The 54,791-nt window shown below is 43.3% G+C and carries 39 protein-coding genes and 1 tRNA gene; 26 read left to right on the forward strand and 14 right to left on the reverse strand.

The window, feature by feature from the left end:
• The 3 genes from ACFPFU_RS24730 to ACFPFU_RS24740 all read right to left on the reverse strand — a co-directional run.
• Positions 1 to 1,921, reverse strand: a 1,921-nt coding sequence (locus ACFPFU_RS24730) for a fibronectin type III domain-containing protein (RefSeq protein WP_377069270.1), incomplete at its 3' end; no start/stop codon positions are given.
• A gap of 175 nt (positions 1,922 to 2,096) precedes the next feature.
• Positions 2,097 to 3,476, reverse strand: a complete 1,380-nt coding sequence (locus tag ACFPFU_RS24735) for an exopolysaccharide biosynthesis polyprenyl glycosylphosphotransferase (RefSeq protein WP_377069272.1) — start codon at positions 3,474 to 3,476, stop codon at positions 2,097 to 2,099.
• Positions 3,477 to 4,100: 624 nt separating this feature from the next.
• On the reverse strand, positions 4,101 to 6,659 hold the full coding sequence (locus ACFPFU_RS24740) for a malectin domain-containing carbohydrate-binding protein (RefSeq protein WP_377069274.1): 2,559 nt from the start codon (positions 6,657 to 6,659) through the stop codon (positions 4,101 to 4,103).
• Positions 6,660 to 7,148: 489 nt separating this feature from the next.
• Between ACFPFU_RS24740 and ACFPFU_RS24745 the strand changes: the two genes are divergently transcribed.
• From ACFPFU_RS24745 to ACFPFU_RS24760, 4 genes are all read left to right on the forward strand, one after another.
• On the forward strand, positions 7,149 to 8,147 hold the full coding sequence (locus tag ACFPFU_RS24745; RefSeq protein WP_377069276.1) for a 3-oxoacyl-ACP synthase III family protein: 999 nt from the start codon (positions 7,149 to 7,151) through the stop codon (positions 8,145 to 8,147).
• A 36-nt stretch (positions 8,148 to 8,183) separates the two neighbouring features.
• Positions 8,184 to 8,771 (forward strand): hypothetical protein, encoded by a 588-nt coding sequence (locus tag ACFPFU_RS24750; RefSeq protein ID WP_377069278.1) that lies wholly within the window; start codon positions 8,184 to 8,186, stop codon positions 8,769 to 8,771.
• Between the two features lie 163 nt (positions 8,772 to 8,934).
• Positions 8,935 to 10,518: a toxin-antitoxin system YwqK family antitoxin gene (locus tag ACFPFU_RS24755; protein ID WP_377069280.1), complete on the forward strand. Its 1,584-nt coding sequence runs from the start codon at positions 8,935 to 8,937 to the stop codon at positions 10,516 to 10,518.
• A 353-nt stretch (positions 10,519 to 10,871) separates the two neighbouring features.
• The gene (locus ACFPFU_RS24760) at positions 10,872 to 12,275 is read left to right on the forward strand and encodes a DUF6600 domain-containing protein (RefSeq protein ID WP_377069282.1); all 1,404 of its coding nucleotides are present in this window, start codon (positions 10,872 to 10,874) and stop codon (positions 12,273 to 12,275) included.
• A gap of 127 nt (positions 12,276 to 12,402) precedes the next feature.
• On the opposite strand, the gene ACFPFU_RS24765 is transcribed toward ACFPFU_RS24760, so the two are convergent.
• Positions 12,403 to 13,332 (reverse strand): sugar phosphate isomerase/epimerase family protein, encoded by a 930-nt coding sequence (locus tag ACFPFU_RS24765; protein WP_377069284.1) that lies wholly within the window; start codon positions 13,330 to 13,332, stop codon positions 12,403 to 12,405.
• Positions 13,333 to 13,526: 194 nt separating this feature from the next.
• Positions 13,527 to 15,242 (reverse strand): Ig-like domain-containing protein, encoded by a 1,716-nt coding sequence (locus tag ACFPFU_RS24770; RefSeq protein WP_377069286.1) that lies wholly within the window; start codon positions 15,240 to 15,242, stop codon positions 13,527 to 13,529.
• 224 nt (positions 15,243 to 15,466) lie between these two features.
• On the opposite strand from ACFPFU_RS24770, the gene ACFPFU_RS24775 reads away from it, so the two are divergent.
• Both ACFPFU_RS24775 and ACFPFU_RS24780 read left to right on the forward strand, forming a co-directional pair.
• Positions 15,467 to 15,985 carry a DinB family protein gene (locus tag ACFPFU_RS24775; protein WP_377069288.1) on the forward strand — a complete coding sequence of 173 codons (519 nt, stop codon included), beginning with the start codon at positions 15,467 to 15,469 and terminating at the stop codon, positions 15,983 to 15,985.
• Positions 15,985 to 17,502, forward strand: a complete 1,518-nt coding sequence (locus tag ACFPFU_RS24780) for a hypothetical protein (protein WP_377069290.1) — start codon at positions 15,985 to 15,987, stop codon at positions 17,500 to 17,502. Before ACFPFU_RS24775 ends, ACFPFU_RS24780 begins: the two co-directional genes overlap by 1 nt.
• Here the strand turns inward: ACFPFU_RS24780 and porU2 are convergent, their stop codons facing one another.
• Positions 17,503 to 22,536: a putative type IX secretion system sortase PorU2 gene (porU2, locus tag ACFPFU_RS24785; RefSeq protein ID WP_377069292.1), complete on the reverse strand. Its 5,034-nt coding sequence runs from the start codon at positions 22,534 to 22,536 to the stop codon at positions 17,503 to 17,505.
• Positions 22,533 to 23,660 (reverse strand): putative type IX sorting system protein PorV2, encoded by a 1,128-nt coding sequence (locus tag ACFPFU_RS24790; protein WP_377069294.1) that lies wholly within the window; start codon positions 23,658 to 23,660, stop codon positions 22,533 to 22,535. The genes porU2 and ACFPFU_RS24790 overlap by 4 nt, the downstream gene beginning before the upstream one ends.
• A 402-nt stretch (positions 23,661 to 24,062) precedes the next feature.
• Between ACFPFU_RS24790 and ACFPFU_RS24795 the strand changes: the two genes are divergently transcribed.
• The 8 genes from ACFPFU_RS24795 to ACFPFU_RS24830 all read left to right on the forward strand — a co-directional run bounded on the left by ACFPFU_RS24795 (position 24,063) and on the right by ACFPFU_RS24830 (position 31,864).
• Positions 24,063 to 24,404 (forward strand): PadR family transcriptional regulator, encoded by a 342-nt coding sequence (locus ACFPFU_RS24795; protein ID WP_377069296.1) that lies wholly within the window; start codon positions 24,063 to 24,065, stop codon positions 24,402 to 24,404.
• A 126-nt stretch (positions 24,405 to 24,530) separates the two neighbouring features.
• Positions 24,531 to 26,429, forward strand: coding sequence for a PspC domain-containing protein (locus ACFPFU_RS24800; RefSeq protein WP_377069298.1), 1,899 nt, complete (start codon positions 24,531 to 24,533; stop codon positions 26,427 to 26,429).
• 68 nt (positions 26,430 to 26,497) lie between these two features.
• Positions 26,498 to 27,898, forward strand: a complete 1,401-nt coding sequence (locus ACFPFU_RS24805) for an MBL fold metallo-hydrolase RNA specificity domain-containing protein (protein ID WP_377069300.1) — start codon at positions 26,498 to 26,500, stop codon at positions 27,896 to 27,898.
• A gap of 39 nt (positions 27,899 to 27,937) precedes the next feature.
• A complete protein-coding gene (locus tag ACFPFU_RS24810) occupies positions 27,938 to 28,396 on the forward strand; it encodes a carboxypeptidase regulatory-like domain-containing protein (protein ID WP_377069302.1) in 459 nt (152 codons plus the stop codon).
• A gap of 128 nt (positions 28,397 to 28,524) precedes the next feature.
• Positions 28,525 to 29,094 (forward strand): RNA polymerase sigma factor, encoded by a 570-nt coding sequence (locus tag ACFPFU_RS24815; RefSeq protein ID WP_377069304.1) that lies wholly within the window; start codon positions 28,525 to 28,527, stop codon positions 29,092 to 29,094.
• On the forward strand, positions 29,087 to 29,848 hold the full coding sequence (locus ACFPFU_RS24820; protein WP_377069306.1) for a hypothetical protein: 762 nt from the start codon (positions 29,087 to 29,089) through the stop codon (positions 29,846 to 29,848). Before ACFPFU_RS24815 ends, ACFPFU_RS24820 begins: the two co-directional genes overlap by 8 nt.
• A 29-nt stretch (positions 29,849 to 29,877) precedes the next feature.
• Entirely contained in the window at positions 29,878 to 30,903 is a 1,026-nt protein-coding gene (locus tag ACFPFU_RS24825) for a hypothetical protein (protein ID WP_377069308.1), read from the forward strand.
• A gap of 34 nt (positions 30,904 to 30,937) precedes the next feature.
• Positions 30,938 to 31,864 carry a DUF4097 family beta strand repeat-containing protein gene (locus ACFPFU_RS24830; protein WP_377069310.1) on the forward strand — a complete coding sequence of 309 codons (927 nt, stop codon included), beginning with the start codon at positions 30,938 to 30,940 and terminating at the stop codon, positions 31,862 to 31,864.
• A gap of 25 nt (positions 31,865 to 31,889) precedes the next feature.
• On the opposite strand, the gene ACFPFU_RS24835 is transcribed toward ACFPFU_RS24830, so the two are convergent.
• Together ACFPFU_RS24835 and ACFPFU_RS24840 are read right to left on the reverse strand one after the other, a co-directional pair.
• Positions 31,890 to 32,384 (reverse strand): hypothetical protein, encoded by a 495-nt coding sequence (locus ACFPFU_RS24835; protein ID WP_377069312.1) that lies wholly within the window; start codon positions 32,382 to 32,384, stop codon positions 31,890 to 31,892.
• A gap of 10 nt (positions 32,385 to 32,394) precedes the next feature.
• A complete protein-coding gene (locus tag ACFPFU_RS24840; protein WP_377069314.1) occupies positions 32,395 to 33,492 on the reverse strand; it encodes a 2Fe-2S iron-sulfur cluster-binding protein in 1,098 nt (365 codons plus the stop codon).
• A gap of 214 nt (positions 33,493 to 33,706) precedes the next feature.
• Here ACFPFU_RS24840 and ACFPFU_RS24845 point away from each other — a divergent pair, with 214 nt between their 5' ends.
• From ACFPFU_RS24845 to ACFPFU_RS24855, 3 genes are all read left to right on the forward strand, one after another.
• Positions 33,707 to 34,438 (forward strand): DUF4397 domain-containing protein, encoded by a 732-nt coding sequence (locus tag ACFPFU_RS24845; protein WP_377069316.1) that lies wholly within the window; start codon positions 33,707 to 33,709, stop codon positions 34,436 to 34,438.
• 166 nt (positions 34,439 to 34,604) lie between these two features.
• Positions 34,605 to 35,948: an adenylosuccinate lyase gene (gene purB / locus ACFPFU_RS24850; protein WP_377069318.1), complete on the forward strand. Its 1,344-nt coding sequence runs from the start codon at positions 34,605 to 34,607 to the stop codon at positions 35,946 to 35,948.
• Positions 35,949 to 36,144: 196 nt separating this feature from the next.
• The gene (locus ACFPFU_RS24855) at positions 36,145 to 37,701 is read left to right on the forward strand and encodes a SulP family inorganic anion transporter (RefSeq protein WP_377069320.1); all 1,557 of its coding nucleotides are present in this window, start codon (positions 36,145 to 36,147) and stop codon (positions 37,699 to 37,701) included.
• A 28-nt stretch (positions 37,702 to 37,729) separates the two neighbouring features.
• Here the strand turns inward: ACFPFU_RS24855 and ctlX are convergent, their stop codons facing one another.
• The 5 genes from ctlX to ACFPFU_RS24880 form a co-directional block, all read right to left on the reverse strand.
• On the reverse strand, positions 37,730 to 38,662 hold the full coding sequence (gene ctlX, locus ACFPFU_RS24860; RefSeq protein WP_377069322.1) for a citrulline utilization hydrolase CtlX: 933 nt from the start codon (positions 38,660 to 38,662) through the stop codon (positions 37,730 to 37,732).
• Positions 38,663 to 38,691: 29 nt separating this feature from the next.
• The gene (locus ACFPFU_RS24865) at positions 38,692 to 39,612 is read right to left on the reverse strand and encodes a hypothetical protein (RefSeq protein WP_377069324.1); all 921 of its coding nucleotides are present in this window, start codon (positions 39,610 to 39,612) and stop codon (positions 38,692 to 38,694) included.
• Between the two features lie 223 nt (positions 39,613 to 39,835).
• The gene (locus ACFPFU_RS24870) at positions 39,836 to 42,361 is read right to left on the reverse strand and encodes an ATP-dependent Clp protease ATP-binding subunit (RefSeq protein WP_377069326.1); all 2,526 of its coding nucleotides are present in this window, start codon (positions 42,359 to 42,361) and stop codon (positions 39,836 to 39,838) included.
• 84 nt (positions 42,362 to 42,445) lie between these two features.
• Positions 42,446 to 43,084: a WbqC family protein gene (locus ACFPFU_RS24875; RefSeq protein WP_377069328.1), complete on the reverse strand. Its 639-nt coding sequence runs from the start codon at positions 43,082 to 43,084 to the stop codon at positions 42,446 to 42,448.
• 65 nt (positions 43,085 to 43,149) lie between these two features.
• Entirely contained in the window at positions 43,150 to 43,779 is a 630-nt protein-coding gene (locus tag ACFPFU_RS24880) for an L-threonylcarbamoyladenylate synthase (RefSeq protein ID WP_377069330.1), read from the reverse strand.
• Positions 43,780 to 44,018: 239 nt separating this feature from the next.
• On the opposite strand from ACFPFU_RS24880, the gene mltG reads away from it, so the two are divergent.
• The 9 genes from mltG to ACFPFU_RS24925 all read left to right on the forward strand — a co-directional run.
• Positions 44,019 to 45,065, forward strand: coding sequence for an endolytic transglycosylase MltG (mltG, locus tag ACFPFU_RS24885; RefSeq protein ID WP_377069332.1), 1,047 nt, complete (start codon positions 44,019 to 44,021; stop codon positions 45,063 to 45,065).
• Between the two features lie 5 nt (positions 45,066 to 45,070).
• Entirely contained in the window at positions 45,071 to 45,499 is a 429-nt protein-coding gene (locus tag ACFPFU_RS24890; protein WP_377069334.1) for an acyl-CoA thioesterase, read from the forward strand.
• Positions 45,496 to 46,452 (forward strand): YihY/virulence factor BrkB family protein, encoded by a 957-nt coding sequence (locus ACFPFU_RS24895; RefSeq protein WP_377069336.1) that lies wholly within the window; start codon positions 45,496 to 45,498, stop codon positions 46,450 to 46,452. The genes ACFPFU_RS24890 and ACFPFU_RS24895 overlap by 4 nt, the downstream gene beginning before the upstream one ends.
• A 251-nt stretch (positions 46,453 to 46,703) precedes the next feature.
• Positions 46,704 to 46,788: transfer RNA gene (locus tag ACFPFU_RS24900), tRNA-Ser, on the forward strand.
• A 624-nt stretch (positions 46,789 to 47,412) separates the two neighbouring features.
• Positions 47,413 to 48,003 carry an RNA polymerase sigma factor gene (locus ACFPFU_RS24905; protein ID WP_377069338.1) on the forward strand — a complete coding sequence of 197 codons (591 nt, stop codon included), beginning with the start codon at positions 47,413 to 47,415 and terminating at the stop codon, positions 48,001 to 48,003.
• Positions 48,004 to 48,041: 38 nt separating this feature from the next.
• Positions 48,042 to 49,073: a FecR family protein gene (locus ACFPFU_RS24910; RefSeq protein ID WP_377069340.1), complete on the forward strand. Its 1,032-nt coding sequence runs from the start codon at positions 48,042 to 48,044 to the stop codon at positions 49,071 to 49,073.
• Between the two features lie 147 nt (positions 49,074 to 49,220).
• Entirely contained in the window at positions 49,221 to 52,811 is a 3,591-nt protein-coding gene (locus tag ACFPFU_RS24915; RefSeq protein ID WP_377069342.1) for a SusC/RagA family TonB-linked outer membrane protein, read from the forward strand.
• Between the two features lie 17 nt (positions 52,812 to 52,828).
• Complete coding sequence (locus ACFPFU_RS24920; RefSeq protein WP_377069344.1) at positions 52,829 to 54,562, forward strand: RagB/SusD family nutrient uptake outer membrane protein; 1,734 nt, start codon at positions 52,829 to 52,831, stop codon at positions 54,560 to 54,562.
• 48 nt (positions 54,563 to 54,610) lie between these two features.
• Positions 54,611 to 54,791: hypothetical protein (locus tag ACFPFU_RS24925; RefSeq protein ID WP_377069346.1), on the forward strand; the 181-nt coding region annotated here is incomplete at its 3' end.

Below are 54,791 nucleotides of genomic sequence, written 5' to 3' on the forward strand. Positions count from 1 at the left end.
CCGAACCGCTGAAATCGGAGTTGGCAGATACCTGCAGGTGGTAAGAGGTGGCTCCCGTCACCGCATTCCAACTGAGGGTCGGCGGAAGGACAACGCCCGTAGCGTTGTTCGAGGGCGACACAAGAGACGGCGCGGGGGGAACGGTCACCGGTTCGGTTTCCGTGGTGAATGCCCTTGCTGCCGACCAGTCACCCGCCCCCGTACTGTTGGCCGCCCGGACGCGCCAGTGATACTGCGTTGCATATGACAGACCCGGTACCTCCGCGCTCGTCCCTGTCAGGCCATCCGTATTGTAGACCGGATTGCTGAAATCGGAGTTGGAAGAGACCTGCAGGTGGTAAGAGGTGGCTCCCGTCACCGCATCCCAACTGAGGGTCGGCGGAAGGACAACGTCCGTAGCGTTGTTCGAGGGCGACACAAGAGAAGGCGTAGGGGGAACGGTCACCGGTTCGGTTTCTGTGGTGAATGCCCTTGCCGACCAGTCTCCCGCCCCCGCACTGTTGGCCGCCCGGACGCGCCAGTGATACTGCGTTGCATATGACAGACCCGGTACCTCCGCGCTCGTCCCTGTCAGGCCATCCGTATTGTAGACCGGATTGCTGAAATCGGAGTTGGAAGAGACCTGCAGGTGGTAAGAGGTGGCTCCCGTCACCGCGTTCCAGCTGAGGGTCGGCGGAAGGACAACACCCGTGGCGTTGTTTGACGGCGACACAAGAGTCGGTGCGGAAGGCGGGATTACCTGCCCACCATCGGTGGCCAAAACTCCGGCAGCAACACCGTCCAATCTATGGGTAGCCAAAATTACCGTCTGGGTTTGGTAATTCGCTTTCATGCTTGTCGGGTTTCTATAACTGTCGGACCCACCTATCAAGGTATGAACCGGACCAAATGAGATATTTGGCGTAGCGGTCTCTTTATACAATATCTCGGCATCATAGGTTTGTGAAGCGTACACTACCTTTAATTTGTTCTGCGCATCATTCAGTATGGCCATTGGCGTGGTTCCTGTATTGGACACCTGGTATAAATCATCCCACACTCCCGACGGTCTTCTTACCAACAAAGCGATTAAAGGATGGTTGACATTATTGTAGCTGGTTTTCACCGCACAATACAATGTCCCGTCACCGGCAACGGCCATGTTCATATGGTCATCTGCCATGCCCCCGCCAACATTCAATGCGGACTGGGAGGCAGGTTGCTCGGTTTGGGTCCAATTTGTAGGAGAAGTACCATCCAGGTGTGTTTTAAAGCCGAATCGCTGGGTGACCTGATTGGACCAGAAAACCCCGATTTTTCCAGGCATGGCAATAACGGCAGCCCCATCATCTGAACGGACACCGTTTTCTATGGTAATGGGAGCACTCCAGTTGCTATACGGTGTGTCGCTCCATTGAACCTGTACCTCGGTGTTTCGCACATAAGCGACCCACATCCGATTGTGCCCATCCATATCTATGGTCGCAAAACCAACTTGATTGTTAAACTGGAAATTGACGATCGTTGTCCTATTTGACCATGGCACAAAGGTAGCATTACTTGCGACGTATTGCAGTGAAATCAGTTGAGAAACGTTGTTCTGAAAGACGAAAACGTGGACCACGCCATTTGCCACCTTGACGTCGGCACGCCCCCTCCTTGTGGTCAACTGCCGAATATGGGTCCATGAAAGCCCATCTAAGCGATACAGTTGCGTTCCGGTGGAGTTGGCAAGAACTGCCCAAAACTTATCATCATATTGAAAAACCTTGGATTGGGGCTTATCCGCAGTTCCTGCGCCTGCATCGATGGCCACCGGGTTAAGGGGGGTAACGGTCTGAAACCCTTCCTGAGCAGGCGCCTGTGTTTTAAAAGAGATCACCAAGAAAGCAATAAGCAAAATGATCCTATTGCGGAGAACTTTCTGTAATAATGGATGCATACTGAAATTTTAATAGTGAGTTGTTACAGGCATCTGGCCTCATTGCCCTATCCACTCCATTCCTGTTTTTCAAGTGAAATCTATTAGGCTGTTAGGTTCAACCCACCGCTTACATACCACATTTCAACGGATAAGTCCATTGAATCATTAACCGATATTCTCTTTGTTGAAGCGTTTAAAAAACCTTCGTGTGTGTCTTTTTTCCGAATATTGTAAGGTATATGATTTTTAAATCGAGATATAATGACCAATTCTTTAAATACCACAAATCATGGAGCGTTCTCTGACGCTTCTGCTCATCCGTTTCGGTGGGTCCTCTCCAGCCGTTTACCTGCGCCCAACCGGTGATTCCTGGTTTAAAATAATGTCTTAGCATGTACTTGCTTTGGCTTTGCTGAAACTGCTGATCCAAATAAATTCTATGAGGCCTGGGCCCCACCACGCTCATGTCGCCAAAGAAAACATTGATAAACTGCGGCAACTCGTCTATACTTGTTCTTCGTAAGAATTTACCCAGTTTGGTAATTCGTGGATCCTCCTCGGAGGTAGACATAACGCCTCCCCTGACGGGATCACTGTCGTTCATCGTACAGAATTTATACAGGCGAAATGGCTTCCCCCCCCTTCCTATCCTTATCGGACAATAAAAAACCGGCCGGTTGGACTCTAGCTTTATCAAACAGGCAATAACGAGAAACAAAGGAGATAGTATTGCAAGCATAAATCCCGAAAAAAACCAATCAAACCAGTCCTTTATTAAAAAAGACTTTCGGTTGTCCAACGGAAAATGCCGGGTATTAACCATTGTGAAATCCCCAAACCTTTCAGCTTTGTAAGGTTCCCCAACTACCCGCTCATAATTGGGCACGAACTTCACCCTCTTTCCATAATAATCCGCGATGTCCAGGATACGCTGTAATTTTCTAGCTTTTTTGATATCCACCGCCACAATGATCTCGTCAACATCATTATCATGAAGAAAATCCTTCATTTTCTCCAGGTCCATCGCGGCATCGCCATTGTCCAACCCTTCATGTTTTTCGCTATACCTCACAAATCCCTTGACGTTATATCCAGAAGTGTTCCTGTAAAAATCACTTATCCTCGTCAAAGAACCGTTTCCTCCAGCCAGCATAACAGGTCTCTCGGTGATCCGGCTTTTTTTAAACCTGCTTATAAGACTGATAATGATTAAGTTGGTAAACATACCGGCCAACGGAAAACCAAATGAAAATGCCAATAATACATTTCTGTAATGTGCGGGGAAACTGAAGATGATATAAATGATAATACACACCAGAATCAGTATCGAAGAAGATTTTAAAAAATTAACCTGTCTTATTTTAAAATCTTCGCGGGAGGGGAAATAATCCCGTCTTCTCCAAAACACAATCAATGCCCAAAGACCGATTAACCCAAAAAACAACTCCCAATCGGGGCCGTTCAATCCCTGCGTACGACTGAGGTAAATAGATAACCATAAAGTCACAATCAAAATCAGGGTGTTACTAACCAAATATAAGTTAGAGGTATTTTTACTGTTAGAATAATTCATAATGATCAGGGTTTGAAAAATGAAATCAAAACAAATTTTATGTTCCCCAACTCGCTTGACCTTTGCACAAGGAAAAGACAGTTGCCCACAATATTAACCGAGTATTAAAAATAGGTTAATTAATTATTTAATGCAAGGAAAAGCAAAAATAATATTTTGAAATACATAAAACATAGTGCAAAATATTAAATAAGGTTTACTGGCACAATTTTATATTAACACGTATTTGAAAAACTATATAAACAAATACAAAATCAAAAACTAAAAATATAGATATTCTTTTCATTATGTTTCTAATATTATAATTTTATAAATTAACAATTAATAGTGTTAAAATATAGTTTTTTTATGTCGTCCTTCATAATGAGACACCATTTGGCCAAAAATTTCAGCCTGGCCGCACTGAAATCTTTAAAAAAATGACATCCTTTTGGCGTTAAACTATAAAAACTGCACAACCCTGTATTCAAATCCATCAATTTGCCTACATAAGGATGTGCAGTTTTTCCGCCTTATCGGAATCATCAAAAAATTCAAAGAAAGCTTTGCCGGATACCAAAGACCGATTACCCGATATTAGCAAAACAGAGAATCACACTTTATATATTAACCGGACAGACCAATCTAAGGATGTACGAGTAAACGAAGCCGCTTCACATCCTGGCCGGCGCCCAACAAACTGATAAGATAAACCCCTTTTTTAAGTCCGTCAAGTGGAAGTATATAACCTTTTTCCCCTTTTTGAAGAAAATCAGGATAAAAGTGGTTAATGAGATTTCCCTGGCTATCATGCAGTAGAAAAGATTGGTAACCGCCGCTCAGATCCAAATAGACCCGGTCGCTCGCCGGATTGGGATAAAGCAAAACCTGAACGTTCCCGCCGGCATCCCCGGAGCCATATGCTTCACCCTGTGGTTCCCCGGAGGAATCCCCTTCGGCCATTTTCAAGTTTGTTCCACCCATGTCTGACTTTTGGATAATGGCTATTCCTGAAATAGAAGCCCTATTGGCCGAAGCCATCATATCCAAATTCAGAAGGCCGTCCTTCACCACAATTTCGTCAAACGCCAATTCAATTTCTTTATTGTTACTTTCTACAAACAGGTCAAAATTTTTCTTGACCGTTTTACCCTCAATTACGATATCAAAAACTCTTCTACCCCTCTGGGCCTTAGGCCCTTGATGCCCGAACCATAATTCATTGTGATAGGTCTTTATAAGGTAAGTGCCATTGGGCACGGTGATGGCATAACCTAGGTTGGGAGCATGACGTTCTGACTGAAACATGCGCTGATTGCTGGCCTTCGGGTACGTGTGTGTAGAGGATGAGGTGAAATATTCATAGGTTCCGATTTCACCCTGGAAGAGTTTGGCGTCATAGGTGTCTTTATTTTCTGTTCCTGTATTGATATACAGCTCAAACAATTCTCCCGGACCGGCTGCCCCATCCTGGGCACCGGGAGTGTGTGGAATGATTGACAAACCCGAAATAGTTGCCCTGTTGGACCATGCCTGCATGTTGATATTAAGCTTTCCGTCATTCACCTCAATATTTTCAAAAGCCAATTCCACCGGCTTATTGTTGCTTTCGGTGAATAAATCCAACCTTTCTTTTACCAAATCCCCTTCTATCCTTATATCGAACACCCGTCGACCCTTAATTGCAGGCGGTCCCTTTTTTCCAAACCATAATTCATTATGATAGGTTTTGACAGTGTACATCCCATTTTGTACAGGTATTTCTATTCTTAAGTCAGGAGCGTTTCGTTCGGTCTGAAACAGCGGCTCCTCACTTGCACTACTTTCCGAATAGGTATAAGTTGTGCTTTTGTAATATTCCTGCCCCGATTCCCCGGTAAAAATATTCGAGTTCCACCTGACCTCTGAACTACTGCCCAGGTTCAGGCTGATTCCTGACCGGGTTTCGGGATCACCAAGGGAGCCATCCGCTTCAGGAACATTGGCCAAAGGTGGCTTTTCCGGTTCTACCACGAGGAGGACTTCTTCCGAGGTGCCCATCAGACCTTTATTATCCCTCGCAACAGCTTTGAGTTTATGTGTTCCTTCCCCGGGATTAGACCATTTATACAAAAAAGGTGCCTGAGAGGACGATCCGAGGAAATTGTCTCCCCTATAAAAATCAACCTTGGTTATGGTGTTGTCGCCGTCGGCTTTCGCCTCAGCCCTGATTTCTATCCCCTCCCCGTAGGTGATTTTGGTTTCATTTTGGGGAGACGATATATTCACATACGGAGGATTGGCAGCCACCTGTTCTTCCTCTGGATCAGCCGGTAAATTTATGGATAAGTCGTCTACATATATCGAAGTAATATTGGGGTAAGTTTTATCAGCATAGGCGTTAATGCTGAACATGTTGGTATCAACTTCGGGCCTTAACGTATTTCTGAACTGGGTATCAATGATCAAAACATCATCCTGCCAAACCAGCACCCTGCCTTTATCCCCTCTGTCCTGAATAATCCTCATCTGGATTTTCACCCATTTTCTTACTGGAAGATCTACGCCTGCCGGGGCTCTCCAGGTGACATTTGGCGCGCCTCCCCAAAATTTTTGCAGGTCCGCCAAACTCAGGTAATTGGCGCCGCCGCTACCTGTTCCACCCCTTACTTCTATACCCAATACGAAATGAGGCAGATTGATTTGATCAGGACCTGTTCCGGCTCCACCGGGCGCAAACTTCACCCCCTTGGTCTGGATAAGGTTGAACCAATCATTGTTTCTATCGAAATCGATCCTGTTTGGAAAATAAAAATACTGTGTGAAAATCAGATCCTCGTTTTTGGATATTTCCCCCCACCTGTAATTTCTTGTGGCATGACCGCTACCATTTGTGGTATTTATGGACATTTTTAACGAATATTTGCCCGTCTTTGCCACATCAGTACTGACAACGCTGTTACCGGATTCGCTATTAAATTCCCCACCGCCACCGTTGACATACCATTCGTTCTGGGTGCCGTCTGTATGATTGGCAGACCAAAGCTGTTTTCCCAACTTATTGGAAGGGATTTTGTCCTGTAAAAGATCTTGTTTTTTGTAAAACACATTATTTAGTGTTTCAATAGCGTAAATGTTATTATAAAATACCGAATAAGCCAGGGAAAATATAATAAGCAAGTTTACCCTCCCATATTTGGAAATAAATGTAAAGACTGTTTTCATTGATTAAAGATTTGGTGGTTATTGCATTCTCTTTATCAGGATTTACCTCGAAAAAGGCAGTTAATTTTTACTTTTTTGCATTTTATTTTTTAGATGATTATTTTTTGTAATTCACATATATCAAAATACAATTTTGGACAAACATTTATCTTTAATAATAAACAACATAATATTTTACAATCAAAGCCTATATGCGGATTTTTTAAGGACCACAACGGAAGTATTAAAAGAACATTTTGCCTTTTGCATACCATCATCATTTTTTTAAATACAAGACACTAAAAAAACAGGACAACCTGTTATATTCTTAGTTATCTTGATCAAGGCATCTAGGAAAATCAATATGATTGCTTCTTGCACGGTACAGTAAAATGAGGTGACGTAGACGCGGAAGCACCGATGGATATGCATATGTGGTGCCAAAATGGAATTCCGAAGAATAAATAGCATATTTGCTTCTCGAAAACAACCTGATATTCCCATCAAGAAATGAGAAATTCCAAAATAACAGGCATTGGTCATTATCTTCCGGAAAGAGTCGTGACCAATAAAGAACTTTCCACCATGATGAATACCAGCCATGAATGGATAGTGGAACGGACAGGGATCGAAGAGCGCAGATGGTTTACGCCGGGGAAAGAAACGGTAACAAGCATGTCTGTAACAGCCTCCGAAATGGCCATCAAAAGGGCTGGCATCGATAAAAAAGACATAGATTTCATCATATTCGCCACCAGCACTCCCGACTACTTTATCCCGGGCAACGGGGTCTTGCTTCAGAGAGCGCTTGGATTACAAGGTACAGGGGCGTTGGATATCAGAAATGCATGTTCAGGTTTTATATACGCACTTTCCATAGCAGATCAATACATCAAAACCGGCATGTATAGCAACGTCCTTGTCGTGGGAGCGGAAATACAATCTTCAGCGCTGGACAAAAGCGATGCCGGCAGGTCCAGTGCCGTTATTTTTGCAGATGGTGCCGGAGCAGTGATCATGCAGCCATCCGAAAATGCGGGGGAGGGCGTTCTTTCTACCCACCTCCATGCTGACGGAGATTATGCGGAGGAACTATATGTTAGGGATCCTGGCAGCAGCCGGGAAACCAGGCTTTCGCCTGAACTCATTGAAAGCGGCTCCTTCAACTTGTCCATGAACGGAAACACGGTGTTTAAGCATGCTGTGGTGAAATTCCAGGAGGTGATACGGGAAGCGCTTGCGGCCAACAGTCTCCAAAGCACCGATATTGATTTGCTGATCCCCCACCAGGCCAATCTGAGAATCAGTCAATATATACAGGAGAAAATGGGGCTTCCTGAAAGCAAGGTTTTCAATAACATCATGAGATACGGCAACACCACGGCTGCAACCATTCCTATAGCCATGAGTGAGGCCTGGGAAGCCGGAAAAATAAATAAAAACGACCTTGTCTGCATTGCCGCTTTCGGGAGCGGGTTCACGTGGGCGTCCGCTTTGATACGCTGGTAATCCCTATTCTTAAACTTAACCAAAAGTTTGACAGCAATGGTAACATTATCTAAGGCACTCCCATTAATCCTCGATCACACTTATTTTGAGAAGATACATAGCATCAAATCCTCGTTCATCAGGTTGTTTTCCCATCTGGGAAACCGGCTGTCATCATTGGATCTTGAACGGGTCCATAGGGTATACAAAGGAATAAAAATAACCAAGGGGAATGAATTGCGCCATTGTCCTTATCAAGTTTTGGACTTGGTCAGAGACTTTGACAAAAACAACGGTTTCAACATACGTGTGCTTCACTGGTGGGGTCGCGGAATGTTCGTCATTATTTACTTCGGACAGGAAAATCCCTGCCTTGTCGACTCCCATCTCCTTCCTGGATATTTCAAAGAAAAAAATTACCGGCTTGGTTGCACCGCTTCGCCATGGGATTACGGAGGTATGATTGATGAGGCCAAGACGGCAGATTTTATAGACGGGCCAATGCTTGCCGCCCATCAGCAAAAATTCCGCCATATCCAATTGATAAGGAAAATTGAGTATGAAACAGAGTACGCGCTGATGGAAGAAACCCTTTACGAAGAACTTAGTACGATCTGTCAGCTGTTCATCAAAGATTCTGGCTGAAATAATTCATCTAGTAAAATTTTTCCATTATGTCAAGAAGATACCCCAACAAGTCTACTTTAAACTTTTTGGTAAAAGAATATAATTTTATAACTATAAAAAGTAAATTGGAACCAAGTTTGATGCCTTATCGTAAGACTAAATGAACCGATTAAACATACTTATGAAATATATTTTTGCACTCCTTGGAGTAGCGCTGTGGGCTTTCCAGGCTTCCGGCCAAAATCAAGCCGTCAACATCTACAACAAGGATTCCACTTTAATGGGGAACGGTGTCATGGTGAACAACAAAATGGATGGACTATGGAAGTTTACCAACCCAAAAACCAACACCTTGATTCAACAGGGAACCTTTCAAAATGGACTGAAAGACGGTCAGTGGATCTCATACCATCCCAACAATCAAAAGCACATCGTAGCGGAATATAAAAATAACAAACTCAATGGCGCCTATCAGGAGTTTGACAGGGAGGGCGCATTGTTGACAGAGGCGGTTTATCAGGACAGTGTGCTTGTAGGTCCCTACAAAGAATACTTTGGAAAACATGGCAGACCCAGCTATGTCAACCCGAAACTGGTAAAGACAGAGGGCAGGTATGAGGACGGAAAAAAGGAGGGAGAGTGGGTTTCTTATTATGAAAATGGAGAGACTGCCGTAAAAATCAATTATGTAGCCAACATCAAAGAAGGTCCTTATAAGGAATACATGCCGTTTGGTGAACTTGCGGTTGAAACCAACTACAAGGAAAACAGACCCCACGGCGAATTCAAGAGATACAGCCCAAGTGGCAGGCTAGAAGAAGAGGGGCAGTATGAAAGGGGAAGAAGAACAGGCAAGTGGATTAAATATTTCCCGGACACCAACATCATCGAAGCCGAAACAGAATATGACCCCTCAGGAAACAAAACCGGGAAATGGACCTATTATTATGAAAACAAAAGAACAGCGCGGGTCGAACATTATGAAAACAATATTGCTGTAGGGCGGTGGGAAGAGTTTTTTCCCAATAGATCATTGGCCAAAAGGGTAGACTACGAATTAGGTGTCCCTGTGGGTGAATATATTGAAAACCATAGTAACGGAAACCCTTCTGTACGCGGACAGTACGAAAACGGCGTCAAAACCGGCATCTGGAAAAGTTACTTTCCAGAGGGAAGATTATATTCCATCGGAGCCTACAGAAATGACCTCAAAACAGGCCTCTGGAAATATTTTAACAAAATAGGAATACTTGTTGCCGAAGGCGAATACCAAATAGGATTCGAAAATGGCCAGTGGTTCTACTACTACGACGGGGGACAGCTCAAATCAGTAGGCAGTTATCTTTTGGGACAAGAGGATGGCACTTGGGGCCTTTTTTATGATAACAAACAACTGACACAAGAGGAATTCTGGAAATATGGAAGACTCATTAATGTGAGTGAATACAATACTTATGACGGTTCCAGTACCCTTGACCCCGGTACATTGAAAGATGGGGATGGCACCAGGATAACTTATTATATCAACGGCCAGAAAGAATCCGAAGGAAACTACAAGTCAGGCCATCCTGACGGACAGTGGAAATATTACCACGACAACGGTCGGTTGGCATCGGAAGGAGGCATGGAAAACGGCAAAAAAGAGGGCCCCTGGAAATATTACAGCAGGGCGGGGAATCTTGAGGACATCATCAACTTTAAAAACGATGAGGTTGTATTGGATGAAGAACCCCAACCAAATGGGCTGTTCCAGGATTTCAATTAACGACAGCGGTTTTTCCATTTTAGTTAATGACAGCATTGAAATTTTGAAAGCGGTAGTGATACAGAAAGTATATCAAAAAAGCGGTAGAACACGTTCATCAACAGCGGCGAAAACATCTGGAACACCAACGATGAAAACGCTGAATCTAGCTTAGAATAATACAAAACCCATTAAGATAAATGCGGTGTCATATCACGAAAAACATGATATAACCCCTGAACAAAAAGGTTTTTTATATAATAAAATACTGCATTTAACATTTTTTAAGGATTTTTATTCTATTAATGATAATCTCGTAAAACTTTATAACACAGTCTCCCGTATACCCCATCAAGAACCAAACCTTAGTCGTCATGAAAAAGTCAATAAATAACCGGCTTCAAAAATTCATATTGAGTGGATTTTTATTATTAGGTTTGATGGCATTTTTGGCAGGAAAGACAGCAGAGGCCAAATCTAATAATTTTGCAGTATCTTTTCAGGTTTTCTATGATGAATTGATGCCCTATGGTGATTGGATAGATGATCCTCACTATGGCTTCATTTGGGTACCTTACGTAGAGCCTGGATTTCAACCATATAGGACCAATGGTTATTGGGTAATGTCCAGGTTTGGAAATACATGGGTATCCATGTACGACTGGGGTTGGGCTCCATTCCATTATGGAAGATGGTTTTATAGCGACCTGTACGGCTGGGGCTGGATCCCGGGATATGAGTGGGGACCGGCCTGGGTTGATTGGAGAACAGGTGGAGGATATTATGGATGGGCTCCGCTTCCTCCCAGGGTCCAGTTCTACGCGTCAGTCAGTTTTCCTGTATACAGCCGTTGGGTTTTTGTACCCAGAAGGAGATTGTTAAGCAGGAATATCTACAACTATTATATTCCAAGCAGGAATGTGACCGTGGTTTACAATCGAACGACTGTGATCAACAATACCTATGTGTATAACAACAGGACCTACATCTCCGGACCAAGCAGGTCAGAAATCCAAAAGGTTACAAGACGGAATGTGCCTGTCTATGAGGTAAACAACAGTAACAGACCGGGAAGGGCGGCCGTAAACAATAACACCGTACAAATGTACAGGCCGGAAATCAGGCAGGTTTCATCCCAGAGCAGGGAGCAAGCCAATGCCAAGCCCAGCAGGGTGATGACTTCCAACGAATTCAGGAACAACAGGTCAAATGTCGCCGCTGCTCCTTCAACTTCCAATGAAAGGAGAACCCCTAGGAATAATGACGCCACGGTCAGTTCCCCAAGGAATAATCAGGCTAACAGGACGGCTGCGCCCAACACCAGGCAGGTAAGTCCCGAACAGCCCCAAAGGCAAAATCAAAGGACGGTTACTCCGGAAAACAGGAACCAAAACCGTTCTCAAAGTGAGACACCCAGACAGGTGCAGCCGCCTCAAAATAATCAGCGACAGGCAGCACCCGCCCAAAGAGACGTGAAGCAGCAGGCACCTGTTCAGAGAGAGGCAAAACCGGCCCAAGCACCCCAGCAAAGACAGGTCGCCCCTTCTCCTCAGCGAGGCCAGGTCAGACAATCTGCTCCGGCACAGCGGCAGGTAAAACAGACTGCACCCGCACGGTCTTCATCCAGGGTGGCTTCACAACCCAGTAGGACACCGTCAAGCCCAAGGGTGAGCAACAGCGGGTCACAGGTGAGAAATTCTTCAGGGACATCCAGCCGCACCCAAAGGGCAAGCACCTCTTCCAATGCCAGGAGCAATTCCAGAAGAGGCGGGAACTAAACCACCGCCGGTTACAGTTCAATAAACTGTAGTGTCGAAGTAAAAGCAATAACTACCATTTTTTTCACAAAGAAAGGAAAGGGGTACCATTAGCCCCTTTCCTTTTGATATCCGGGTTCGGACGCTATCAGACAGCAGATGCCAGCCTTTTCATCTTATCTAATCCTGTCTTTGCTACTTCCAGTGGGTCCTGTGCCCAATAATCTCTGTTAAACAGTTCCAAAGAAAGCACTTTCTCCCCTCCCATGTTCTTCAGATCAGTAAGTATCTGGTTCATCGGAGCTGCTCCATCCCCAGGATAAACCCTGTCCTTGTCTTCTTGCTGTTCCCGTGGAATAGTAGCCACATAATCATTCATATGAAAAATCTCAATAGCGGACCCGTTGATCAGTTTAAGCCCGCCATACCCTGATCCGCCGCGGAATAAGTGATAAACATCCGCCAGTATCCTGGCATCGGGATCATCGGCCACCGCAGCCACCATCAAAGTCTGGCCCAAGTGGTGAAACGGAGCAAATGCCCCCCAAAACTCCAATTGAGGCATTACACCGGTACTTCTTCCCAAATCCAGCAATTTCCTATACTGTCCACCTGCTTTCATCATATCCAGGGGAGCTTGGGTACCAATCGCAGGCGCTGCCACACGGTTACATCCTATCTCTGCCAGCATCTCCATCTCCTCCTTCATTTGGATAAATCCAGCCCGGCTTTTCTCCTCATCAGGTGACATCCAGGGAGCAAAGCCAATGGCATTCTCAGCCTTCAGGCCATGATCATCCAATGCTTTCTTCAAATCACTGGCCGGGTTTCCCTCCTCAATAAATTTCTTGATATCCTCTATCCATAGCTCAATGCCATCATATCCCGCTTTGGAGGTAATTTCTATGTATTTTAGTATCCCTGGATTTTGTCCCCTAATGGTACTTGTGTTCAAACAGTAACGAAACCGGGAGGTTCTCTTTTGGGACAAAACCGAAGCTGTTGCAGTAAGGGGAGAAGCCATCATTGCGGCAGGTGCGAGCGACATGGTGGTAAGGATTTTTCTTCTACTGATCATTATTTTAGATTTTATTGACAGGTTTAAATAACACAGTTGTTCTTTGCCCTATGAAAGAATTGTTTTTATTCGTCAGGAATTTAATGGATAAAAACACGAAATCAAACATTAATTCCCCAGGAGACCTGTTATTCAAAAAACTTTTACCCCCCGTACATGGATAGATATGCGGAATTTACTTTATAAATTAACAGTCATTCTTTCAAAAACACCAACCTCTGCGATTTTGTCTTCAGAACATATTTTCCTTTTGGCAATTTTTTAACTTCTATTTCCCGGTTATCGTCAGCGATAAGGAATATGCTGGTCTCCCCGCTTACATCCTGTCCGGATATACTGTATATGCCTATCTCACTCAGTTCGTGGGACGTCCCTTCGAGAATCAGCTTATCTCCAACAGGGTTGGGTTTAAAACTGATATTTGTGTTCCTGTATTTCTCCGTGACAATTGAAATAACATCTGAATATTCGTAACTCCCATCATGATCCGATTGTTTAATTCGATAATAAACCCTTCCTTTTTGCGGGTACTCATCTATAAAAGCATACTTCTGAATCTCATTGCTATCTCCTCCGGCACTTACAATACCCAAGCTTTTCCACTCTTTGCCATTAGCTGAAGTCAGGATATTAAAATGATCGCAATCTTTCTCCTGGGCGGTTTCCCACTCCAGCACCACCCCCTTATCTTTCTCATAATACCCCCCAAAGCTGAGCCATGAAACAGGCAGGGGAACTTGGATTACATCAATATATACAACCGCTTCATCACACTGTAATTCACTTGAATCACAAACTTCATAAGTAAATTCATCTGATCCATAAAATTCTTCATTGGGAATGTACTGAATTTCACCCGTGGCTTGATCTATTACAACCGTCCCATTACTGGGGCCGGTTAAAATTTTAACCGTATTGGAATCAAGTATTTCAATAGGCAAATCGTTCGATAAAACTGTTATGACGACAGGCTCACCTTGATTAGTGGTCCCATGGTCATTATTGGCTGCCAATATGTCAAACACTCCTACTTTATAGGCAGCAAAGGCAGGGTCACTCGTACCATTCAATCTGTACCTCATGCTCCGAACCTGATCATAATTATTTTGATCAATACCGAATGCACTTAAATCAGCCACCCACAATCTTAAATCCCTGCTCCCTTTTATGAATGCCGCACTGTTTCCATTCAATTCATAAAAATCCGCTGACCAGCTTCCCACCCTCACCACTTGTGTGTGATCAATGGCCAGAGAATTACCGATCAAATTCCCTACATCATCGGCCATATATATTTCATCCAGCACACTGCTGGGATCCGCAAATTGACTGACCAAAATATCAGGTATTCCATCTCCGATCTGATCGGGATCAATGATCCCACTAAAATCGAAAATAAGATTGCCAGCCGCAATGTTTGCTACGCCTGTTCCAAAATTCAATCCCTGGATGCCAGAGGTAAGAAATGATGCCAGATTCGGAGGCACATTGAATGGAGGTGGAACTGATATACCATTATCCACTCCGTCATACATCTGTCCTAATCCTATGTAAGTACCGGAAGGTTTCGCCTGAATATTCCTTACTGGAAATGCCTGGTACACCTGAGGTGAAAAAGAAACCCCTTCCAAAGCCAGCCTGTCATCGTTGACCCCAGTAGAATAATTTATACCATTCCATCTAAAACCCAGCAAATGATGTGTATTATCCGGCAAGATTGGATTATGATTCCCCGCCTCGGACGCCCAAAAACCTCCATAATCCGTAAAAATACCCGTAGAACCGCCATAATCCTGCGCTTTTAAAGAGAAGAAAGATGCCCCTATGCATAAGGTTAAACATACAGACTTTAAGAAATGATTCAACATCATTTTTGTAGCCGCCGCAAATCCAATGACTTCCCTTTTCATCTAACTGGTCAAAAAGTGACAAAACATCCATTACCGGGTGTTTATAAAATAACGGTAAAGATAAGTATAATATAGTAGGTTACAACTTATTCAAAAAATAACAACTAAGCCTTTTTGTAATCTTCGAAAATTGAACCCGATTTTTACCTATTTTATTACCACGAACAGGGGTTTTTATTAACTTCAACCATCATAAATTTTGACCGTAAAAAATTAACGCTCTTATGACAAAAAGAGAAGTCTGGCAACGGGGGCCTATAGAAAAGGTTTCCCCCATTTTACAACCCGTTGCACATGCCCTTCTGCAGAGTAACGAGGACATCGAAACCTACACTTCCGGGTTTCCGGACGAATTGTTGTGGAAAAAACCTGTCAACATGGCTTCTGTCGGTTTTCATTTGCGCCATATTCCGGGTGTTATTGACAGGCTTTTCACCTATGCCGATGGCCATTCCCTTACAGAGGAACAACTGGAATATCTCAAAGCAGAAGCAAACGCAAACGGGAATCCCGTAGCCCTAAAAGATTTAATCAATCATGCTCAAAAACAAATCCATGCCGCTATCCATTATCTTGAATCCTCACCGGAGGCCAGCCTTACTGAAGAAAGATTCATTGGCAGGGCTAAAATCCCCACGACAAAATTAGGCTTGCTTTTTCATGCGGCAGAACACAGCCAGCGTCACGTAGGACAGCTTTTGGTGACGGTAAACTGGATCAAACAACTCCATGGGATAACCTAATGGCTACCTCCTCATCTTTTAGGTTTATTCGAAAGTCCCTGTTTAAACACCATCGTAAATCCGGTTTTGCGCTGTTTTTTGCCGCTATGTTTGTAATTTTACTGGCTTGCACCATAACCAGTTTTTACAAATATGGTCCTTATTTCAGCCCGGACACCGTTAATTATTTCAGGATTGCATCGGGCACAGAAACTTCCATGCTGGCAAACTACAGCCCCTTATACCCGGCATTGCTTTATCTGATAAGCCGGTTGTTCTCCTTATCTGTTTTCGAGGCTGCATCTTTGTTGGTGGCAATGGGTTTTATCAGTGGCCTGCTCATTATTTTTCGGCTGTCGAAAACCCTGCTACCTGAAACTCCCCTAAGGTTGTATTTTCCTTTGGCCATCAGCTTTCTGGCATGGTGGTCATTCCGGGTAATGGTAAACGCCCATGCAGACGGGATCATGTATTTGCTATTGTTGGCCTGGCTCTATGTGGGGTTGTTGGTATGGAAATCTGACAGGCTCAGTCATTTCTGGTGGTTGGGCATCATCGGTTCAATCATGATCTGGGCAAAAATCAATGCCATTTTCCTGCTGCCTGTGGTGGTCATGATCTATTTCTTTACTCAAAACATCAAATGGAGGATTCCTGCTTTTTGCCTAATATTATCCCTTGGTGCTTACTTTTACTTTTTTCAAGAGAATATCCTGGTAATAAATATCGGGGAAGGTTTGGCAGACGGGGGAAGACCTCTGGACCATGCTAAAATATTGTTCAATAATATCAGCGCATTATTTAAGGTTTCACTGGGTTACTTTGTTTCGGATCTTGTCACAGAAAGCATTCCCACCTCACTGGCATTTGTTATGGGCACTGTTTTACTCGGAGCCGCCTTTACCCGTCTGCCCCTCCGAAACCGGCAGGATTATTCTCATTCACTGGCTTTGCTGGCATTGACATATGCTGTTCTATTTCTAAGCTTTCAACAATGGATGCTGTACGAAGAAATCAACTACAGGACGCTGTTTCCTTATTTGTTGGCAGGGGGATGGGCTGTATGGATCCGGTGGTCAAAACAGAAACACGATAGGATCATGTTTATCGCATGCGTGCTGATATCTGGCCACACATTCCTGGGGCACCTCCACCTCTGGCAAAGGCCCTCGGTTTCTTCCTTGTTTGAGGTCAGCGGCCTGGCCAAATCCGGTTTGCCACATGCACTCAGAGGCATTACCCACCAAAACAGACCTATCCTCACCGACTTCCCTGAAAAAGCAGAATTACTGCTGATCGAGGATGCTGTCCCCCGGGTGGACCATGTGAATCCCGAAAGCCTCTTTATTAAAGGAAAGAGAAGATTTTTAAACGAACAGCAGAGGGACGGAAACCTTCGTAATTCCGAAGAAATGCTCTCCAAAGGCAAGGCGGTATTGGTGCTGTTTAAAGCCGATGATTATTGGGAATCGTTCGCCATCAAAGCAGGCCTTAATTTTGTTCCCCTGGGCAACGTTACCCTCATCTATAGTGACTGACTACCGCAACAGGTACATTTTTCCGTATCCCTTTTTAAATGCCTTGTCTCCCGCAGTTGCCCGGTGTTCCATGAACTGCCCGTTCTTTCTTACCATCACCCTGTAAATGTAAACCCCGTTGGCTAGCTGGTCGCCAAATTCATCCTTACCATCCCAGGCATAATCCGAGATATTATTCCCTATCCGGATGGCCCCCAGTTCATCCTGAAATATTTCCCTGACCACTTTACCGGTGACGGTCATGATCTGTATTTTGACTTCATCCGGTACCTCTGCTCCCGTAACCGTAAATACAAACCTCACGCTGCTGCTAAAAGGATTGGGATAAGGATAAAAGTTAGTGATCTGGCTCTCATTGATCACTTCAAAGTTTACTTCATAAGGTTTTTCTCCCGCCATATTTCCCGCCGCGTCACTTGCATTGATCCTAAGGGTGTACATGCCGTCCTCCAGCGGGCCGGGCTGAAGCTCTATTTTAAAATCACTGTCTTCTGTAGCTTCAAACCACTTCACCTTTGGACTGCTAAAATTCACCCTTTCAAAATCACAGCCCTCACAGTTCCTTTTCAGCATCAGCTCCATCCCGGTGGTATCTTTTTTTAACGACAACCTGTTTTCATCTTTTACCAAGGCAGAAATCATCACTGTAGGTGAAACGATATCGCCATCCATAATGTAGACGCCGTCAAAATGAACATCCAAAACTGGATTCAACTCATCACGGTTAACCATAAAGTAGTCTGACAAATCAATAATATTGTTTCTATACCGCTGTTCAAGGTGAAGTCTGGGATTGGCAAATACATTCAACGAATTTTTCCCGCCCTTTCCTTTCGAATCAAATACGACGGCAAAGCTTTCAGACTGGCCGGCTTCTACCGGCGGAATCTTTATTTGGGAACGCTCCAGCCTTCTCAGTCCTGGGTTGTTGAACGTATATTCTACAGTTAAAGAATCTGTAAAATCATATTTGGACACATTGGAAAATTCAAACTCCACTTCAGCCTGCTCCCCTTCATAAAGCTCTATATACTCATCCTTGGTTTTCATAAGCAACACCCCCTCAGGCGCTCCGCTATAATTCACCTGCCATTTGTCCAGGAAAGAAGGGGAAGAAGCCTCCATGTCATCCATAACATACCGCAACCTCAGGTAGGGATAATCCGCTGCGCTGAAATTATTCAGGTTCAATTGCTCCTCCTGGAGACCGGAAACCAAGGGGACCTCCCCCCCATCGGGGGTGACCCCAATGATATCAAAATGGGAATACTCAGCATTAAAAACATCATTTTCCTTCACATGGCTGAAGAAACTGATCCAATCCGTTGCAGGCCCCACTCTTGGAGTCAATATCCTGCCTTGGGGAAAATAGCCATCAATTTGGGTTTCAAACCTCAGCACCTGCGCATTGGTCGCTTCATCAGCATTTTTATCCGCTACAATCTCCACTGCATCCCCGGGATCCATACCTTTTCTTCCAAATAATATATATGGATCGCCTGTTTGCAAGCTTCTAAGGGTAGCTTCATTCGCTCCTAATTCCTTTAATTTCAGGTATGCTTCATCCGGCCAGTCTGAGAAAGTCACATTGCCCACAGAAAAAATCACCACATAATCCCCCTCTTTCACACCGTCCACAAAGTCCAGCAACATGGTTTGGCCTTCATTGGTGATCCGGTTATTGCGGATGCTTTGAATCACCTGCGGAACCCGTCCACAGCTTCTTTCATCCAACACGTCGATGGTGACCAAGGGAACCGGTAAATAGGGATCGAGCGTCTGGTGCTGAAATGCCATTAATCCAAGGGACCCGTTGGGGCAAAACCGGTTAAAGGTGTCCAGAATATACGATACGCCGTTGAGCATAATCTGTGTGTTTTCCACGGTAAGCCCGTCGGTCTCCGTCCCGAAAGTAAAAACATCGATATTCAACTGGGTTTCCTGAAAAGTCCATTTTTGGTTGATCAGATCGACTTGTAGGTGGGTCAGTTGGTTGTCCTGGAACTGTCCCAACCGTCTTTGTGTCCATCCTTCGGGTCCATCGCTGATGAACGAAAAACTGCTGTGATTCCATTCTTTGTTTTCCCCTTCCCTGGGTTCCAGGAACCGGGTTCGCCAATAATAGGTCATGGAGTCTGTCATGGAAAACTGCTGAAAGAGATCTACTTTCCATTTGGCCACATTGCGCGTCGTGATTCTGGTCTCCCTTCTGACTGCACTGGAAAAATCCGGTACTGTATCCAACTGTATCACGACATTTCTTTCCTCTATACTGCTGCCGGGTATCTGGGCAATGATTTCCACCATACGGTCATTTACAATTGAAAACTCGGAAGGCATTAGGTTCAAGGTCCCGCTCATAGGGACAAAAATACTGACCGAAACCGCATTGTTTCCGTAGTTAAGTTCTTCTGTCCTTCTGTCTTTATTGATCTCTACGGTAAACGTATTATCTCCAAAGGAATTAATACCTGTGTTCGGTACCGTAACGAAAACAGTATCCTGTCTAAATACTGGGGCCAGCAAATCAGTTTCTATAGGCAGGACCGTACCATCGGGCAACTGCCGGGTAATTTGCAGATCCACAGAATCGAGGCTGACAATCCCGAGGTTTTTGACCACCACTGACAATTCCATAGAATCCAGCAGTGAGTTTAAGGGCTCATCCCCAAACCCTTTTAACCCCACATCCTCAGACCTTACCGCATAATCTGCCTTGTCCGCGGGAAACATCCTGATGGCAGGGTCTCCTAACATAATGATCTGGCTTGCATGGGATTGGTTGACTTCTGAGACACCATACCGGGAGTACAGCAACTTTTCCGCTTCGATTTTGATTTTTCCCAAACTTTGATGAATCAGCGTGGAATCCGCAAAAGCTTTGGCATAAAAGGACTCGCTGTATCTTCTGAGGTAAACGTCGATCCCAATATCCGCATGTGCCATAAAAATAGATGCGCCTCTATCAGGCGTAACTATCCAGTCCTCTCCAAAGGTGTAGGCATCCCCAAAGGCGTTTCCCGCATCACAACCGTTCAGCAAAAGCACAGGGTACTTTCCCTTGTTTCGGTAGCCCATTTCATTGACACTGGCAAAACCGATATCAATATCCGTAGTAGAAGGCGCCGCATGCCCAAAAAAAGTTACCAGGCTCACGCCTTCATTCACTTCTTCCGAAACATTGATCAATTCTACCGATTCATTGGACCGCTTTCGTATCGTATGTACATTTCCTCCCAAATAGATGTCTTCGGCTACATTTTTGAAACCATTCAGGAAATTATAAAAACGCTCCAGCTCAAACGCCGATCGTCCCCCGCTCAGGTGCATGATGTTTTTCTGCCATTCCTCCTGCACCCCCAAGGCGTCCTTCTCTTTGACCTTGTCTAAATAATGGCCCACGTCATCAGGAGTCCTGGCAGGAATTCTCCCAATCGCGATGCTTTGATGCAAGGGAGCCCCGGGATCCAAACCTACGCTGTACTGGTTGTCAGAATAAGGATACCCATAGGCGGGAACGAGTTCCTGAAAATTAAAAAGGTCAGGATTGTTTCTGTAAAAATAAGTAACCCCGCCCTGTCTTCTGCTGTTGATGATGCCATAGGCCCGGCCTACCAAAAGCAAGTAATCAGGCTGATGCCTCGGATGATAGGCCTCCAGGAACTTTCTGATGCCGAGAGGGCTTTTTTCCCCAAATGAAAACTGATCATAGAGCTCATGTACCGTGACAGTCAGGGTGTCATAACTCCCGCCCGCAGGCGATGCCCGGTAAGCCGCGTATGCCGTAACCGGATCACCATAGTTTGCAGCCGGCTTTTTTAATCTGGGATGGGTAATAATCAGATAATCCGCCTTTTGATCCAGCAGGTTCCGAAACCTGACTTTTTGAAGAACATGGGGTTCGATGATCCTGTCGGACCTTTGAACAAGTACCTCGGAATCCCTATCCGGTAACCCTACCCTAAACTCCAGGTTTCCCTGATCTGAATTTAATTGCTTTTTTGTCGGATGATGAATGTCGGTAATGTCATACGCCACATAATTTCTGCTTATATCGTTGATAGAAAGCGCCCGTACTCCCGCTGGAAATCCAAAGACCCTTTTATCAAAATCCCCGCCGCTTACGGGTGTTTCAAAAGCAACCCGGATATAATTAACAGAGACATTGTCAATTGCCCCCTCGACTCCCAGAGAAGTCACCCTGATCACAAGATCGCCATTTTCATTAAAATCGCTGGGCAACAGTTCCTCAACAACGTTTTCTGTCGCAAAATTTTCAAACTCATACCTTCCAAGTTCTCTAAGGTTATTGGGAGACGCCCCCACCTGCAAGGAGGTCAGGTGTGATGAGGCTGACCTTCCCATGATGCCTATTTCCACTTTGGGCGCAGATCCGGCCTGAACCGAGCCGAGACCGTTAAAGTTGAACAAACGGTGATTGCCTCTGGTAATGATTGAAGAGGTCCAACCCTGCCCCTCATCATAAACAGATAGCCGTACATTTGGAAAATATGTCCTCCCCAGGGAATACTGATCGGCGTAATATTGCAAAACCGTTTTGTTATAGCTGGACACTGTTTCCAGCTCGCCTCCCGGTATGTCATCCACTTGCATTCTTTTTCCCCTTATACCTGGAGTAACGGTTAAAAAGAAGGCCGTGGAGTCACTAAAAGTGTTGTAATGGGGATTAGGAAGAATATCCGGTTCCAAATACAGTTCCCTGTCCAAATTGCCGTCGTTTCTTTTCCCTACAAACTCCACATAGTCCTGGGGGCCAAAATCCCCGTCTTCCTCTCCTGCAACAAAAATAGAAACCTCCTCTCCCCGATGGTACATCCGGATATCTCTGGGATCAATTTCCCCAACATTAATACCTGATGCCGAAAGGGATGTTTGACTTAGTCGATAAACGCCGTCGGCCGCGGTATATACTTTATAATAATCCCTGGAATAATCGACCCAACTATTGAATTGTGCCAATAAGGAGTTAGGATGGATTATCCAAAAAAGAAGAAAAAAATAAATTTTTCTCATAAAACTTCCTCGTTAGTGCCCCAACCTTTATTTAATCGAAAATCGTGTTTTAGCGGATTTAAAGATACCTTTACGCTAAAAACATGGGAATAGGGTGTCTCCGAAACACTCCCTATATCGGTAAGGGCATAATCGATCAAAACCTTTTCGCTGACCCTGAAACCCAGCCCAAAACCAGGCTGGAAGGAGCTGTAGTACGAACCGTCAAAATCTCTCAGCCGCTGAAAATTCCCTCCACCTGCCCGAAAATAAGCCGTATTTTTATAACCCACTTCAAAACCCATTCTGGCGTCCATACTCACCAAATCGGTCCTCAGAATCGTATTGCGCATGCCATCGAAAGTAAAATCCAGGTCCACGACAGCCTGGATTCCTATGTCGTCTGTCAGTTGAATATCCCTGGCTATGCTTAAAATCGCCCGGGGGAGTGTCAGTTCAATACTGTTTAATGGGATTTCATTGTTGGTCTGGGCGTAGATATCCCGCACCAATTCTGCCTGATGCGACCACGCATTGAAGGTGGTGGTCACATCCCTGGCCATCAATCCAAACCGCCAGTCATCCAATAAATAAATGGCCCCAAAGTCAAGTCCAAATCCCCAGGCTTTGGCAAACTTTCCCACATTTCTGTGAATGATCTTTGTGTTGGCTCCCATTTTCAAATGATCACTGACATCCCTGGCATAAGAAATTATCAACGCATAATCGGCAGCATTGAAAAACTGTATGTTGTTGTAATTCAAGGCCCCGTTGGCGTCATATAGAAACCTGGTGTCCGGTATATCATCCACCCCAAATCTGATCATCGAAACAGCTATTTGATTGTCTTCCTGGATATTGGTTGAAAATCCACCATAGTCAAACTTAGCTATCCCTGCAAAGTATTCAGCGTGCATCAGGGAAAACTCGTATTCATGGCTTATACCTATTAATGCTGCCGGATTCCAGTAAGCTGCTGTCACGTCTTTCACAGCCGCTACCTGTGCACCCCCCATACCTAATGCGCGCGCACCAATCCCGATATTCATAAATTCATTAGAATATTTGGGTGCAATCCCTTGTGAAAAAACAGGACCCACCACAATCAACCACAACAGCACAGAAAAATATCCCCTGAAAATCATAAGATTAAATAACTTCCCTGATGCAAAGTAAATAGAAAAAACCATTGAAAAGACGGCTCAGAACAAAAATAATCAACAAATCCTTCAGTTAATGTACATTTTCGGACAATCACCTGTACGGAGAAATCACACCTTTTCCACATGTTTTTCCCTTTTTCTCCGGTGTAAAAAAAATTTTGAAAAACCGGTAAATCATAAAATAATATTAAAAATACACTTGAACGCTCAAATTATGTATTTTATGACACTTCAAGGCACTGGCATGACCTGCATAATGCCGGGATATTGGTATTACACAGTACCTTTCAAAAAAATGGTATAGTTTTTTGATGCTATCTTAGAAAAATAGCCCGGTTGAAGATCAATTAGGGAAAGCTAAAGGGCATTAAAAGACACCTGCAAATGAAAGCTTCAAATACGCAAACGCAAATGCGCAAAGGAATTCTCGAATTCTGTATTTTGCACATCATATCAAGAGGGGAAGTATATGCCACGGATATGATCGATGAATTGAAAGCATCAAAACTTATCGTGGTAGAAGGGACCTTGTATCCCCTCCTTAGCCGACTGAAAAATTCAGGATTGGCCAATTACACTTGGAAAGAATCTGATTCAGGCCCTCCGAGAAAATATTATTCCATCACCGAAGAAGGCAATCAGTTCCTCCTCCAACTTCAAAACACCTGGGAAAATTTGGACAAATCCGTGAACCTGATCATCAATGCCGGAAATCGTGACAATTGAAAACGAAAAAACAATCAATAATCATCCTCCAGATGAAAAAAATAACTTCAAAAGCCGAGTTTACAGTCTGTAGCAGAAAATGGTTTACAACGACCCTTTGCTGCCGGGCATAAAAAATATACACAGATGAAAAAGACAATAAGCATCAATATTAGCGGGATTTTGTTTCATATCGAAGAAGACGGATATACCACGCTGAAAAAATACCTGGATGCCATCAATCAGCACTTTTCCCATTATGAAGATAATCAGGAGATCATTACCGATATTGAAAACAGGATCGCAGAAATTTTTCTAAGCAACCTGAAAAACAATAAACAGGTGATCACCGCTGAGAATGTCAGCAACCTGATAGAAAAGATGGGGACCATAGCTGACTTCAAAGCGGTGGAGAAAGAGATGGAGAGCGAAGAAAAGCAAGACGGGGAAGAAAATGATTTTTATAAATACATCACCCCCACTGACCAACAGTCAGGCAAGGCATATAAAAAATTAACCCGCTTGGCCCACAATAAAATTCTGGGAGGTGTATGTGCAGGGTTCGCCCATTACCTTTCCATTGACCCTCTTTGGATCCGTTTAATTACCATATTGCTCCTCTTCAGCGGCGGGTTCAATTTCAGTGGATTCCCGGTTCCCTTCTTTGCCCACGACTTCAAGCTCCATGTGGCCATTGGATGGTGGACGGTCATTGCCTACATCCTGCTTTGGATCATCCTCCCCGTTTCCTATGAAAAGCCAGAAGACAGGAACATAAAAAAGCTTTATAGAAACCCTGACGACCGGGTACTTGGCGGCGTGGGAAGCGGCTTAGCTGCCTATTTCAACATAGATGTCATTTGGATGAGATTGGCTTTTGTGGCCCTGATCTTTGCCGGCGGGTCCGGGTTTGTGCTGTACTTAATCCTATGGATCATCACTCCGGTTGCCAAATCCATTACCGAAAGAATAGAAATGAAAGGCGGTGCCATCACCCTCAGCAACATAGAAAGCACCATACAACAAAACCTCTCGGGAGAAAAAGAGCAAGAGGAATCGACGGGAAGAAAGGTCATTCTGGCGCCCTTCAGGTTTTTAGGAGACGTTATCAACGGGATCGGAAAAGCACTGGGACCATTCGGAAGGTTTTTGATCGAGGTGGTACGGGTTGTGTTTGGACTTGTCATCTTCTTTATCGGCATGTTGGTGTTGATCATCCCGTTGGTTTTTCTGGGGATTTATTCAGAAATCTTAACCAACAGCAGCTGGGGATATGTTTTTGACACTTTGCCGGTGGAAGCCTTGTCTGAGTTACTGCCCTTATGGCTGGCCATTGCTGCATCCGTAGTCGTTTTAATACCAGGGCTGATCCTTACCTTGTTGGGCATCAGTGTGTTGATCAAAAGAAGCCTGATAGACGCCCGGTTTGGTTTCGTTGTTTTCGGGATATGGCTGCTTAGCATCCTTATTTGCTCATTTCAAATCCCCAAAATCGTCAGCCAGTTTAAAGAAAGCGCGTCGCATGTGCTGGAAACACCAGTGGAATGGTCTGAAGGTACTTTGGTCATCAAATCCGAAACCTCAGGAGCTGACAGGGGGGATTTCGGCACCGTTTACCTGACCATAAAAGGCTCCGACCAGGACAGGGCCATGCTTCAGCAAAACTTCACATCAAAAGGGATCAATTATGATGATGCATTAAAAAATGCCTCCGAAGTAGGATACGACTTTAGCCTGACCGATAGCATATTGGTTTTCAATAGGAATTTGGATTTCCCGACCATGATCAAATACCGCGGCCAACAACTTAACCAAACCTTACAGCTGCCTTACAACACGCCGTTTGTTATGGATCGTTCGATAATTCCGATGCTGCGCAATACCTTGTACCAAGATGGCTACAAATCCCGGGACATCAACAGCCGGCACCATTGGGTATTCAATGAGAACGGATTGCTGTGCCTTAATTGTGTCAATGATCACAAACAGTCAAAATCAGACAGCCTTTCAAGGGCCCGGTTCAGCGACAGGTATTTTATGAAGTAGGGAAATGGGAAGAATTAAATGACAAGCTCTCAAATATACCTCTTATATTTGGTGAGAAATAAAAGTTCATGGACGTCAAAATAAAATTTTTGGGCGGGGCCGGCACTGTCACCGGCTCCAGGTTTCTTTTGGAAATAGACCGTCAAAAAATCCTTATCGACTGCGGCCTCTTCCAAGGCCTCAAGGAATACCGGCTGAGAAATTGGGATGCCTTCCCCATAGATCCCGGTGTAGTGGACATGGTATTGCTTACACATGCCCATATCGATCACTCCGGGTATCTCCCAAAGCTCGTTAAAGAAGGTTTCAAGGGGCCTATTTATGTTACAGGACCCACGATGGAGCTGGTAAAGATCCTATTACTCGACGCGGGCAAGTTGCAGGAAGAAGAAGCCCTGTATGCTGCCAAAAAAGGGTATTCGAAACACCCCAAACCTCAGCCGCTGTTTTCTATAGAAGACGCGGAAAAGGTTTTTCCTCTGCTCACCCCCATTGAGTTCGAGGAAGAGATAGTGCTGGACAGACGCGTAAGCCTTACCGCATATACTGCCGGCCATATATTGGGGGCGGCTATACTCAAACTGAAGTTAACAGGAGATCAGCAAGAGAAAAAGCTTGTGTTTTCAGGTGATTTGGGCAGATTCAATGACCCTATCTTATATCCTCCTAGCAAGGTCCCCTTTTGTGATGTGCTTTTTCTCGAATCCACTTACGGTAACCGGATCAACGATTCATCAGATCTTGAAAAAAAGCTGGCCAAAGCCATCCGGGAAACTTATTACAAGGGAGGCGTTTCTGTAATCCCATCTTTTGCCGTGGGAAGGACGCAAATGATTCTTTACTACCTGCACCGTCTCCAGGAAAAGGGCCTCATTCCCGACATACCCATTTACGTTGACAGTCCCATGGCAATAGATGTCACAGCACTTTATAAAAAGTTTCACCATTATCACCATTTGGGCGCTTATTTGGAAGAAAAAGGCTCCAATCCTTTTCAGCATAAAAACCTGCATTATTATCAAAATCAGGAAGATTCTATGAGTCTTAATGATCTGAAGGGCGATGCCATCATCATTTCGGCAAGTGGCATGGCCACTGGCGGAAGGATTCTGCATCATTTATATCACCGGCTGCCCAACGAAAATGACAGCATCATTTTTGTAGGTTACCAATCAGAAGGCACACGGGGACGCAAAATACTTGATGGGGAAAAAACATCGAGAATATACGGCATAGATGTCAGTGTAAAGGCTTCCGTATACTTTATAGACGGTCTATCCGCGCATGCAGATCAAAACGAACTGTTAGAATGGTGTGAAGGCTTTATCAGCAAGCCTAAATATACATTTTTAATCCATGGCGAGAAAAAAGCGTCTATGGATTTGGCCGATATGCTAAATAAACAGCTTCACTGGAAAGTCATCGTCCCGGAATATTTAGAGTCCTTTAGTTTATTTACAGGCATTTGATTTGAACCGTTTTTGATAAATCTTAAAGATCTATTTACGATGAAAAAACTGCTATATTTCTTGTTGGGTTTTGCCCTGCTTGCCGGCTGCAGGTCGGCTAAAATCAGCACCCAGGGGCTAAAAGGCCAGGTCTTTTGGGTGGAAGGCAATCAAATGCCTCTTATATCAGAAAACGGTCAGGCACTTCCGGAAAACGCCTCCAAAAAGCCTGTTAAACGGACCATTAAAATCCATGAACTTACCCATATCAATGAAGCGAGACTGGGGGATTACCTCTTAGGCGATATTGAAACACCTCAGGTAGCCCTGGTTGAAACTGATGAAGAAGGACGGTTTTCTGTTGAACTGCCCGAAGGGATGTACTCCGTATTTACCATAGAGGAGCAAGGTTATTTTGCGAACATTTTTGACCTTGACAGTTATATTAATCCTGTAGAAGTAAAAAAAAAGCGATGGACTTCTGTTGAAATCATCATCAACTATGAAGCCGCCTATTGAAACATTTTTTTCTAAAAAACTGATTTAAAGAAACTTTTTGAGTATATTTTTTAGGGAAAGATTTTTCCTACACAGGGTGCAACCTTTTTGTCCCTTCTTGTATCTACTTAATTGTAAGACAAAACAAGATGCTTATCCGAAGAAATTTTACCATAGAAGCGGACGTGATTGAAGGCTGTCTCCGGGGTGACAGGAAGGCCCAGCGGCAACTTTATGATCAGTATGCCGGAAGGTTTCTCGCCATATGCATCCGGTATGTCAAAGACAGGAATCTCGCAGAGGACGTGATGATAGAAGGCTTCATGAAGATATTCGAAAAACTTCCGCAGTTTGAAAGTAAAGGCAGTTTTGAAGGGTGGATGAAGAGAATCATAGTCACTCAGTCCCTATTGACTCTGAGAAACAACAAAAACCTGTCTATGGAGGTCCATATTGAAGACGATGATGAGATGGTGGAAGCTTCTTATGAATTCAGCCATCTGGAAACCGATGAACTGCTGAAAATGGTGGAAGAACTGCCGGTAGGATACAGGACGGTATTTAACTTATATGCGATTGAGGGATACGCGCACAAGGAAATACGGGATATGTTAGGCATTTCAGAAAACACCTCCAAATCCCAATTAAGCCGGGCCAGGGCATTATTGAAAACGAAGCTATCCCATTACCAAATAAAAGAAAGGAGCAGCAATGGCTAAGAAATTTCAAAACATTGATCAGCTATTTAAAGAGCATCTTAGGGATTATGAAATAAGCCCATCCCCCTCCACTTGGGAAAGACTGGATAACCGGATGTCCGGAAACAGAAAACCCGGCTGGCTGATCTGGGGAAGATGGGCGGCGGCCATGTTGGTGGTAGGCACTTTCAGCTACCTGCTTTGGCAGTACCAACCCACTCCGGTGCCAGCAGAAACGAATGAAGTGGCGGAGATCTCTCCCACGCAAGCGCCTCCGACTTTACCTGATTCAGAAAATACCGCTACGGTTGAAAATGATTCAGAAAAAGCTCCCGACGGCCCAATGGCGCCTCGCCTGGCGGAGTCAGCCGGGACCGGACCGGTCCAAAAGACCACAAATCGTCAAAAAAACGACAAACCTAAACACCGCCAACAGGAAGCGCCTGTGCTACAGGAAGCTTCCTCCGCCGACCCGGTACCTCTGGCGGAAAACCTTCCACAGGAATGGCAGGAGCCCTTGGATCTTGACATCCCTCCTCTCGAGCTGGATGACTTGATAGCCGATAGTTTCGGCAGTTCCGAAGTGGCGTATAAAGTCAGGATTGTATCAAGGGGTTATGCCATATCTCCTGACAAAGAAACCCTTGTCGACGGGATTGAAAATAAGATAGGCGGCTTTTTCAATAAGGTGGATCAGGGGTTTGCTGAAATCCAGGACGCTAAAAATAACCTGCTTGTTTCATTGACAACCAAAAAGGAAAAAAACAGAAAATAAGCCAGCTATCCATAAACAACAAATCGATTATGAAAAAATATCTTATCGCCATCATTTTAATGGCAATTGTACAGCTTGCCTTTGGCAAGCCCCAAGTGGAGCCCGACCGGCCTTTAAATGACAGCATCATCGTAGAATTCGGCAAATCAGGCAAGGTGGTATTTGTCATCGACAACCCCGAGGATTTTGAACGGCTAAAAAGCATGGATATCAATCAAATTATCCGTGAGCTGGATCTTCCTGAACAAGAAAAAAACGGAGAGGTTACCGTCGTGGAAATACGCCAAAAAGACGGGGTTAAAGAAATCATCCGCGTATATGAAGGTGGGAATGAAACGGAAGTGGCCATCGGCAGATACCGGCTTATTGTGGACGAATCCGGACAGAAAACACAGGTAAAGGTGGAAACCTCCCCCAAAGAGAAAAAGGACCCTCCATTCAGGACCTATTTTAATGCGGATTTAGGAATCAACACTTTCTTTGAAGACGGAAGCATACCGGGAGGCGGGGCCCCCTATGCCGCCAAAGGCTGGGGAAGTTGGAATGTGGGCGTCAACTGGATGGCAAGTCAGAGACTCAGCAAAGGTGCCTATTGGGATTTTGGCTTAGGAGTAAGCTGGTACAATTTCAAATTAGATAATCCCAATAACCATGCGGTGGGATCTGAGGACGGCATCAGCTTTATCAACCGGACAGACGTAAACGGAATGAAGAGTAAGATATCTGCTTCTTACCTCAATGCCCTTACCATGTTTAAGTTGGATTTTGGCAAAATAAACGACAGTGGCAGAAACGGTCTCAGGGTGGGCATTGGCCCTTATGCCGGGTACCGGCTCGGAGGACGAAGCAAATTTGTCTATAGAGAACCCGGCGGTTCCGGCCGAAAAAAAGAAAAGGACCCAGCCGGGAGCTACCTCAACAACTTCCGGTATGGACTTAGAGGTGAGGTGGGCTTCAGAAGCATCACCTTTTTCACTACCTATGACTTTAATCCCCTATTCCACAAAGATTTAGAGCCTACCCTTAACCCCTTTAGTTTCGGGGTGGTGTTTTAATCCGATAACCACAAAAAACCAAACCATTACCCTTATGAAAAATAAAATACCTTCAACGCTTTTTGGCATGATGCTATTGTTTCTCTCATCAGCCATGATGTCCGTAGCTCAGCAGGATATCCGTAAAACGTTTTCCGGTATCGATAAACTCGAAATGGAAGTCGGTGCCATAGAAGTGAGTTACACCGGTTCTCCCAATACTTCGGAGATAAATCTTCATGCGATGCTTGGAGAAAATGAAAATACCGATAAAAGCCTGATCATGGTGACTGTGGGCAACACCCTTAAAATCTCATACAGGCCTCCTTCCGAGCAAAATAGAGGTACATCAAAGAGATTTATTGAGCTTAAAGGACCAGAATCCATTGAGCTTAAAATTAAAAACTCATCCGGTCTTCTTGCAGTCAGTGGCGTAAAATCCCAGCAGTCCCAACTCACCGTCACCTCCGGTAATCTGCGGGCAAAGGACATGTCAGGGAACCTCCAGTTGAAGGGGACTTCCGGCAAGGTTACGGCGTCAAACATCACCGGAGACATCACCTTTACTATGACTTCCGGAATAGCGGAGATTGATCAAATCGATGGTGACGTTGACTTTTCCTCCACCAGCGGGATGCTAAGAGCCAATAACATATCGGGAAGATTGAACGCGAAGCTGACTTCGGGAACAATGCGGTTGGACAATATCGGTGAACTGGGCCAGTTATCCGTCACTTCGGGCAATATAAGAGCAAAAAATGCCGGGTTGGGCAGTGGGACTTCGCTACAAGGCTCTTCGGGAAACATTGATATTACCACACAAAGTCAGCTTGAAGCCTTTAATTACGACATCAAAGCAGGCAGTGGGTCGGTAAGGGTGGGCGATCAGTCGAAACCAAAATTTTTAAACATCCAGAACGGCGCCCAACATACCATAAAAGGGAATATCGGTTCCGGATCTATCCAAATTAAAGACCTGTAATACTCGGAAAAGATATGGTGGCGGATCAGTCCCGGCGGTTGATTTCAAAAACCATATCTTTTTCTTCTCCCTTCAAGTTTAAGGATTTAACGATCCTGTCAGGAGTAGGCTTGCCCAAAGAAACAAACATCAGATTTACGGCGTAAAGCACTGTGAACCCCGGATTTCCGTAAAACAAAAGTCCGGCAGCACAGATGATGCCCACCCAAAAAAGAAGCCAAAACCTGGTCAACGTGGCCTTTGCATATTCACTCATCTTTTCCTCAAGATCTTTGGAACCTCGCCGCAATTTTTTCATCGAATTTCTAAACCCATTGTACTGGAAAAGTAATAATGCGGACGCCACTCCCAGCACAAAAAAGTTCAGAAACCCGGGAAGATCCGGCACATCGATGCTCATGGTATCACCGGTGGTGTATAAATAAACCAATGCAAAAACGGGAAGAGGAAAGGCTATTAACAGCAAAACATCCCTCTCCAAAATCCGGAATTTCCTTTTGATGGCCGTCAACCTGTCCATATTTCATGGTTTATTCAATGTTGATTCTGATGTTGGGGCCAGTTGGTCTGGCAGAACAGCATAAAATATATCCTTCTTTGATTTCATTTTCGCTCAAGCCTGCGTCTTCATTCATTTTTACCTCACCTGAAAGCAACTTGCCTCTGCAAGCGGTACACAGTCCGCTCTGACAGGAGTACGGCATGTCCAAATCTTCAGCCAAGCCGGCCTCCAATATGGTTTTTCCCGGGATGACCTCTACGATATGTTCTTGTCCATCCAATATGATGGTGACCGACCGGACCACCTGACCGTTTGTATCTTCCGGTATTTCATTCCCGGAAGGCTCCAGATAAAAACTTTCAGAATACAACCGTTCTTTTTCATATCCTGCAGCCAATAAAGTCTCCCTTGCCAAATCCATAATTCCCTGAGGGCCGCAAAGGAAAAACCTGTTGTCCCATTCCGGTCCAATAAATTTAACATTGACAAAAGCCTCGATTTTTTTTGAATCCAACCTTCCCTTCAACCCTTTCCAATCACCTTTAGGCTGACTAAGATTATGGATAATTTCCAACCTTCCTGCGTACTTTTCACGGAGATTTTCGAGCGCTTTTCCAAAAATAATCAAATCCTCTGTCCTGCTGCAATACAAGAGACTGACTTTAGATTCAGGTTCATTGACCAACACGGATTTGATAATCCCCATGATAGGAGTAATTCCACTCCCGCCGGCAATCATTCCGTAATGTCGCTTGTTTTTGGAATGGTAATCCGTGATAAAATTACCCATTGGTTTCATGACGGATATCGTCTTCCCTGGCCTGAAACGGTCATTGATATAATTGGAAACCAATCCCTCCTTCAGTCGCTTCACAGTGATCGCGGGGAACGGATCTACATACGGAGAAGTACACAAACTATAAGATCTCCTCTCTTCTTTTCCGTCAATTTCGAGAATGACCGTCAAGAATTGGCCTGCTTTGTAATCCAAAAAAGGTTCTGGCTGGTCAAAATAAACAGTAATGGTATCAGGAGTTTCCACGACGGTCTCCCTTATCCTGAGTGTAAGGTAATTGTTCGTCCGAACTTGGTCCTCCTTGGTTTTCTTAAATAAATTAAACAGCATTAGCAAAGTAATAGGAATAATTTTCAAATCTCATTAAGACGGCAAAATTAGTGCCATGCTACATATTTCACACAAGCACCAATACGTCGCAGTATTTTAAACCTCAACGGTTCCTTTAAGGTTCTTTGTATTTTCTATTTTTTTTGTAAATCGGTGTAGCACTTTATGATAAAATTCCGTATCGGGTTCAAAGATGCTAAAAACCAATTATTATATGATAACCATAATCCAATCCATAAAAAAAATGAGGCTCAAAAACTGGCATTTACTTTTCCTTGTTGTCCTTTTTACCTTTTCCTGTCTCAATAACGACGACGGCGGGCTTGGAAACACACCTACCGCCTATGTTTCCTTCTATAATGGAGCCATTACTCCCTCGCGTATAAAGATAGAGGTAGACGGAAAAACCTACAACCCCAAACCTTTTGACTATGGCATTCATTTAGATTACTGGTATTTCTATACGGGAGAGAGAAATTTCATTTTCAGTAATCCACAATCAAGTGATCAGACGCTCTTAGACACTGCGATTACACTTAAAGTAGACAAAGCTTACACTTTTTTTATGGCCCATGACGGTGAGAAGCTTACTACTTTGTTTACAGAGGACAGCCTTGAACTGCCCGAATCGGGTAAAGCACTCATCCGGCTGGTCCACTTGTCTCACGATACTCCCGACCTGGACCTGTATCTCGGAGGGAAAGAAACAGCCTTTATGGAAAACAAAAATTTCATGGATATTACCTCTTTTCGCTCCATCGCCACCGGCCATACGGATTTTCTGTTAAGAACCTCCGAAGATCAGGAGTTGGTAGCGATGCTTCCGGACATGAATATCCGGGAAGGGAGGATATACACGTTGGTCATCAGGGGGAAAGCCGAACAGGACAACGACTCGGATCCACCACTCCGGCTCCAATTGATTAGAAATTATCCGAATTTTTGATGATATTTTTAGCACAGCACTACCGCTCCAATTCAAGAAATTTGGATTGGAACGGATTTTTTTAAATCAATTTTCCCTGACAATTATTTGTGAAACCTCACCCTTTTTAAGATTTAAAATTATTTTTACCTTTTCAATCATCGAACCAACAAAAAACAGGTATTTAATGGAACTCAACCACCTCACAGCAATTTCCTCCATAGATGGCAGATACGGGGCTAAAACCAGTCCTCTTATGGGCTATTTTTCTGAATATGCCCTTATCAAATACCGGGTAAAAGTTGAAATCGAATACTTTGTCGCATTGTGTGAGTTACCTTTGCCCCAACTATCTGATGTCAACCCGAATGTTTTTCCCGCCTTACGAAAAATAGCAGAAACATTTTCTGAAGAAGACGCCCTGGATATCAAAGAAATTGAAAAAACCACCAATCATGATGTAAAAGCGGTAGAATATTTTCTAAAAGATCGCTTTAACAAATTGGGGCTGGAAAAATATGTGGAATTCATTCATTTCGGCCTTACCTCCCAGGACATCAATAACACGGCTATCCCCCTGATGTTCAAAGACGGGTTAAACCGTATTATTCTCCCGGAATTACATACTGTCATCAAACATATTTCCGACAGAGCTATACAATGGGATAATATTCCCATGCTGGCTAAAACCCATGGCCAGCCGGCCTCCCCTACCCGGTTAGGAAAGGAATTTCAGGTTTTTGTTGCCAGGCTTCAGAACCAGCTCCATTTATTGGACCAGATTCCTTTTGCTGCGAAATTCGGGGGTGCTACCGGTAATATGAATGCACATTACATTGCTTACCCTGGAATAGACTGGAAAGCTTTTGCGGATGGCTTTGTAGACCAACGGCTTGCACTCTCAAGGAGCTATCCCACCACGCAAATTGAGCATTATGATCACCTGGCTGCACATATGGATGCGCTCAAAAGGATCAACACCATTCTACTGGACTTTTCAAGAGATGTGTGGCAGTATATTTCTATGAATTATTTCAAACAGAAGATAAAAGCCGGCGAAATAGGCTCTTCAGCGATGCCGCATAAAGTCAATCCCATCGACTTTGAAAACGCGGAAGGCAATCTTGGCATAGCCAATGCCCTTTTGGAGCATCTGGCCACAAAGCTTCCTGTAAGCAGACTGCAAAGGGATCTTACAGACAGTACTGTACTTCGTGTAATAGGGGTCCCCCTTGCTCATATGCTCATCTCTTTTCTATCGCTGTCCAAAGGGATAGGCAAACTGGAACTCAATGAAGCTGCCATCAACGCTGATTTGGAAGACAATTGGGCGGTGGTTGCTGAAGCCATCCAGACCGTGTTGAGAAGGGAAGGGTATCCCAAACCTTATGAGGCCTTGAAAGACCTGACACGAACAAATGAAAAAATCACCCCGGAATCGATTAAATCATTTATCAAAACCCTTGACGTGACCGGTGAGGTAAAAAAAGAACTGGAAAAAATCACCCCCTTTAATTACACCGGAAAGTAATTTTTGAATATTTTATGAACGGTGAAACCTTATTTTGGCTTTGCCGTTTTCTTATTTTTATCACGTTTCAAAAACTTGCCCAACAGTCTGATGATAATGGTTTTTGATTAAAAAAATGCTGCTTGCATACAAAAAGCAGAATATTATTTCATATATTTATATTCAACTATTCATAATATATAGTTAAAATAGAATTATGCCTAATCGTAAAGGTTTATTTGCCAACCTCGGAGCAGACCTGCCCGCTGGTTTAGTAGTATTCTTGGTGGCATTGCCCCTGTGTTTGGGTATTGCATTGGCCTCCGGGGCTCCTTTATTTTCCGGAATTATCGCAGGTATAATAGGGGGATTAGTCATTGGACCATTATCAGGATCACATACCGCGGTGTCCGGACCGGCAGCGGGGCTTACGGTTATTGTCCTCAATGCCATCGAGGACCTTCAAGCCTTCGATCTTTTTCTTACTGCCGTCGTTATCGCAGGGGTGATTCAAATTGTTTTGGGCATTATTAAGGCAGGGGTGATTGGATATTACTTTCCCACCTCTGTGATCAAGGGGATGTTGGCGGGGATAGGAATCATACTGATCATTAAACAATTACCCTATGTATTCGGCGTTAATGAAACAGAACTGGTAAGAGATTATATCCCATTTGTTAATGATTTGGATGCCGTCTTATCCCTTAAATTACTCATCAACGAATTTCATCTAGGTGCAATAATCATCGGTTTTGCCTCCCTTTTTATATTGGTTTTATGGGAAAAACCATTTATTAAATCCAACAAAGCGCTGAAAGTCGTCCCCGGAGCTTTAGTGGCTGTTATCGTCAGCATAGGCTTTAACAAATTTTTCAAGTTCTACGTCCCCAACCTATATATCAATACAGAAAACAAAGTCAACCTGCCTGACATTACAGGATGGGACAATATGCTGTCTCAATTCATCATTTTCAATCCCTCCGGCCTGTTGAATCCTGAGGTATGGATGGTCGGCTTCACCATCGCCATCATTGCCAGTCTGGAAACCCTTCTTAGTCTTGAAGCCGCGGATAAAATCGACCCCTATAAAAGGATCTCCCCGCCAAACAGGGAACTTGTCGCTCAAGGGATCGGCAACCTGGCTAATGGACTGATTGGGGGAATGCCGGTCACCGCGGTAATTGTGCGGAGTTCCGCCAATGTGAGTTCTGGCGCTAAATCCAAAATGTCTGCCATTTTCCATGGCTTTTTGTTGCTGCTGAGCGTCTTGCTGATCCCAGACTTGCTCAACCTGATCCCCCTTGCCAGTTTGGCAGCCATCCTGTTGTTGGTAGGCTATAAGCTTTCAAAGATCTCCCTATTTAAATCCATGTATCGCCTTGGATGGGATCAGTTCCTGCCATTTATCGTTACCATTATAGGCATCATTGTGTTTGACCTTCTCAAAGGAATAGGTCTTGGGATGATTGTGGGAGTGATTTATATCTTGATGCGAAACTTTAAAAATTCCCATTTCCTAAGGGACAGGGAAGACGACGGCTTGGTCCATATCGTGTTGGCCGAGGAGGTAAGCTTCCTGAATAAGGGCGCCTTGATTAATTCGCTGAACAGCATCCCTGACCATAAAAAAGTCCTGATCGACGGATCCAATTCAAAAGTCATTGATTATGATGTACTTGAAGTGATAGAAAATTTCAAGACCAATGCAAAAGAGAGGGATATCGAAGTGGAAACCATCAATATTAAACCTGTTACCATTAAAAGTCTTCATTAAAAGGCTTTTGATGGTACCGATGATTTTCTCAGGCGACCGGAAGAAAAATCTCTGCCAACATGCAGCGTATACTTCCGCCGCCCAGGCTTTCTATCATGGAGACATCCGGTGTAATAACGCCAGTACACCTCTCAATGGTTTTGATTTGGCCTTTCCTTAAAGAGCGATAGGCGGTTTCTGACATAACCGTATACCTTTCGCCGTTTTTATTAATCAGCTCCAGCATGTTCCCACAGAAATTCATTTTTTGGTGAACGGTAATGGGGATAATTTTCTTTCCTGAATTTTCAAGCTGTGTTTTGAGGTTCATTTTTTCAAACGTGGAAGGAATGGCGTCCAAACATGTGACAGCTAGGTCTGTTCCCACATGCATCATCACATTGGTATGATATACCGGATACATTTTCCCCGATTTTCTTATCACGGCATGAAATCCTACGACCTCATAGTCCATCAATGCTGCTAAATAGGCCAATGGAACAGGATGTGTCCTTTCCGAAGCGGCCGCATAGGCTATTTTTTGTACCCGGTCAAACACAACGCTTCCCGTTCCTTCTAAAAACTGCCCATCTTCCTCAAAAAAGGTCAAATCGATGATTTCATCTACCCTGTAACCTTTATTGATTAGCAGTTCAATGATTTCTTTCCTCCTTTCTAACCTTCTGTTGCGTGCCTTCATCGGATAAATGATGGCTTTGCCATCTCCATGGGTACTTAACCAATTATTTGGAAAGACAGCATCCGGCTTTGATGGTAAAGCGGTGTCTTCTGCTACAATCACTTCTATACCGCGTTCACGCAAAGCGTTGACACTGTTTTCAAATTGATACCTGACAAGCCTTTTTACTTCAGATAAGTCATTGCCTTTATATGCCCTTTGAAAAAGGTTGTCGTAAGCAGTCTGGGGATTAAAACCAAAAGCTGCCGGTCTGACCATCAATACAGCTGAGGCTGTCTGCATTATCTACGGAATCTATAAGGTATGAAATATCAGTTTTGTGAGACGGGGACTAATCTGTCATATCTGTACAGCACCGGCTCAACACGAAGGCGCTTCTCACTCAGCGTAAAATATCCCTGCCCATCAGCCGAAAAAGCTATGGCTTCTCCTTGGGGTTCCGGATTATAAGGCAGAAGTACCGGGGTACGCTTCAGGGCCTGGACAACACTCTCCCCTTCATTCCTTTCCCAGTAATAGATCACCCAATAATTCTTAATCAATATCTGTTTTCCGTCTCCGGATATATCGCCTCCCGTAGACAATGTGATGGGTAGGTTCATTACTTTTTCCAACAATACCTTTTCATGCTCCAGCTTGTCCACGGCTGCCCGGTATAGAGCATTGCTGCTGTCCCTTTTAGAAAGGATGAAAAGGTCGCCTGTCCAAGGGTCAACAAGTAGCGTTTCTGCATCCTGTGGCCCATCCGGGTATTCCAAAGCAACCTTGTCAGGAACAATGGATAAATCGGATTCAAGCAAATCCGGTTCTTTAAATCTGTAAACGTAGATCTGATCGTGCCTGGAATAGTTGTCTCCAATTTCTCCGATATAAATATAAGAAGATCCCCTATCCGGACCCGGCCCCACTGCAATATCTTCCCAATCTCTGTTATTGACCCCTTCCAACTTGATTTTGCCCACATAGCTTCCCGAAGTGTCGATCATGTACACGTAAGGTTTTCCGCCACTATCATTATGCGCATACAAAATCCCGGGATGCACACGTGAAGCAGCCAGCCCGCTTGCTTCGTCTATTTCCTTGTTGTCGATTATTCCTATAGGCCTGTTACTGGTAAATAGCGTGTCCACTACTTGCGTATTGATCCGCAAATCATATTTATCCTGCAATTTCTCCGCCATCAGGAAGGGGATGATGGAAAAAAGAAAGAACAATTTTAACAAAAACTCCATTGAAAAACGCATAATTTGGACTTATATAGGTAAAATTCGTTATGTCCTTGAGGTGCCATAGCAACCCCTATTCAAACAGTTCACCCGGTATTAAAACGGCAACACCGCAGAACAAGTTTCTTTTGATATGTTTTTTCAAATATAAAAAATTGCATTTTAAATTTATTTTTAACTAAAAAAAAGCGGCACATTGGCCGCTTTTCAAATGGTTGCTTTTTTATAATCAGTCCGCTTTCTCTTTTTTGCTGACACTGATCGTCAATACATCACCTTCCCCTGAGTAATCTGCAAGGATCACGTCTCCATCCGAAAGTTCTCCTTTAAGGATTTCTTCCGCAATCGCATCTTCCAAGTATTTCTGAATAGCTCTGTTCAAAGGCCTTGCGCCATACTGCTTGTCATAGCCTTTTTCGGACAGGAAGTCCTTGGCTTTATCTGTGAGCTCGATGACATAACCCAAATCCGTGATCCTGGCAAACAACTTGGACAAGTTGATATCAATAATCTTATGGATATCATCTTTGGACAGTGAGTTGAATATAACCACGTCATCCAATCTGTTCAGGAATTCTGGGCTGAAGGCTTTTTTAAGGGCGCTCTGGATAGTAGACTTCATCACGTCGTCCATATTCTCCTGTTTGGATTTGGAAGCAAAACCGATACCTGCGCCAAAATCCTTGAGATCCCTGACCCCGATATTGGAAGTCATGATGATGATGGTGTTTCTAAAATCCACTCTTCTTCCAAGCCCATCTGTCAATATACCGTCATCCAATACCTGCAGCAAGATATTAAATACATCCGGGTGCGCTTTCTCAATCTCGTCCAATAAGACCACGGAATATGGCTTTCTCCTTACTTTTTCTGTAAGCTGTCCTCCTTCCTCATATCCTACGTAACCCGGAGGCGCGCCTACCAATCTTGACACACTGAATTTCTCCATGTATTCAGACATGTCAATTCTGATAAGGGCATCCTCTTTGTCGAACAAGTAAGTAGCAAGCATCTTCGCCAACTCTGTCTTACCTACCCCGGTGGGCCCGAGGAACACAAATGAACCTATAGGTTTCCTCGGATCTTTCAGACCCACCCTGGTCCTTTGAATGGCCTTGGTGAGCTTTTTAATGGCTTCATCCTGACCTACTACCCTGTTTTTCAGTTCCTCACCCATGTTGAGCAATTTTGAACCTTCATTTTGGGCAATTCTCCTCGCAGGAATACCGGTCATCATGGCTATTACCTCAGCTACATTGTCTTCTTCAACGGTATACCGTTTGGTTTTACTTTCTTCTTCCCACTTGGCTTTGGCGTTTTCCAGCTGTTCAAGAAGCTTTTTCTCTTTATCTCTCAACTGGGCAGCTTCCTCATATTTCTGACTTTTGACCACCCTGTTTTTTTCGATCTTTATCTTCTCGACTTCCTCCTCCAGTTTGAGAATATTATCCGGAACATGAATGTTGTTGATGTGTACCCTGGCGCCGGCCTCATCAAGGATATCTATTGCCTTGTCCGGTAGAAACCTATCTGAAATATACCTGTCAGACAACTTCACGCAGGCCTGAATAGCCTCCGGTGTATAGTTGACATTATGATGGTCCTCATACTTGTCTTTGATATTCTCCAGAATCTGAATGGTTTCTTCCGGTGAGGTAGCATCCACCATCACCATTTGGAATCTCCTGGCCAATGCGCCGTCCTTCTCGATGTATTGTCTGTATTCATCAAGAGTAGTAGCGCCTATACATTGGATTTCGCCCCGGGCCAAAGCCGGCTTAAACATGTTTGAGGCGTCCAGCGAACCACTGGCTCCGCCTGCACCCACGATGGTATGCAGCTCATCAATAAACAGGATGACATTGGGAGATTTTTCCAGTTCATTCATCACCGCCTTCATCCTTTCCTCGAATTGCCCTCTGTATTTGGTACCCGCAACCAACGAAGCCAAGTCCAACGTGACCACCCTTTTGTTAAAGAGTACACGGGAAACTTTCTTTTGAACGATCCTTAAGGCGAGTCCCTCCGCAATAGCTGTCTTGCCCACTCCTGGTTCACCGATAAGGATCGGATTGTTTTTCTTTCTTCTTGAAAGTATCTGTGCCACCCTTTCAATTTCCTTCTCACGTCCGATGATTGGGTCCAGTTTGTCCTCTTCGGCCATTCTCGTCAGATCTCTGCCGAAATTGTCAAGCACGGGGGTACGGGATTTTTCTGCACTTCCCTTCGAGCTGCCAGATGAGCCACTTGACGCCCCGAACAATTTAGAGCCTTCCTCATCAGAGTCATCTGCCTCTGGTCCGGATCGGGGGGATTGGTCTGTCTGGAATTCCAACATTTCCTTTACGGTGTCATATGTAGCATCAAACTTTTGCAGAATTTGCGTAGCAATATTATCTTCATCCCTTAAGATAGACAACAAAAGATGCTCGGTTCCGATAAGTTGACTCTTGAATATCTTTGCCTCTAAATAAGTTATTTTCAAAACTTTTTCAGACTGCCTGGTAAGTGGAATATTGGCCAAGTTCTTGACATTGTGGTTAGCGGTTCCCTTCACCGCCCTCTCCACCGAACTCCTCAATTCATCCAAGGGGACGCCAAGCTTCTTTAGAATGGAAACAGCCACACCCTCTCCTTCACGGATCATACCCAGTAAGAGGTGTTCCGTACCAATGTAATCATGCCCCAATCGCAAAGCCTCTTCACGACTCAGGGAGATCACCTCTTTGACTCTGTTTGAAAATTTTGCTTCCATTTATATCCTTTCTTAATAATCGCTGTAGAATATTGATTAATGTTATCGAATTTGTTTTAAAAACACAATACTTTTATATATTGTTCAATTACTTTTTTTGGAGAGAGCCAGTATTTTGCCTGCCTGCACGCCCTCACAAAACAACAAATCCAGAACACAAAGGTTGGGAACAAAGTCTGCGCCAAATATTTGCTGATAGGGATGAGGAAGGTATAATTCCCTTTCTCCATAAGGCTGTTTGGCATTGATTAAGCCCCTAATATCCTCACAATCCTCATTTTTGATTGCTGATGAGGTTGTTACCATTTTGACATTCCATCCCAAAAATTTAAGACAAAGTGTCAGTATTTTCCGGTTTAAATCCAACAGGTATTTATGCTGTTGTAAATATACATGCTCCAAATCAGAATAAAAATGTTCAAAGAAAGGGGCTTTTCCATAAGCGCTTTGGATACCCCGCAAGTGAACATTCATCCATTTTTGACTATAATCGATCTTAATCTCTTTATAAGGTTTTCTGCTTCGTGCCCCCAGCACCGGGACGCTTAATTGTTCCGTCTTATTGGCCAGCAGAATCCTGGTCCGGTTTCTATATGACTGTCTTACATAAGGATCATTCGGGTCGATAATCAGTTCATCTGCACCATGAATAGCGGAGAAAAACTCTAATGAAGGCAAATAAAAGAGGTCAAAAACCATCTTCTTTGTGTTATGTAGGGGCATCAAACAAGCGTTTTCATACAAATTAAAATAATGAAAGCCGCTTCCCAAAACGTAGACCGTCCTTTTTACAAAATTTCTGACAGTTCGCCCAGTCCCTGTCTAACCACTTCAATTTCTTCTCCGGTACAATCCACGACCGTTGAGGCGATGTTATTGCCATACCCTCCATCTATGACCACATCAACCAGATCTCTGTATTTTTCGTAAATCAGTTCCGGGTCGGTGCTGTATTCAACCACATCATCCTCATCCCTTATGGAAGTGGTAAGAATGGGCTGCCCCAACTCCCGCACCAGGGTTCTGGGGATGGAATGGTCGGGCACTCTGATCCCCACCGTTCTCTTCCTGTTGTTCAATAGTTTAGGCACCTTGTTGTTGGCTTCCAAAATAAATGTATATGGTCCTGGCAATGCCTTTTTCATAAGTTTAAACACAGGGGTACTCAATGCCCTTGTGTATTCCGAAATATTGCTCAAATCATAACATATAAACGAAAAATTCTGCTTCTGGGGTTTCACTCCTTTGATCTGACATATGCGTTCTATCGCTTTCTGGTTGAAAATATCACAGCCCATACCATACACTGTATCCGTCGGGTAGATGATGATCCCTCCTTCCCTTAACACGGTTGTTATCTGTCTAATGCGCCTTGGATCCGGGTTTTCGGGATATAATCTTATAAATTCAGCCGCCATCCGACCTTCTAAATTTGAGCATCAAAATATCAAAATATCCTCTTCGGATAGATAAAGTAAAACAATAATTTGCCAAAATAAAAACATACGGGGATATTTAACATATCTCCCCCCGGCTTTTTTTGCAAAAAAACAAGTAACCAATTAAGTATTATATTTGTAAGGTCAATCAAAGAAAAATCTGCTGAATTAAAGGGGCGGGGATTCCCCTTCATTCTATTCAAACAACTGACTGGAAGATGATTAACGATAAAAAAAAGAAATACTTTCTTGTTGGTGTGGTGGCATTCTCAGTATTGCTCACCTCACTTTCATTTTATTTTTACCAAGCCTTTTTTTCCCCCAACACCCTCGTGGACAGGCAAACTCCCGTTTCCCTGAAAATTCCCAGAAATGCCGAATACAAGCAGGTGGTTGACAGTCTTATACAGCACAACATCATCAACGACATTGTTACTTTCAGTTTTGTCGCCAAGGTGCTGGGATATCCGGAATCCGTAAAACCCGGACATTACCTCATTCAGCCACGCCTGTCCAATAAGGAACTGGTAACTTTGCTGCGGTCTGGGAGACAGACTCCTGTGAATATTACGTTCAATAACATCCGTACCTACGAGGATCTCGCGATAAAAATCACTCAAAACCTGGAAATTCAATCTAAGGCTGTATTGGATCTGCTACAAGACGAAGAATTTATTTCTAAATATGGGTTTGACAGCCATACCATTATGAGCATGTTTATTCCCAATACCTATGAAGTTTACTGGAATATGGATGCCCTTTCTCTTTTTGACAGGATGCATAAAGAATATCAAAGGTTTTGGACGGAAGAAAGGACCAGGAAAGCGGAATCGATGAACATGTCTCCCACAGAGGTCTCTGTCTTGGCATCTATCATACAGGCGGAAACCAGCAAGGCTGATGAACGGCCTAAGGTGGCAGGTGTTTATGTCAACCGGCTTCATAGAAATATGCCCCTGCAAGCCGACCCTACATTGGTATACGCACTAGGAGATTTTAGTATTAAAAGAGTGCTTAATGTACATAAGGAGATTGAAAGCCCCTATAATACCTATAAATATGTCGGACTCCCCCCCGGTCCCATAAATCTGCCTGAAATCAGTTCATTGGAAGCGGTATTGAATTATCAGGAACATGATTACTTGTATTTCTGCGCCAAAGAGGATTTCTCAGGTTACCATGTTTTCGCTACCAATCTTGGCGATCATATGAACAATGCGAGAAGGTATCAAAATGCTTTGAACACATCTAAAATTTTTAAATAACGATCATGTTTCAATCGGATATTCAGGTAAGGGTGAGATACGCGGAGACAGACCAAATGGGATATGTGTATTATGGCAATTACGCCACTTACTATGAGGTAGGCCGTGTGGAGGCTCTTAGGAGCATCGGGTTTTCTTATAGCCAAATGGAAGCGGAAGGCATCATGATGCCGGTTTTGGAAAACCACAGCCGTTTTATCCAACCGGGCAGGTACGATGAACTCCTGACCATCCGCACATCCATCAAAGAAATGCCTGGAATAAGGATCCGCTTTCATTATGAGGTATACAATGAAGAGGGCCAGTTGATCCACACTGGAGAAACCCTGCTGACGTTTCTGAAAACCGACAGCCACCGCCCATGCAGGCCGCCCAAATACCTGCTGGATTTACTAAACCCCTATTTCAGGCACGCAGAGCAACAAAGCAAGTGAAAAAACATGTCCATAGGTTCGCAGACAGACTTCATGAAAGGGCTTTAAAATTAAGGTCAGTTCATTTTGGCAACCCAGACCAGAACCTATATGATGTCGGCAGAATATTTATACGCCAGCTTCAGAAAGACGAGGTGATAGAAAGGGCAAGTGCCATGGCTTTCAACTTTACTGTAGCCATGTTCCCCCTCCTTCTGTTTCTGCTTAATACCATTCCTTATATACAGTTTTTTTTTCCTGATGTAACCACGGCCAATATACTCCTTTTTGTTAAAGATATCCTTCCTGAAAGCATCTTCGAAGAAACCCTTCCGACCATCATGGATATTGTGAGCCGGCCCAGGCAGAGCCTGCTTTCCCTAGGATTTTTTCTGGCCCTTTATCTTGCTACCAATGGGGTCATATCCATGATGAATGCCTTTAATGCCGTATACCGTACCAAGGAAAACAGGGGGTTTCTAAAAACGCGGTTGTTGGCTGTGAGCATCATTTTCGTCCTGGTCTTCAGCATATGTGGGGCGGTGCTGGTCATGTTAATAGGAAGTAATCTGCTTTATCAAATATCCACCTATGAATTCATCACCAACAACATCTACTATTATTCACTGGCTTTTTTCAGGTTTTTCGTGCTGCTGGTGTTGTTTATGATCGCCACCGCCTATATTTTCAGATTTGCTCCCGCGGTCCACGACAAATGGAAGTTTTTTTCTACAGGCTCTGTGACCGCCGGCCTGCTGATCACCCTGGGATTTTATGTCTTCTCTTTTTACCTGAACAACTTTGCCAGCTACAACAAGCTTTATGGCTCTATCGGCACCATGATAGCGGTAATGCTGTGGTTATTGATCACTTCTGTCATCATTTTGATAGGTTTTGAGATCAACGTCAGCCTGGACAAAGCTGCTGAAAAACGCCCCGTCACCAAAGTAAATTCTTTACATTCAAAAGCTTAAAGAATGCTGTTGAAATTTCATAGGTTTCGGTTTGTAAAAACCAATTTTAAACGTACTTTTGCAAACCGAAACAACAAGAATCAAGCGGTATCCGGGGGGGTGGCTATCGAGACCATCTGGAGGACAGCGGCCTTGAAAATTTCGGGTTTATCTTTACTGAGAGGAGTGACAGCATGGTTCCCGATGGCGATCGGGACGGCGGTCTTAGAAACCTCGGCTTTTTTTTATTTATTAATTTTATTTATTAATTAAGAGGAGTGGCAGAGTGGTCGATTGCGGCGGTCTTGAAAACCGTTGAACCGAGAGGTTCCGGGGGTTCGAATCCCTCCTCCTCTGCACAAAAATAGCCAAGCGACATGCTTGGCTATTTTTATTTCGGGCTGCCGGGCCTCTCCTACCGGTTAATATATAACTAATTTACTTTCAATAAGTTGGTTTTTGTTTAAAAAAACGGGCTATTTAGGGGGCCGTATTGTTTATGTTTATCTTCTGATCCCTAAAAATCCTAAAGCCTCAAACACAGCTTGCCGAGCAGCATGCCTTCCAACTTTAAGGCTTCAGTCAACTGGTAATTCAACTTAACCTTGTCGGACAGACCAACCTCCCCTTACCCTTATTCCTACATTCAAGCACCTTGCTTTCGCTTCCCCCACTTATTAATTCACATATTTACCGTTATAAGATTTTAAATTTTTGAATTTATTTTTTTTGATATAATAATTCCAAAACCAGTAAAATCACACATGGAAATGGATTAATATTTTTCAAAAAGAGTTTTACTGTTTAAAAAATTTCGACATCTACAGAATAAAAGAATTCAAAATACATTATATGTTTATTTTTATAAAATTTTATGGGGTCATTTTAATAGTTTAAGGCCTCTTATTAATACGAAGCGAAAGGATATTTTACGCTATGACATTAAACCCAAAAAAAACCACTACTTTATCCCTTCCAACTTTGCCAAATAAACACTCGGCTTCTATAGAGGTATTTGAAGGGAAAACGGATATTGAAATTTGGAAGGATTTTAATAACGGGGACGAGATCGCTTTTAACTACATATATCGGTTAAATGTCGAGAATATGTTTCATTTTGGCACCCAATTCACCGATGACCATTTGCTTGTACAGGATTCTATTCAGAACATTTTTATTTTTCTCAGAAAAAAAAGAGGTGAATTAAGCGAAGTTAAAAGCATTAAAGCCTACCTGTTTAAAATTCTTCAAAGGAAATTAATCAGGGAAATTACCAGGGATAATGGCAAAAAAAAGGTCCTGGCTGGCGTCATGGATGATAATTTGTTTTCTATCGAAGTTTCGCATGAAACCAAACTCATCCAAAGTGAAAAGACGGCTGAACTACAAAACAAACTCCAATCTGCCTTGGATCAACTTACCCCAAGGCAAAGGCAGGCGATATTATTACTATATCACGAAGGCATGAATTACAGTGAAGTTGCTGAGGTGATGGAGCTTCATAAAGTCAAATCTGCCAGAAAAATCATATATCGTGCGCTGGCGAGATTAAAAGAGTTGTTGGTTGAATAATGTATTTGTTTCATGAAATGGATCACTATCCGCTGTTTATGAGGTATTCGGATTATGAATTGGAAGATTTCCTTTTGGATGATTTCTTTATCCAGTGGGTCAAACGACCAGATGCAAATAACAAGCATTTTTGGGAAAGATGGTTACAGGAAAACCCGGACAGAAGAAATACGGTTATGGAAGCAGTCCAGATAATCCGTTCTGTCCATTATTCAAATAAAATTCCTTTTACGGACAAAATGTACATTGATATTTTTGAAAATATACTCAGAAATGAGGCTATACATCATAAAAACACCGCGTCTACGAAACGGGATATGGTTCTGATTTTCAGAAAATTTGCTGCATTATTAGTGGTTTCGTTTTGCTTGTGGGTAGTTTACGTTGCGTATTTTACACGTACCCCCCAAGTTGAGGAAACAAATGAGATCCCAGTCATTATAAAAAGTGTCCCAGCAGGAAAAAAATCCATCCTCACTTTAGCAGATGGTAGCAAGGTATATCTAAATTCCAATAGTTCAATCCAGTACCCAAAGGACTTTGGAAAAACTGAAAGAGAGGTTTTTTTAATCGGGGAGGCATTTTTTGAAATTCAAAAGGACTTGGATAAACCGTTTGTCGTGTCCTCTGGAAATACCAAAATAAGTGTTTTAGGAACCACCTTTAATGTCAATAATACCGATAATGGCAATGTATCTGTTGCTTTGGTCACTGGAAAAATAAGGGTTTGGGATGATAATGGAAATAACGTTGATGTCGAACCTAATGAGATGTTGGTGTTAGAGAAAGGGGGAAAATATTATAAAACCGGATTTGAGAAAAATGAAATCATTGGATGGAAAGATAAAATCCTGTTTTTTAAAAAGGATTCTTTGCAAAAGATTAAAGCAAAAATTGAAAAGTGGTACGGCGTAAATGTCCATATACAGGGAAACCCCTCTTCAAATTGGACTTATACAGGTATATATACAGATGAAATATTAGAGAATGTTTTAGAGGGCATCTTCCAGACCTCTGGTATCAAATACAAAATTGATGGAAGGGAAGTCATGATTTACAACCCAAAATAACAATTATATGACAACAAGAAATACCAGTTAGTTCATGCATAACAAAGGCAGAATTAGTTCTATGAACTGCATTCTGCCAATGAATCGCCTTGTGTCCGTGGAAAGAAGCAAGGCTTAGTTCAAGTAACACTTAAACACATCAATATTATGAAAAAAAAAATACTTAGACAACTGATTATGCTGTCGAAAAGATTGCTGTATGGATTTACCATTCAACTATTCCTGTGTACGGTAATTTTTGCCAATACAGGAAATGCTCAACGGAAGACACTTGAAGAAGTAACACTGAATGTTTCTATAAAAGAAAATACCCTGCTCCAATTTTTTAATGACATTGAATCAAAAACTGATTTTAAATTTACTTATAGTGACAATGCTGTTATTCTTAATCAAAAAATTTCCGTAGATAGAAAAAATACGTCACTGTATGATATACTTGCTGAGGTGTCAAAACAAGCAAAAGTAAGTTTTATCCAAGTAAACAACAATATTCACGTAAAACCGGTGAATCCCGGCCCGGACTCAAATGTGAAAGGTTTAGTAAGGAGTGATGATATTTCAGTAAGCGGGATAATCACTGACGAAAATGGAGAACCTCTTCCTGGAGCTACCATTACAGTACAAGGAACAACTACAGGTACAATTACTGATATTGATGGCAGGTATTCTATCACCGTTCCCGAGGAAGCCAGTTTAGTGATTTCTTATATCGGGTATCAACCAAAGATAATTTCTGTCGGAAACCAAACCGAAATAAATATCAGATTAATGCTGGATGCTTCTTCATTGGATGAAGTGATAGTAACCGGATATAGTTCTCAGGCAAGAAGAAACATTACCAGCGCAGTCAGTGTGGTAGATACAGAGGATTTATTGGCGGTGCCGGCGACAAACTTAGCACAACAACTTCAAGGTCGGGCTGCCGGTGTTTCAGTGGGAACTGATAATACCCCGGGAGGCGGCGTGGCAGTTAGAGTGAGGGGGTATGGAACATTAGGGAATAATGACCCGCTTTATATAATAGACGGGGTTCCTACAAAAGGCAATTTAAATACCATAAACCAAAATGACATAGAATCCATTCAAATCCTGAAAGACGCCTCTTCCGCCTCAATATATGGGTCGCGAGCTGCGAACGGTGTCATCATTATTACTACAAAAAAAGGAAAAGCAGGAGACCCGAAAGTCACGTTTGATGCCTACTATGGTATTCAGAGTTCCGGAAACAAACTTGATTTACTCAATACAACAGAATACGGGCAATATCTTTGGCAAAGTAAACGAAATGCCAACGTGGTAAATTCAGTTACCGGAAATCCGGAGCACTCCCAGTATGGAAACGGACCCGAGCCTGTTATTCCTGATTATATCATTCCGGACGGAGCATTTGAAGGAGACCCAAGAGTTGATCCTGGAAACTATAGTTATGACAGGTTTACAGATCCAGAATTTGGACAAACTAAATTTTCAATTACGCGGGCGAATAAGGAAGGGACGAATTGGATGGATGAAGTTTTTCAATCAGCTCCCATCCAAAATTACCAGTTAGGAATATCCGGCGGGACCGAAAAAGGACGATATTCTTTCTCCACCAATTATTTTGATCAGCAAGGGATTTTATTGCATAACGGATATAAGCGATACACGCTCCGTGCAAATTCAGAATTTACCGTAAAAAACAAGATTCGGGTAGGCGAAAATATACAAATTGCCTATGGACAAAGACAAGGTAACTACAGTAATAATCACGAAACCAGTCAAGTTTCCAATACCTTCCGTGCCCAACCAATAATACCTGTTTATGATATTGGAGGAAACTTTGCAGGCACGCTGGGAAGCAACCTGGGAAATGCTAACAATCCCGTGGGCCAACTGTATCGGAATAAGGACAATGGTTATAAAGAATTACGGATTTTCGGAAATGTTTTTGCGGAAGCAGATTTATTTCAGGATTTAACTTTTAGAACAAATTTTGGAATCGATGGTATAATTCATGCCGGCCGGTACTTTAACCCCATTGAAATAGAACTTGCCCATGCGAACAATGTCAATAGTTTAACCGAGCAACGAAATTATAACCACACATGGACTTGGACAAATACCCTCTCTTACGAAAAGACAATTGGTGAAGATCATTCAATAAACGTTTTTCTTGGGTTAGAGTCTATTGAAGGATATGGTAACAACCTTAGCACAGCCAGACAGGGGTATTTTGCTGAAATTCTGGATATTCAATACATTGACGCCGGAAGCCCAACCACGGCCACCAATAGTGGAAATATCGCTACTTTATGGTCATTATTTTCTTACTTCGGTAGAGTGGATTATTCTTTTAAAGATAAGTTTATTTTTCAGGGCACGGTAAGAAGGGATGCGTCATCCCGGTTTTTGGCTGCCACAAGATACGCCACTTTTCCCGCCGTTAGCGGCGGATGGCGACTGTCACAGGAATCCTTTATGGAGAATATTTCAATCTTGTCCGAATTAAAACTTAGAGCCGGCTGGGGCCAGACCGGTAATCAGGAAATTGGTGATTTCAACGCCTACGCCACCTATCACAGCAATCCATTTACCAGTGGTTATAGTATAACAGGTAGTCCCTCAGGTTATAACCAAGGCTTTGATATGGCCAGATTTGGAAACCCTAATGCCAAATGGGAAACCAGTTCATCTATTAATATTGGATTGGATGCTTCTTTCTTTGATAATCAACTTGAGTTTTTTTTCGATGTATATGACAGAAAAACTGAAAATCTATTATATGCCAGAGCGTTTGATCCGAGATTGGGCGATGCCATTATTCCTGCGCAAAATATTGCCTCTATGCAGAACCGGGGAATAGACCTAGCAGTAAATTATCATGGAAGCATCAATAGCGGTGAATTCAGGTACAGTATCAATGCAAACTTTTCCACTTACCGTAATAAAATCTTAGCGCTTGACCCGGATAATCCAGATGATTTCCTGCCGGGGTTTGGTCTTAGGACTCCACCCGTTACCAGATCGATTGTGGGCAGACCTTTATCATCATTCTATGGATATATAATTGATGGAATAATGCAATCTGAAGAAGAAGTCCAGAATCACGCATCATTTCCCGGTTATTATGATTCTGATATTTATATCAATGGACAAAGAACACAGGGAGTAGGGAAATTTAAATTTAGGGATATAAATGGGGACGGTGTGATTAATTCTGAAGATCAAACATTTATTGGCAATCCCCACCCGGATTTCAGTTATGGAATAAATTTGAATTTAGCTTATAAAAATTTTGATTTGACAATTTTTGCCCAAGGTGTCCAAGGCAATGATTTATTCAATCATGTTAGGTATTGGACAGATTTTGAAATTTTTCAGGGCAACAGAAGCAAGAGAATGCTGTATGACTCATGGAGGCCGGATAATCCAAACGCCGTTCTCCCCATCCTTGACGCTAATGACGCCCAAAGCGGTGTGCCATCCACCTATTTTGTGGAAGACGGGTCGTATATGAGGTTAAAAAATCTTCAGTTGGGATACACATTTCCAACTGGTATACTTTCCCGCATCGGACTTAATCAATTGCGGGTTTACGGCCAATTACAGAATTTGTTTACCATTACTAATTATTCAGGATTAGATCCAGAGGTTAATTTGAGGAATTTCAATAGTGGTTCAGATCGCGAAATCGGCGTCGATCAAGGTGTTTATCCTACACCCAAAGGCCTAATATTCGGATTGTCAGCTGGGTTTTAATTTTAATTGATTTGAATATGAAAGCTATATTAAAAACAAAAATATCCATAGCGCTGTCCCTAATATTAATGATGGCGTGCAGTGAAGAATTCCTTGAAAAACTGCCACAAGGACAATATAGTCCACAAGTTTTACAGACTCCCCGAGGGATTGAAGGGGCGCTCATTGGGGCCTACGCTTTATTGGACGGCATAGGAACCGCGGGAGTCACCAGCTGGCATGCACCGGCATCTAATTGGATTTTTGGGAGCGTTGTTTCTGATGATGCTTACAAAGGTTCAGATGCCGGTGATCAACCTGAGCAGACTTTTATGGAGAGATACGTCTGGTTACCTACGAATGTGCATCTTTATGGAAAATGGCGGACTGTATATGACGGGATTGCACGGTCAAATGACGTCCTCGCTAATTTACCTTTGGTACCGGAAATTAATCCGGACCGGAGGCTGCAGATTGAAGCAGAAGCCAGGTTTCTAAGGGCACATTATCACTTTGAAGGAAAACAAATGTGGAATAATATTTCATTTATTAGTGATGAAATATGGAATCCTGATGATCCAACAAGTGTATTGGTGCCAAATACTGAAGATACCTGGCCATTAATTCAGGCCGATTTTGCGTTTGCAATGGAAAACCTACCGGAAGAGCAGCCTGACCTGGGTAGACCTACAAAATATGCGGCCATGGCTTACTTGGCAAAATGTCATATGTTCCAGGCATTTCCCAATGGCACGAGGGATTTAGAGCACATAAATGCAGCCAAAACTTTGTTGGATCAAATTATCCAAAGTGGCAAGTATCGTCTTGTAGAGAAATTCCATGATAATTTTGCAGCAGAAACCAGAAACAACGAAGAGTCCGTTTTTGAAATACAATATTCTTTAACTGCTGCGGATGCAAGTGGGGGAAATCTTGGAGATGGTTTAACCTATATGTATCCGAACGGGCCCGGTGGATGTTGTGGATTTTTCCAGCCATCTCAAAATCTGGTTAATGCTTACAAGACCAATGAAAATGGACTGCCTTTAATTTACTCATTTAATGAAGTGGACGTAAAAAATGATGAAGGCATTTTATCATCGGAACCTTTTGAACCCTATGAGGGAAATTTGGACCCAAGATTGGATTGGACAGTGGGACGTCGTGGAATCCCTTATTTGGATTGGGGCAATCATCCCGGCAGGTTTTGGATTAGGGATCAGTCATACGCAGGCCCTTATTCATCAAAAAAACAAATAGTAAGCAGAGCCGAATCCGGTAAATCCGGAAACATGAGGGCCAGCGCAAATAATTATAGATTGATCCGTTATAGTCATGTTCTGTTGTGGGCAGCAGAATGTGAAGTGGAGCTGGGAAATTTGGAAAAAGCCAGGGAATACGTAAACATAATTAGATCCAGAGCCGCTAACCCTTCTGGATTTGTTTTAAAAAATGATGGTTCGCCAGCGGCAAACTATGTGATTGATTTGTATCAGGATACTTGGACGGATTCCGGATTTGCAAGAGATGCCGTTAGATTTGAAAACAGACTGGAATTTGCAATGGAGGGTCATCGATTTTTTGACCTTGTCCGATGGGGAGTCAGTGTAACGGTATTGAACAATTATTTACAAAAAGAAAGACAGCTTAGGACATATCTAAGTGGCGCGACTTTCGAAGAAAAAAATCAATATTATCCCATTCCCGAACAGGCTATCGTATATAGCAGTAAGGACGGGGTGGCCACTATCGTCCAGAATCCAGGATACTAAAGCCTTCTAAAATGGTAGGGTTGGTTAAAAATAAAAATGTTGACGGATATGTATTTATGCAATAGGGTTTTGGTGGTGATAGTAATGGGAATTGGATTACATAGTTCTTGTGGATCTGGCGATGATAATCAGGATTTTTCATTATCATCCTCTGACCAGATCAGCTATAACTTCCATGTGCGTCCGATCCTGTCGGACAACTGCTTTGCCTGTCACGGGCCGGACGCCA

It is taken from the genome of Negadavirga shengliensis (genome assembly GCF_042652345.1).
GTDB classification, from domain to species: Bacteria; Bacteroidota; Bacteroidia; order Cytophagales; family Cyclobacteriaceae; genus Negadavirga; species Negadavirga shengliensis.

Coding starts and splice junctions, on each gene's coding strand:
- ACFPFU_RS24770 (WP_377069286.1), bottom strand. CDS start 15,242: ATGAAAAGGGAAGTCATTGGATTTGCGGCGGCTACAAAAATGATGTTG.
- ACFPFU_RS24780 (WP_377069290.1), top strand. CDS start 15,985: ATGGCTACCTCCTCATCTTTTAGGTTTATTCGAAAGTCCCTGTTTAAA.
- ACFPFU_RS24835 (WP_377069312.1), bottom strand. CDS start 32,384: ATGGACAGGTTGACGGCCATCAAAAGGAAATTCCGGATTTTGGAGAGG.
- ACFPFU_RS24880 (WP_377069330.1), bottom strand. CDS start 43,779: ATGGCGGCTGAATTTATAAGATTATATCCCGAAAACCCGGATCCAAGG.
- ACFPFU_RS24765 (WP_377069284.1), bottom strand. CDS start 13,332: ATGATCAGTAGAAGAAAAATCCTTACCACCATGTCGCTCGCACCTGCC.
- ACFPFU_RS24800 (WP_377069298.1), top strand. CDS start 24,531: ATGAAAAAGACAATAAGCATCAATATTAGCGGGATTTTGTTTCATATC.
- ACFPFU_RS24775 (WP_377069288.1), top strand. CDS start 15,467: ATGACAAAAAGAGAAGTCTGGCAACGGGGGCCTATAGAAAAGGTTTCC.
- ACFPFU_RS24790 (WP_377069294.1), bottom strand. CDS start 23,660: ATGATTTTCAGGGGATATTTTTCTGTGCTGTTGTGGTTGATTGTGGTG.
- ACFPFU_RS24915 (WP_377069342.1), top strand. CDS start 49,221: ATGAAAAAAAAAATACTTAGACAACTGATTATGCTGTCGAAAAGATTG.
- ACFPFU_RS24920 (WP_377069344.1), top strand. CDS start 52,829: ATGAAAGCTATATTAAAAACAAAAATATCCATAGCGCTGTCCCTAATA.
- ACFPFU_RS24760 (WP_377069282.1), top strand. CDS start 10,872: ATGAAAAAGTCAATAAATAACCGGCTTCAAAAATTCATATTGAGTGGA.
- ACFPFU_RS24820 (WP_377069306.1), top strand. CDS start 29,087: ATGGCTAAGAAATTTCAAAACATTGATCAGCTATTTAAAGAGCATCTT.
- ACFPFU_RS24810 (WP_377069302.1), top strand. CDS start 27,938: ATGAAAAAACTGCTATATTTCTTGTTGGGTTTTGCCCTGCTTGCCGGC.
- ACFPFU_RS24815 (WP_377069304.1), top strand. CDS start 28,525: ATGCTTATCCGAAGAAATTTTACCATAGAAGCGGACGTGATTGAAGGC.
- ACFPFU_RS24840 (WP_377069314.1), bottom strand. CDS start 33,492: ATGCTGTTTAATTTATTTAAGAAAACCAAGGAGGACCAAGTTCGGACG.
- ACFPFU_RS24875 (WP_377069328.1), bottom strand. CDS start 43,084: ATGCCCCTACATAACACAAAGAAGATGGTTTTTGACCTCTTTTATTTG.
- ACFPFU_RS24745 (WP_377069276.1), top strand. CDS start 7,149: ATGAGAAATTCCAAAATAACAGGCATTGGTCATTATCTTCCGGAAAGA.
- ACFPFU_RS24755 (WP_377069280.1), top strand. CDS start 8,935: ATGAAATATATTTTTGCACTCCTTGGAGTAGCGCTGTGGGCTTTCCAG.
- ACFPFU_RS24865 (WP_377069324.1), bottom strand. CDS start 39,612: ATGGAGTTTTTGTTAAAATTGTTCTTTCTTTTTTCCATCATCCCCTTC.
- ACFPFU_RS24890 (WP_377069334.1), top strand. CDS start 45,071: ATGTTTCAATCGGATATTCAGGTAAGGGTGAGATACGCGGAGACAGAC.
- ACFPFU_RS24825 (WP_377069308.1), top strand. CDS start 29,878: ATGAAAAAATATCTTATCGCCATCATTTTAATGGCAATTGTACAGCTT.
- ACFPFU_RS24870 (WP_377069326.1), bottom strand. CDS start 42,361: ATGGAAGCAAAATTTTCAAACAGAGTCAAAGAGGTGATCTCCCTGAGT.
- ACFPFU_RS24735 (WP_377069272.1), bottom strand. CDS start 3,476: ATGAATTATTCTAACAGTAAAAATACCTCTAACTTATATTTGGTTAGT.
- ACFPFU_RS24740 (WP_377069274.1), bottom strand. CDS start 6,659: ATGAAAACAGTCTTTACATTTATTTCCAAATATGGGAGGGTAAACTTG.
- ACFPFU_RS24845 (WP_377069316.1), top strand. CDS start 33,707: ATGATAACCATAATCCAATCCATAAAAAAAATGAGGCTCAAAAACTGG.
- ACFPFU_RS24750 (WP_377069278.1), top strand. CDS start 8,184: ATGGTAACATTATCTAAGGCACTCCCATTAATCCTCGATCACACTTAT.
- ctlX (WP_377069322.1), bottom strand. CDS start 38,662: ATGCAGACAGCCTCAGCTGTATTGATGGTCAGACCGGCAGCTTTTGGT.
- porU2 (WP_377069292.1), bottom strand. CDS start 22,536: ATGAGAAAAATTTATTTTTTTCTTCTTTTTTGGATAATCCATCCTAAC.
- ACFPFU_RS24795 (WP_377069296.1), top strand. CDS start 24,063: ATGAAAGCTTCAAATACGCAAACGCAAATGCGCAAAGGAATTCTCGAA.
- ACFPFU_RS24830 (WP_377069310.1), top strand. CDS start 30,938: ATGAAAAATAAAATACCTTCAACGCTTTTTGGCATGATGCTATTGTTT.
- mltG (WP_377069332.1), top strand. CDS start 44,019: ATGATTAACGATAAAAAAAAGAAATACTTTCTTGTTGGTGTGGTGGCA.
- purB (WP_377069318.1), top strand. CDS start 34,605: ATGGAACTCAACCACCTCACAGCAATTTCCTCCATAGATGGCAGATAC.
- ACFPFU_RS24805 (WP_377069300.1), top strand. CDS start 26,498: ATGGACGTCAAAATAAAATTTTTGGGCGGGGCCGGCACTGTCACCGGC.
- ACFPFU_RS24910 (WP_377069340.1), top strand. CDS start 48,042: ATGAGGTATTCGGATTATGAATTGGAAGATTTCCTTTTGGATGATTTC.
- ACFPFU_RS24855 (WP_377069320.1), top strand. CDS start 36,145: ATGCCTAATCGTAAAGGTTTATTTGCCAACCTCGGAGCAGACCTGCCC.